This is a genomic window from Halomonas fontilapidosi, assembly GCF_014192285.1.
In the GTDB taxonomy this organism is placed as follows: Bacteria; Pseudomonadota; Gammaproteobacteria; order Pseudomonadales; family Halomonadaceae; genus Halomonas; species Halomonas fontilapidosi.
On record NZ_JACHXQ010000011.1, the window covers coordinates 1 to 55388 of the forward strand.

At 66.4% G+C, this 55388-nt stretch carries 52 protein-coding genes, 1 pseudogene and 1 riboswitch (1 of these 54 running past the window's edge); of the genes and pseudogenes, 20 read left to right on the plus strand and 33 right to left on the minus strand.

What is annotated here, in order from left to right; all coding sequences use genetic code 11:
• Positions 1-80: 80 nt before the first annotated feature.
• Entirely contained in the window at positions 81-3407 is a 3327-nt protein-coding gene (locus FHR95_RS14095; RefSeq protein WP_183314897.1) for an AAA family ATPase, read from the minus strand.
• Entirely contained in the window at positions 3404-4738 is a 1335-nt protein-coding gene (locus FHR95_RS14100) for an exonuclease SbcCD subunit D (protein WP_183314898.1), read from the minus strand. The genes FHR95_RS14095 and FHR95_RS14100 overlap by 4 nt, the downstream gene beginning before the upstream one ends.
• Before the next feature lie 73 nt (positions 4739-4811).
• On the opposite strand from FHR95_RS14100, the gene nfi reads away from it, so the two are divergent.
• Together nfi and FHR95_RS14110 are read left to right on the plus strand one after the other, a co-directional pair.
• A complete protein-coding gene (nfi, locus tag FHR95_RS14105; RefSeq protein ID WP_183314899.1) occupies positions 4812-5537 on the plus strand; it encodes a deoxyribonuclease V in 726 nt (241 codons plus the stop codon).
• 72 nt (positions 5538-5609) lie between these two features.
• Entirely contained in the window at positions 5610-6161 is a 552-nt protein-coding gene (locus FHR95_RS14110; RefSeq protein WP_183314900.1) for a DUF1415 domain-containing protein, read from the plus strand.
• On the opposite strand, the gene FHR95_RS14115 is transcribed toward FHR95_RS14110, so the two are convergent.
• Positions 6158-7042: an aldo/keto reductase gene (locus FHR95_RS14115; protein ID WP_183314901.1), complete on the minus strand. Its 885-nt coding sequence runs from the start codon at positions 7040-7042 to the stop codon at positions 6158-6160. The two genes, FHR95_RS14110 and FHR95_RS14115, sit on opposite strands and share 4 nt — an antisense overlap.
• Before the next feature lie 154 nt (positions 7043-7196).
• On the opposite strand from FHR95_RS14115, the gene FHR95_RS14120 reads away from it, so the two are divergent.
• The gene (locus FHR95_RS14120) at positions 7197-7628 is read left to right on the plus strand and encodes an OsmC family protein (protein WP_183314902.1); all 432 of its coding nucleotides are present in this window, start codon (positions 7197-7199) and stop codon (positions 7626-7628) included.
• 120 nt (positions 7629-7748) lie between these two features.
• Here the strand turns inward: FHR95_RS14120 and FHR95_RS14125 are convergent, their stop codons facing one another.
• Both FHR95_RS14125 and FHR95_RS14130 read right to left on the minus strand, forming a co-directional pair.
• Entirely contained in the window at positions 7749-8435 is a 687-nt protein-coding gene (locus FHR95_RS14125) for a gamma-glutamyl-gamma-aminobutyrate hydrolase family protein (protein ID WP_040185749.1), read from the minus strand.
• A complete protein-coding gene (locus FHR95_RS14130) occupies positions 8432-9427 on the minus strand; it encodes an amidoligase family protein (protein ID WP_040185750.1) in 996 nt (331 codons plus the stop codon). The genes FHR95_RS14125 and FHR95_RS14130 overlap by 4 nt, the downstream gene beginning before the upstream one ends.
• A 132-nt stretch (positions 9428-9559) precedes the next feature.
• Here FHR95_RS14130 and FHR95_RS14135 point away from each other — a divergent pair, with 132 nt between their 5' ends.
• On the plus strand, positions 9560-11839 hold the full coding sequence (locus tag FHR95_RS14135) for a mechanosensitive ion channel domain-containing protein (protein ID WP_425485306.1): 2280 nt from the start codon (positions 9560-9562) through the stop codon (positions 11837-11839).
• A gap of 306 nt (positions 11840-12145) precedes the next feature.
• Positions 12146-12673: a cytochrome b gene (locus FHR95_RS14140; RefSeq protein ID WP_183314903.1), complete on the plus strand. Its 528-nt coding sequence runs from the start codon at positions 12146-12148 to the stop codon at positions 12671-12673.
• 201 nt (positions 12674-12874) lie between these two features.
• On the opposite strand, the gene FHR95_RS14145 is transcribed toward FHR95_RS14140, so the two are convergent.
• From FHR95_RS14145 to FHR95_RS14175, 7 genes are all read right to left on the minus strand, one after another.
• On the minus strand, positions 12875-13615 hold the full coding sequence (locus FHR95_RS14145; RefSeq protein ID WP_040185752.1) for a dienelactone hydrolase family protein: 741 nt from the start codon (positions 13613-13615) through the stop codon (positions 12875-12877).
• 66 nt (positions 13616-13681) lie between these two features.
• Complete coding sequence (gene cdd, locus FHR95_RS14150) at positions 13682-14089, minus strand: cytidine deaminase (protein WP_183314904.1); 408 nt, start codon at positions 14087-14089, stop codon at positions 13682-13684.
• Positions 14086-14820, minus strand: a complete 735-nt coding sequence (deoD, locus tag FHR95_RS14155; RefSeq protein WP_183314905.1) for a purine-nucleoside phosphorylase — start codon at positions 14818-14820, stop codon at positions 14086-14088. The genes cdd and deoD overlap by 4 nt, the downstream gene beginning before the upstream one ends.
• Positions 14820-16115, minus strand: a complete 1296-nt coding sequence (locus FHR95_RS14160; protein ID WP_183314906.1) for a phosphopentomutase — start codon at positions 16113-16115, stop codon at positions 14820-14822. The genes deoD and FHR95_RS14160 overlap by 1 nt, the downstream gene beginning before the upstream one ends.
• Positions 16112-17452: a thymidine phosphorylase gene (gene deoA / locus FHR95_RS14165; RefSeq protein WP_183314907.1), complete on the minus strand. Its 1341-nt coding sequence runs from the start codon at positions 17450-17452 to the stop codon at positions 16112-16114. Before deoA ends, FHR95_RS14160 begins: the two co-directional genes overlap by 4 nt.
• Positions 17452-18228: a deoxyribose-phosphate aldolase gene (gene deoC, locus FHR95_RS14170; RefSeq protein ID WP_040185762.1), complete on the minus strand. Its 777-nt coding sequence runs from the start codon at positions 18226-18228 to the stop codon at positions 17452-17454. Before deoC ends, deoA begins: the two co-directional genes overlap by 1 nt.
• 32 nt (positions 18229-18260) lie before the next feature.
• Positions 18261-19529 (minus strand): NupC/NupG family nucleoside CNT transporter, encoded by a 1269-nt coding sequence (locus FHR95_RS14175; RefSeq protein WP_183314908.1) that lies wholly within the window; start codon positions 19527-19529, stop codon positions 18261-18263.
• A gap of 130 nt (positions 19530-19659) precedes the next feature.
• Between FHR95_RS14175 and FHR95_RS14180 the strand changes: the two genes are divergently transcribed.
• Both FHR95_RS14180 and FHR95_RS14185 read left to right on the plus strand, forming a co-directional pair.
• Positions 19660-20394, plus strand: a complete 735-nt coding sequence (locus FHR95_RS14180; RefSeq protein WP_183314909.1) for a DeoR/GlpR family DNA-binding transcription regulator — start codon at positions 19660-19662, stop codon at positions 20392-20394.
• A gap of 111 nt (positions 20395-20505) precedes the next feature.
• Positions 20506-21189, plus strand: a complete 684-nt coding sequence (locus FHR95_RS14185) for a CBS domain-containing protein (RefSeq protein WP_040185766.1) — start codon at positions 20506-20508, stop codon at positions 21187-21189.
• A 115-nt stretch (positions 21190-21304) separates the two neighbouring features.
• Here FHR95_RS14185 and FHR95_RS14190 read toward each other — a convergent pair whose 3' ends face one another.
• The 3 genes from FHR95_RS14190 to FHR95_RS14200 all read right to left on the minus strand — a co-directional run bounded on the left by FHR95_RS14190 (position 21305) and on the right by FHR95_RS14200 (position 25944).
• Entirely contained in the window at positions 21305-22441 is a 1137-nt protein-coding gene (locus tag FHR95_RS14190; RefSeq protein WP_040185781.1) for an aminotransferase class V-fold PLP-dependent enzyme, read from the minus strand.
• A gap of 127 nt (positions 22442-22568) precedes the next feature.
• Complete coding sequence (pta, locus tag FHR95_RS14195; protein WP_183314910.1) at positions 22569-24764, minus strand: phosphate acetyltransferase; 2196 nt, start codon at positions 24762-24764, stop codon at positions 22569-22571.
• Entirely contained in the window at positions 24751-25944 is a 1194-nt protein-coding gene (locus FHR95_RS14200) for an acetate/propionate family kinase (protein ID WP_183314911.1), read from the minus strand. Before FHR95_RS14200 ends, pta begins: the two co-directional genes overlap by 14 nt.
• A 231-nt stretch (positions 25945-26175) precedes the next feature.
• On the opposite strand from FHR95_RS14200, the gene FHR95_RS14205 reads away from it, so the two are divergent.
• Positions 26176-26679 carry a porin family protein gene (locus FHR95_RS14205; protein WP_040185769.1) on the plus strand — a complete coding sequence of 168 codons (504 nt, stop codon included), beginning with the start codon at positions 26176-26178 and terminating at the stop codon, positions 26677-26679.
• A gap of 260 nt (positions 26680-26939) precedes the next feature.
• The gene (locus tag FHR95_RS14210; protein WP_183314912.1) at positions 26940-27824 is read left to right on the plus strand and encodes an HAD-IIB family hydrolase; all 885 of its coding nucleotides are present in this window, start codon (positions 26940-26942) and stop codon (positions 27822-27824) included.
• Between the two features lie 67 nt (positions 27825-27891).
• Here the strand turns inward: FHR95_RS14210 and tenA are convergent, their stop codons facing one another.
• From tenA to FHR95_RS14225, 3 genes are all read right to left on the minus strand, one after another.
• The gene (gene tenA / locus FHR95_RS14215; protein WP_183314913.1) at positions 27892-28560 is read right to left on the minus strand and encodes a thiaminase II; all 669 of its coding nucleotides are present in this window, start codon (positions 28558-28560) and stop codon (positions 27892-27894) included.
• 82 nt (positions 28561-28642) lie between these two features.
• Positions 28643-28767, minus strand: a riboswitch (TPP riboswitch).
• Between the two features lie 65 nt (positions 28768-28832).
• Complete coding sequence (locus FHR95_RS14220) at positions 28833-29453, minus strand: YceI family protein (RefSeq protein ID WP_183314914.1); 621 nt, start codon at positions 29451-29453, stop codon at positions 28833-28835.
• 47 nt (positions 29454-29500) lie between these two features.
• Entirely contained in the window at positions 29501-30094 is a 594-nt protein-coding gene (locus FHR95_RS14225; RefSeq protein ID WP_221199341.1) for a CDP-alcohol phosphatidyltransferase family protein, read from the minus strand.
• Between the two features lie 313 nt (positions 30095-30407).
• Between FHR95_RS14225 and FHR95_RS14230 the strand changes: the two genes are divergently transcribed.
• The 5 genes and pseudogenes from FHR95_RS14230 to FHR95_RS17175 all read left to right on the plus strand — a co-directional run.
• Positions 30408-31394: a zinc-dependent alcohol dehydrogenase gene (locus tag FHR95_RS14230; protein WP_183314916.1), complete on the plus strand. Its 987-nt coding sequence runs from the start codon at positions 30408-30410 to the stop codon at positions 31392-31394.
• Positions 31395-31411: 17 nt separating this feature from the next.
• On the plus strand, positions 31412-31810 hold the full coding sequence (locus FHR95_RS14235; protein ID WP_040185775.1) for a 6-pyruvoyl trahydropterin synthase family protein: 399 nt from the start codon (positions 31412-31414) through the stop codon (positions 31808-31810).
• Positions 31807-32934: a glycosyltransferase family 4 protein gene (locus tag FHR95_RS14240; RefSeq protein WP_221199342.1), complete on the plus strand. Its 1128-nt coding sequence runs from the start codon at positions 31807-31809 to the stop codon at positions 32932-32934. The genes FHR95_RS14235 and FHR95_RS14240 overlap by 4 nt, the downstream gene beginning before the upstream one ends.
• Positions 32931-33806: a class I SAM-dependent methyltransferase gene (locus FHR95_RS14245; RefSeq protein ID WP_183314917.1), complete on the plus strand. Its 876-nt coding sequence runs from the start codon at positions 32931-32933 to the stop codon at positions 33804-33806. Before FHR95_RS14240 ends, FHR95_RS14245 begins: the two co-directional genes overlap by 4 nt.
• A pseudogene (locus tag FHR95_RS17175) lies at positions 33803-34669 on the plus strand (lysylphosphatidylglycerol synthase transmembrane domain-containing protein); the annotation flags it as partial. The gene FHR95_RS14245 and the pseudogene FHR95_RS17175, both read left to right, overlap by 4 nt.
• 90 nt (positions 34670-34759) lie before the next feature.
• On the opposite strand, the gene FHR95_RS14255 reads toward FHR95_RS17175, so the two are convergent.
• Positions 34760-35605, minus strand: a complete 846-nt coding sequence (locus FHR95_RS14255; RefSeq protein WP_221199347.1) for a RibD family protein — start codon at positions 35603-35605, stop codon at positions 34760-34762.
• A 76-nt stretch (positions 35606-35681) separates the two neighbouring features.
• On the opposite strand from FHR95_RS14255, the gene FHR95_RS14260 reads away from it, so the two are divergent.
• Complete coding sequence (locus FHR95_RS14260; RefSeq protein ID WP_183314918.1) at positions 35682-36824, plus strand: GTP cyclohydrolase II; 1143 nt, start codon at positions 35682-35684, stop codon at positions 36822-36824.
• 8 nt (positions 36825-36832) lie between these two features.
• Here the strand turns inward: FHR95_RS14260 and FHR95_RS14265 are convergent, their stop codons facing one another.
• Genes FHR95_RS14265 through FHR95_RS14280 form a run of 4 tightly spaced genes read right to left on the minus strand, consistent with a single transcriptional unit; the run spans position 36833 to position 41975 of the window.
• Entirely contained in the window at positions 36833-37648 is an 816-nt protein-coding gene (locus FHR95_RS14265) for a creatininase family protein (RefSeq protein WP_040185788.1), read from the minus strand.
• Positions 37641-38480 (minus strand): FkbM family methyltransferase, encoded by an 840-nt coding sequence (locus tag FHR95_RS14270; protein ID WP_343065226.1) that lies wholly within the window; start codon positions 38478-38480, stop codon positions 37641-37643. Before FHR95_RS14270 ends, FHR95_RS14265 begins: the two co-directional genes overlap by 8 nt.
• Positions 38477-40426 carry a glucans biosynthesis glucosyltransferase MdoH gene (gene mdoH, locus FHR95_RS14275; RefSeq protein ID WP_183314919.1) on the minus strand — a complete coding sequence of 650 codons (1950 nt, stop codon included), beginning with the start codon at positions 40424-40426 and terminating at the stop codon, positions 38477-38479. The genes FHR95_RS14270 and mdoH overlap by 4 nt, the downstream gene beginning before the upstream one ends.
• The gene (locus FHR95_RS14280) at positions 40413-41975 is read right to left on the minus strand and encodes an OpgD/OpgG family glucan biosynthesis protein (RefSeq protein ID WP_343065227.1); all 1563 of its coding nucleotides are present in this window, start codon (positions 41973-41975) and stop codon (positions 40413-40415) included. Before FHR95_RS14280 ends, mdoH begins: the two co-directional genes overlap by 14 nt.
• Before the next feature lie 128 nt (positions 41976-42103).
• On the opposite strand from FHR95_RS14280, the gene FHR95_RS14285 reads away from it, so the two are divergent.
• Both FHR95_RS14285 and FHR95_RS14290 read left to right on the plus strand, forming a co-directional pair.
• Complete coding sequence (locus FHR95_RS14285; protein ID WP_183314920.1) at positions 42104-43744, plus strand: alkaline phosphatase family protein; 1641 nt, start codon at positions 42104-42106, stop codon at positions 43742-43744.
• A 64-nt stretch (positions 43745-43808) separates the two neighbouring features.
• Positions 43809-44357 (plus strand): YceI family protein, encoded by a 549-nt coding sequence (locus tag FHR95_RS14290; RefSeq protein WP_040185802.1) that lies wholly within the window; start codon positions 43809-43811, stop codon positions 44355-44357.
• A 54-nt stretch (positions 44358-44411) separates the two neighbouring features.
• On the opposite strand, the gene FHR95_RS14295 is transcribed toward FHR95_RS14290, so the two are convergent.
• The 7 genes from FHR95_RS14295 to FHR95_RS14325 all read right to left on the minus strand — a co-directional run bounded on the left by FHR95_RS14295 (position 44412) and on the right by FHR95_RS14325 (position 50682).
• On the minus strand, positions 44412-44774 hold the full coding sequence (locus tag FHR95_RS14295; protein ID WP_183314921.1) for a RidA family protein: 363 nt from the start codon (positions 44772-44774) through the stop codon (positions 44412-44414).
• A gap of 26 nt (positions 44775-44800) precedes the next feature.
• Positions 44801-46204 carry an FAD/NAD(P)-dependent oxidoreductase gene (locus FHR95_RS14300; RefSeq protein WP_183314922.1) on the minus strand — a complete coding sequence of 468 codons (1404 nt, stop codon included), beginning with the start codon at positions 46202-46204 and terminating at the stop codon, positions 44801-44803.
• Entirely contained in the window at positions 46201-46533 is a 333-nt protein-coding gene (locus FHR95_RS14305) for a (2Fe-2S)-binding protein (protein ID WP_183314923.1), read from the minus strand. The genes FHR95_RS14300 and FHR95_RS14305 overlap by 4 nt, the downstream gene beginning before the upstream one ends.
• Entirely contained in the window at positions 46511-47635 is a 1125-nt protein-coding gene (locus tag FHR95_RS14310) for an NAD(P)/FAD-dependent oxidoreductase (protein WP_183314924.1), read from the minus strand. Before FHR95_RS14310 ends, FHR95_RS14305 begins: the two co-directional genes overlap by 23 nt.
• Before the next feature lie 65 nt (positions 47636-47700).
• On the minus strand, positions 47701-48699 hold the full coding sequence (dctP, locus tag FHR95_RS14315) for a TRAP transporter substrate-binding protein DctP (RefSeq protein WP_221199343.1): 999 nt from the start codon (positions 48697-48699) through the stop codon (positions 47701-47703).
• A 53-nt stretch (positions 48700-48752) separates the two neighbouring features.
• The gene (locus FHR95_RS14320) at positions 48753-50051 is read right to left on the minus strand and encodes a TRAP transporter large permease (protein ID WP_183314925.1); all 1299 of its coding nucleotides are present in this window, start codon (positions 50049-50051) and stop codon (positions 48753-48755) included.
• The gene (locus tag FHR95_RS14325) at positions 50044-50682 is read right to left on the minus strand and encodes a TRAP transporter small permease (protein ID WP_246378610.1); all 639 of its coding nucleotides are present in this window, start codon (positions 50680-50682) and stop codon (positions 50044-50046) included. Before FHR95_RS14325 ends, FHR95_RS14320 begins: the two co-directional genes overlap by 8 nt.
• Before the next feature lie 69 nt (positions 50683-50751).
• On the opposite strand from FHR95_RS14325, the gene FHR95_RS14330 reads away from it, so the two are divergent.
• Complete coding sequence (locus FHR95_RS14330; protein WP_183314926.1) at positions 50752-51693, plus strand: LysR substrate-binding domain-containing protein; 942 nt, start codon at positions 50752-50754, stop codon at positions 51691-51693.
• A gap of 44 nt (positions 51694-51737) precedes the next feature.
• On the opposite strand, the gene FHR95_RS14335 is transcribed toward FHR95_RS14330, so the two are convergent.
• From FHR95_RS14335 to FHR95_RS14345, 3 genes are all read right to left on the minus strand, one after another.
• Entirely contained in the window at positions 51738-52667 is a 930-nt protein-coding gene (locus tag FHR95_RS14335) for a lysophospholipid acyltransferase family protein (protein ID WP_183314927.1), read from the minus strand.
• A 3-nt stretch (positions 52668-52670) separates the two neighbouring features.
• Positions 52671-53054, minus strand: a complete 384-nt coding sequence (locus FHR95_RS14340) for a DUF4870 family protein (protein WP_183314928.1) — start codon at positions 53052-53054, stop codon at positions 52671-52673.
• Positions 53055-53120: 66 nt separating this feature from the next.
• Positions 53121-53513, minus strand: a complete 393-nt coding sequence (locus FHR95_RS14345; RefSeq protein ID WP_183314929.1) for a VOC family protein — start codon at positions 53511-53513, stop codon at positions 53121-53123.
• 70 nt (positions 53514-53583) lie between these two features.
• Between FHR95_RS14345 and FHR95_RS14350 the strand changes: the two genes are divergently transcribed.
• Both FHR95_RS14350 and FHR95_RS14355 read left to right on the plus strand, forming a co-directional pair.
• Entirely contained in the window at positions 53584-54222 is a 639-nt protein-coding gene (locus FHR95_RS14350) for a class I SAM-dependent methyltransferase (RefSeq protein WP_183314930.1), read from the plus strand.
• 217 nt (positions 54223-54439) lie between these two features.
• Positions 54440-55388, plus strand: partial view of an MFS transporter gene (locus FHR95_RS14355; RefSeq protein ID WP_183314931.1) — the 5' portion only. It continues 458 nt past the right edge of the window; only the first 949 of its 1407 coding nucleotides appear in the window; its start codon is at positions 54440-54442; the stop codon falls past the right edge of the window.

The window sequence follows — 55388 nt, forward strand, 5'->3', positions numbered from 1 at the left end:
CCCGCTACGACAAGTTGGCCAGCAGCTTCAAAGCGATGGTATGCCTGGCCTGCATAGATCGCTGCTTGCGTGCCAACTTTTCAGACAGAACCTAGCTTCGCCCGGCTGGTGCCATTGCCCAGCGGCTCCACTTGGATCTGCACCGGGATGCGCTCATGCATCTCCTGCACGTGGGAGATCACGCCGACGCGGCGGCCCAGCGCCTGCAGGCCGTCGAGTGCCTCCATGGCCAGCGCCAGGGATTGCGGGTCGAGGCTGCCGAAGCCTTCGTCGATGAACAGCGATTCGATGGTGAGCTCGCCCGAGGCCATGGAGGCGAGCCCCAGGGCGAGCGCCAGCGAGACCAGGAAGGTCTCGCCACCGGAGAGGGAGTGCACCGAGCGGCGCTCATCGCCCATATCGAAGTCTTCTACCAGCAGGCCCAGCGGGCTGCCGCCGCGCACCAGTCGATAGCGACGGCTCAGGCCGGCCAGGTGTACGTTGGCGTGCTCGAGCAACTGCTCCAGGTTGTAGGCCTGGGCGATGCGCCGGAAGGTCTTGCCGTCGGCGGAGCCGATCAGCTCGCTGATCTGACCCCAGCGGCGGAACTCGGCCTGGGCGGCGTCCAGCTCGGCCTGGCCGGCCTTGCGGCGCTCACGCTTGCGCTCGTCGTCGCTGAGCGCGAAGGCGGCCTGGTCGCGGACCCGCTGGGCCTCGTCCAGGCGAGGAGCCAGCTCGGCCTGTGCCTCGCTCAGGGCCTCGTGGCGGCGTTGTAGTGTCTCGGCCACGGCGTGGCTGATCAGCGCTTCGTCGCCGTCTTCCTCGCTGGTTTCCTCGCTGTTGCCCTCGATCAGCCCCTGGTCGCGGCGGTGGCGCAGCAGGGCGTCGCGCCGTTCGGCCAGAGTGGCGGCGGCGCGCTGGCGGGCCTGGTCGGCTGCTTCGAGCCGCTGTTCCTCCTGCCGGGCCTCCTCCTCGGACTGGCCGAGCAATCGCGCCAGGGTGGCATCGCTCAGCTCGGGATGCGCCTGACGCCATTCGGTGAGCTCGCGGGCCAGGGTCTTCTGCTCCTGGCGTCGCTGGTCGAGCTGCTCGGCCTCGTGCCTGGCCTGCTGGGCGAGGCGCTGGTGCGCATGCTGGGCCTTGTGCAGCCTCGCCTGGGCGTCATCACGCCTATTTCGGGCGCGCTCCTGGGCCCTGTCGAGTTGCTGCTGCCAGGCGTCCGGCGAGGCGTGATCGCCGAGTCTTGCAGCGAGGGCGCGGGCGAGTTCGTCGCGCTGCTGCCGCAGGGGAGGCAAACGTTCGTCGAGGTCGCCAAGCTCCCGGACGAGCTCGCCATGGCGGGCCTCGAGACGCGCGAGCGCCACCCGGCCCTCCTGCAGTGCCTGCTCCAGCGGTGCCAGCTCGGCCTCGGCCTTGGCCAGTTCATCCAGGCGCTGTTGTTCCCGGTGGCGCTGGGTCTCGCTTTGCTCACTCTGGGTCTGTAGCCAGCCCTCGCGCTCGGGCTCGCTGATGGTGGCGAATTCTTCCTGCAGGGGATGCGCCTCCAGGGCCTGGCGGGCGCTATCCCGCTGGCGCTCGGTCGTTGCCTTGTCCTGCCGATGCTGAGCGAGGGCGGCCTCCACGGCGCGGTACTCGCCCAGCAGCTCATCGCGCCGCTGCTGGGCCGCGTCGCGCGCTTCGCGGGCCTCGCTGAGCTGGCGGGCTTCCTCCGCCTCCTGGGCCTCAAGCTGGGCGGCCTCCGGCGTGGCCGGCGGATGCTGCCGCCAGGGGTGATCGTGGCCACCGCACACCGGGCAGGGCTCGCCCTCCTGCAGGGCCTCGCGCAGCCGCACCACGCTCTCACTGCGCACCGCGCGGCTGCGATCGATCAGCGCGCCGATGCTGTCGAGATGGCTCTGGGCCCTGTCCAGCTGTTCTCGGGCGGTCTGCCCCTCGGCCAGCAATCGGTCACGACGGCTCTCATCCTCGCTGAGGTGCCTGGCCAGATTCGTCAGGGCCAGTTCGCAGCGGCGGAGTTCCTGCCAGCGGCTGGTCAGCTCCTCCAGCGCCAGATGACGCCGGGCGGCTCGGTCGTGCGCCTGCTGGGCAGCCTGGCGGGCCTCATCCAGATGTGAGTGAGCGCCCACCCACTGCTCGAGAGCTGCCTGCCACTCCTTGCGTTGCCGTTCCTTGGCCTGCTGATTCTCTTTGGCCCTGCAATGCTCGCGGGCAAGGGCGTCGGCCTGTGTCTGCTGCAGGGTGCGGGCCGCCTCCAGGTCGCTGAGCTGTTTCTCCTGGGTGGCAAGGCGCTGGGCCTCCACCCTGGCCTCGTGAAGGGCGGGCTCGGCGCGGCGTCGGGCCTCGGTGGCCTCGTTGAGTGCCTGCTCGGCCTGCGTCTGAGCGGTCTCTGCCGCCTGCTGCTCGGCCGCAACGGCGTCCCGCGCTTGCACGGTCTCGGCGTGAGCCGATTCCAGGGCGGCGATCTCGCCGGGCAGGGCGGCCTGGCGGGTAAAGGCATGGCGCCGCGGGGCAATCAGCCGGCGCCACTTGCGGTCGGCCCGCAGATCAGCGAGCGCGTGCCACTCCGCGTCGGCTGTCTCTTGCCGTGCCAGACCATCGCGGTAGGCCGCGTGCCGCCGGTCATCCTCCTCGTGCCAGCGGCGCTTGGCCTGGAGCGATTCCGCCTGGGCCTGCAGGTCAGTGAGTGCCTGCTGGGTGGCAGTGGCAGCGTGTTCCAGCTCGCTGCGAGCCTCGGCGTCGGCGGGTCGGTCGTCGGCCAGCTTCGCTTCCAGAGCATCCACGGCCTTCCTGGCCTCGCTGGCACGGCGGTAGGCGGCCATGGAGATCGCCGAGTACTCGGCGGTGCCGGTAAGGCGCTCCAGCAGGTCGCTGCGCTCATTGTCATCGGCCTGGAGGAAGGCGGCGAACTCGCTCTGGGCGAGCAGCACGGCGCGGGTGAACTGGTCGAAGGTGAGCCCCAGGCGCTCCGGCAGCAGGCGGTCGAACTCGCGCTTCTGGGTAGTGAGCAGCCGGTCGTCTTCGAGGTCGCGCAGTGACTGCTCGGCCTTCTGCAGCTTGCCGGCCACCTTTTCCCGGGCGCGCCGCACCGCCCAGCGGGCGCGGTAGCGGCGTCCGTCGCGGCCCAGGAAGTCCACCTCGGCGAAGCCGGCAGCGGTACCGCGGCGCAGCAGGGTGCGCGGGTCGCTGGTGGTCAGCGTGGAGTCCGCCGTGTCGTCGATCTGGCTGTCGCGAGCGGGCGCCCGGCGCAGCCGTGGCGTGCTGCCATAGAGTGCCAGGCACAGGGCGTCGAGCAGCGTGCTCTTGCCGGCGCCGGTGGGGCCGGTAATGGCGAAGAGGCCCGCGTCGCGCAGCGGGGCCACGGTGAAGTCGAGCGCCAGCGGGCCGGGCAGCGAGGCCAGGTTCTCCAGGCGCAGGGCGAGAATCCTCATGTACGGCCCTCCTGGTCACCTGCACCGTCGGCATCGTCAGCGTCGGCGTCGAGCACGTCCTGGCAGAGCCGGTCGAAGTCGGCAAGCACGTTGTCACCCGGTGGCTGGCCCCAGTGTTGCGCCCAGGTGCGTTCGAAGAGCTTGCGTGGGCCGAGGGTCTCCAGGTCGACATGCGCCTGCTGCGCCTCGCGCTCGACCCGGGGCAGGCGACGCTCGAGGCGCAGCAGGCGCAGCGCCTTGCCTTCAAGGGCCGCCTCCACCCGGGCACGCAGGTCGGGAATCGGCGCGTCGAGTTCGACACGAACCTCCAGCCAGGGCCAGTGCTCTCGCGATAGCGCCCGACCCCGAGCGGGTGATAACTCCCACCCCCGAGCGCCAGACAGGTCGGGATCGTCGTTCAGCGCCTCGAGCTCGGCCAGTACCTTATCGAGGGGCGCAGGGCCAACGCGCAGCATGGCCACCGGGCGCGGCACGGGGAGCGTCTCTGTCGCGGCCAGGGCCTCGCCGTCGAGGGTGACCTCCACCACCTGATGGGGGTAGGCTACCTCGCTGAAGTCCAGCGGCAGGGGACTGCCGCTGTAGCGGATGCGCGCTTCGCCGACCTGCTGGGCGCGGTGCAGGTGGCCCAGCGCCACGTAGGCGATGTCAGGCGGGAAGAGGGTGGCGGAGATCGCTTCCTCGCCGCCGATCACGATGGGCCGCTCGCTGGCCTCGGAGACCGCCGCGCCGTGCAGGTGGGCGTGGCTCATCGCCACCAGCGCCTGACCGGGCCGGCGCCGGGCGCGCGCGGCCTCGATCAGCTGGGCGTGAACGCGGCTGATGCCGCTGACGTAGTCGTTGGGCGCCGCCTCGTCGATCGCCTCGCTGGCCAGCGCTGAACCGGTCACCTCGGCAGGGCGCAGGAAGGGCAACGCCAGGCACCAGGCGCGGGTCTCGCCGTTTGCGTCGGTGAGTGGCACCAGCAGGTGCTCGGCGTCCAGGCTGCCGTCGTCCAGCCAGCGCACCCGGCCCAGGGCGTGGGTGCGCAGCCGGCGCATCAGCGGGGCCGGCAGCTCGATGCGGTTGCCGCTGTCGTGGTTACCGGCGATCAGCACGATGTCGAGGAGCGGCAGCCGCTGGTGAGCGGAGACGATGAAGTCATAGAGCAGCTCCTGGGCGCGCAGCGAAGGATTGACCACGTCGAAGATATCGCCGGCCACCAGCAGGGCGTCGGCACGGCGTTCCACCAGGGTGTCGAGCAGCCAGCCGAGAAAGGCGCGATGCTCGGCATGGCGCTCCTGGCCATGGAAGCTCTGGCCCAGGTGCCAGTCGGCGGTATGAATCAGTTTCATCAGGTCTCCCTTCCTGCCTGCGTGCCGGGGGCGATAGTCTACGTCACTCACAAGCGGCTGTTCAGGAGTCTCCATGCCGAGCGCAGATCTCCACGACTGGAACCTTGCCCCGCGTGAGGCCATCGCCCTGCAGACGCGCCTGGCCGGGTATGTGGAACGCGCCGACCGCCTGGAGCCGGTACGCCGGATCGCCGGGGTGGATATCGGCTTCGAACAGGGTGGCGAGATCACTCGTGCCGCGGTGGTGGTGCTGGCCTGGCCGCCGCAGGCCTCAGGCGAGTCCGAGCCGGCAACCCTGGAGCCGGCAACCTTGGAGATAGTGGAGCAGGTTGTGCATCGCGAGCCGACGCGTATGCCCTATGTGCCAGGGCTGTTATCGTTTCGCGAAGTGCCGGCGGCGCTGGCCGCCTTCGAGCGGCTGACGATGACGCCGCAACTGGTGATGGTGGATGGTCAGGGCATTGCCCATCCGCGGCGGATTGGCGTGGCCAGCCACCTGGGGCTGTGGCTCGACCTGCCGACCATTGGCGTTGCCAAGTCGCGGCTGTGCGGACGCCACACTGAGCCGGGACCCGAGCGCGGCGACTGGACGCCGCTGGTGGATGGCCCGGATGACGAAGTGATCGGCGCGGTGCTGCGCTCGCGAGTGAAGGTGAAGCCGATCTTTGTCTCGCCGGGGCATCGCGTGTCGCTGGCCACGGCGATCGACTGGGTGACGCGCTGCCTGGGGCGCACCAAGCTGCCGGAGCCGACCCGGCTGGCGGATCGCCTGGCCTCGCGGCGCGGTGAGCGTCGATAGGGGCAGATCAGAAGAGAGCCGGGGGGTATAGTGCAACACGTATCTTTTGCTCCCCACGCTGCCGAGACGATCATGAGAGTACCCCCCGACCCCCTTGCCGCCACCCGTACCTGGGTGGAGACCTTCGTGGTTGCCCGCGACGTCTGTCCCTTCGCCGGCCGTGAGGTCGCCCGCGACAGCGTCCGCTATGTGGCGGTGCCGGCCGACGATCCCGAGGCCGCGCTGCTGGCGCTGTTCGATGAGTGCCGCCATTTGGATGCCACCCCCGAGGTAGAAACCACCCTGCTGGTGCTGACGCCGGGGCTCGAGGCCTTCGACGACTACCTGGACCTGCTGGAGGTCGCCGAGGCGCTGCTCGCCGAGCAGGGTTATGAGGGCACCTATCAGCTGGCGAGCTTTCACCCTGAGTACGTCTTCGCGGATGCCGAGCCGGAGGATCCCGCCAATTTCACCAACCGTTCACCCTTCCCGATGTGGCATTTGCTGCGCGAGGCGGGGCTGGAACGGGCGCTCAACCACCACCCCGACCCGGCGAGCATCCCGGCGCGCAATATCGCGGCCATGCGCGAGCTGGGTCATGATGTCCTGTCGGATGCACTCGCCAGGTTGCAGGGCCGCGTCTAGACAATATCCAGCGGCGTCTTGTGGGTCGGCGCTGGGAAGGCGGCGTCGAGGCGGGCCAGGTGCTCGGCATCCAGCTCGACCGCCAGCGCAGCCGCGTTCTGCTCCACATGCGCGAGGCGGGTGGCCTTGGGAATCGCGATCACGTCTCTGTGGCCATTGACCGAGCGAATTGCCCAGGCCAGCAGCAGCTGGGCGGCCGTGATGCCGAGCTCCGCGGCAATGTCGGTCACTTCGGGGTGAGTGAGCAGGTTGCGGCGCAGCCCACCCGCCTGGGCCAGCGGGCAGTAGGCCATGGTGGGGATGCCCCGCGCGCGCTGCCAGGGCAGCAGCGAGTGTTCGATGCCCCGCGAGCCCAGATGGTAGAGCACCTGGTTCACCGCGCAGGTCTCGCCGTCGGGCAGGGCACTCAGCGCGGCCATCTCGTCGACGTCGAAGTTGGAGACGCCGAAGCGACGGATCTTGCCCGCCTCGCGCAGTCGCTCGAAGGCCTCCAGGGTCTCCTCCAGCGGGATTTTGCCCGGCCAGTGCAGCAGGTAGAGGTCGAGGTGATCGGTGCGAAGACGCCTGAGGCTCGCCTCGCAGGCGGCGATGGCGCTCTCGCGTCCGGCGTTCCAGGGATAGACCTTGGAGACCAGGAAGGCCGCGTCGCGGTGACCCGCCAGCGCCTCGCCCACCACGTCCTCGGCGCCGCCATCGCCATACATCTCGGCGGTGTCGATCAGGGTCAGGCCATGGGCCAGGCCATGCTGCAGGGCCCGTACCTCGTCACGGCGCGGGGCCAGCCCCTCGCCGAGGTACCAGGTGCCCTGGCCGATGGCCGGCAGGTCGATGGCCGGCTCATGGGCGGTGGCGGCGAGCTGCACGCTGGGCGATTTCGGCATGGGAACCTCTCTCGTGAGTGTTGTGGAAATAGTTTCCATGAAGTCTGGCTGCTGACCGTCTTCGATGCAATCGGCCTTGTGTCAGGAGATGGGCATCCCCATGCTGTATGGTGAAGTGGCAACGGTTCGTACCTGACAACGATAAGGAGTCGACATGAGCATTCACAAAACTGGTAGTGCAGTCTGGCAGGGCGGTCTCAAGGACGGCAAAGGCACCGTGTCCACCCAGAGTGGCGTGATCCAGGACGTCCCCTACAGCTTCGCCAAGCGCTTCGAGGGCGAGGCGGGGTCCAATCCGGAGGAGCTGATCGGCGCCGCCCATGCCAGCTGCTACTCCATGGCCCTGTCGATGATCCTGGGAGAGGCCGGCCTGACCGCCGAGCGCATCGCCACCGAGGCCAAGGTGACCCTGGCGGAGGTCGAGGGCGGTTTCGCCATTACGGCCATCCACCTCGACACCGTGGCGAAGATCCCGGACGCCGACGATGCGGCGTTTCAGGACGCGGCCAACAAGGCCAAGGAGGGCTGCCCGGTCTCGAAGCTGTTCAATGCCGAGATCACTCTCTCGGCCAAGCTGGAAGGCTAACGACAGACAGCCGGTCTGATCGACCGGCTCATATCGACGCCGGGGCCACCCATGGGTGGCCCCGGCGTTCTTGTATCGGGCGCCTTGGCGTGGCGGGCCGCTGTGGTTTCCCGAGTCGCGCTACGAAGAGGCGATGCCGCGTTTGGCGGCCTTGACCAGGGCACGAACCAGTCGCTGCTGAGGGCGATTGAAGACCAGCCATTCGGGGTGCCACTGTACGCCGATCAGGAACTCGTGGTCGCGAGACTCGATACCCTGCACCAGGCCATCGCGGTCACGGGCGACGATCTCGATGCCTTTTCCCGTTCGCTGTACCGCCTGATGGTGCAGGCTGTTGATACGGCACCAGCTGACCTTGAGGATGCGATGCAGCTGGCTGTCGGCGACGATATCCACGGTCTTGCGAGGCAGCACGGTACGCCGCCGCTTGAGGCCTTCATGGGTGGTGTAGATATCCGGGTCGAGGGTGCCGCCCTGGTAGACATTGATCAGCTGCGCGCCGCGGCAGATACCCAGTACGGGCTTGCCCTCAGGGATGAAGCGCTCCAGCAGTTCGAGTTCGAGCTCGTCGCGCTGTGGGTCGAGGCGGACGTCGAGTTGCACCTCGGCGTTGTAGAGGTGGGCCTGGATATCGTCCCCGCCGCCGATGATCAGGCCATCGAGGGCGTCGGGGAAGGGGCGCATGGGCGACAGCCGCAGCGGGCGTCCACCGTGGCGCCAGACGGCGAACCAGTCGAACCACCAGGCGATACGGCTCTTGGCGTCGGAGGTGGTGATACCGATCAGGGGGCGTGTGGAATGACTCATCGGCGCGTCACCCAGCGGCGCAGGCGGGTGAGCCAGCGGCGCGGCAGAGAGGGGCGGTGACGCGCCAGGAACTGTTCGCTTCTCTCGGCCAGCGTGTCCGGGGTGGTGGCCAGGCGCTCGACTTCCAGCCAGCGGTTCCACTCGGCCACCGCCCCCCAGCCCGGCTCGGAGAGCTGGGCATTGGGCAGTCGATAGTGAAAGGTGGGGCGTGGCTTGACCAGCTTGGTGCGCAGCAGCTCATGGGGGTGGTCCGGGCGCAGGTAGGCGAACAGTGGAAACATGTCCAGTTCGCGGTTTCGGGTCGGGTTATCGGCCAGATAGTCGTCGATCAGGGTGTCCAGGTCCGGTGCATAATCCGGGTCGAGTATCTTGAGCGCATAGGCTCGGGGAAAAGGGTTGGCGTGCGGCAGGACCTCGCGGGTGATATCCACGTGAATCTGCTCGCGCAGCCAGGCGGCGCTCAGCAGGTAGGCCCGCAGGTAGGCCAGCAGGCTTTCCGCTTCGAGGCTTGGCACCTCGGGATTGAGGTGCAGGCCGAAGCCATAGAGCAGACTGGCGTCGGTGCCCTTGGCGCCCTGGTAGCGCAGTGCCTCGAAGAGGGCATCGAGCTCTTCGAGCTCGTCCCAGGGGACCGGCGGACAAACGATCTCGGTGGGCACCAGGCCGGTGACCACATCGCCGATCAGCTCCCGGGTCCGGGTATGGAAATCCAGGCGCATGCGCGCCCATTCGCTGTCGCCGGCGGCCTCGGCATCCACCACGGCCTCGTCCGGATGCGCATACTGGGTGTCCAGCTCGATGCCGAATTCGCCCCAGCGGGTGCCGGCCACCCTGAGGCGATGAGGGCTCAGTACCTCGATGGTGCCGCCGAACAGCTCGCCGACCAGCTCTGCTGTCTTGCGAGGTGGCAGGCCGGCAAACTCGATCTCGACACCGACGCGACGCGTCTTGCCGTCAGCATTGCGCGGTTCGGGTGGCGATTGTGGCGTCATGTCGGCATCCTGTAATGCGTGATGTCGGCAGCCTATCATATTGCCCCGCGCAGCATGGGCGCGGGGTTCACCAGGGAGATCAAATGCCAGGGAGTCTAACGAGTGCCTGACGCAAACCGCATGCTGCTGCTGATGCGCAGCCTGCTGGGCTGTCTGCTGCTGCTGTCGACGGCGGCCCTGGCCCAGTCCACGCCTCTTTCCGTCCTGACACCGGGCAGCGGGGAGCAGCCCGCTTCCCACGATCCCGAGGCCTTCCAGGCCTCGCTGGATGAGGTGATCACCACGCTCGAGGATGCCGAACAGCGCCAGGCCCTGCTGGAGAGCCTGCGCCAGCTGCAGCAGAGCCATCAACCGGCGGCCGAGGACGCCGGCATCACCCGTCCCCAGGGCCTTCTTGGTGCCCTGGCGGATACCATCAACGACCTCGGCGAACAGGCCGAGGCCGGCCAGTCGCCGATGGACGAATGGCGGCGGCAGCTTCGCCAGGGCTGGTCCGATCTGGTGGACCTGATGGTGCAGACCGGCAATGCCGAGCTGCTGCGCTTCGTCATCGAAATGACCGTGCTACTGGTGATCTGGGCCGGGCTGCTGGTGATCCTGATCGCCCTTGGGCGGCTGCTGGCCAAGCGCCGCGATTGGCCGCTGGACCTGCCTCGCGAGCCACGCGCCTGGCTGCTGATTGTGCACTTCCTGCGCCGCATGCTGCCGTGGACGCTGGCGTTTTTGCTGGTGCTGGGCATCGCCCAACTGGTGCCGGAGAGTTCGGGCCGCACCGCATCGCTGGTCATTGCCTATATCGCGCTCTGCGGGCGTACCCTGTCGGTGGTGGTGGAGACGGTAATCTCGGTATTTACCAGCGGTCATCGCTTCATCGCCGTCCAGATCCTCCAGCAGCAGAGCCTCAGGCCGCTGTTCGTCATTGGCGCGCTGATCGCGCTGGGCGATGCCTTCAACTCCGCTCGCCTCTCGGGGATCATGGGCGACGATCTGGCGAGCCTGATGTCGGTGCTGGCCAACGTGCTGGCGGCACTGATCAGTGGTCGCTTCATCCTGCGCTTCAAGCGGCCCATCAAGCACTTGATCCGTAACCGTCCCTATTCCTTGCGACGCGACAAAGGTAGCTCCTCCGAGGTGGTTCGGCTGGTTGGCGGCTTGTGGCATGTGCCGGCCATGTTGCTGGTGGGAGGCTCGCTGCTGGCGATCTTCATCACGGTGGGTGATGTGGGGACGGCGCTGGCCCGCTCGATCATCTCCGCATCGCTGCTGGTGCTGACCCTGGTCGTCACTGGCCTGATCCGACGGCACGGCGAGCGTCGCGCCAAGCGCCGCCGGCTGAGCGACTATCGCAAGCGCCTGGAGCGCTTCGGCTATGCGCTGGCTCATGTGCTGGCCTGGATCGCCTTTGCGGAGCTTTCGCTGCAGGTATGGGGGGCGTCGCTGATCGGGATCGGCCAGCAGGGGGTGGCCAGTGTGCGCATCGGCCAGGCGCTGCTGGCGATTGGCTTCACCGTGCTGCTGGCCTGGTTGATCTGGATCTTTGCCGACACCGCCATCCAGCGCGCCCTGACCAGCCCCGCACGGGCCCGCGGGCGCCGGGTCAACCTGGCGCGCGCGCAGACCATCACGCCGATGATCCGTAACATCATCTTTGCCACCATCGTGATCGTTGCCTCGATCGTCGGCCTGGCCAACCTCGGCGTGAACGTCACGCCGCTGCTGGCCGGTGCGGGGGTGATCGGCCTGGCCGTCGGTTTCGGCGCCCAGACCCTGGTACAGGACCTGATCACCGGCATCTTCATCCTCATCGAGGATTCGCTGGCGGTGGACGACTTCGTCAGGATCAATGGCCACATTGGCACCGTCGAGGGGCTGACGCTGCGTACCGTACGCCTGCGCGACCTGGACGCGGTCGTCCACATCATCACCTTCAGTCGCATCGAGTCCATCCACAACATGTCGCGCCAGTTCGGCATCGCCTTGATGCGGGTCCGCATCCCCTTCGACATGAAGATCGACGATGCCACCACCCTGATGCAGGAGACCGCGCTGGAACTGCGCCGGGATCCGATGATGCGCCACTACATCTGGTCGCCGCTCGAGATGCAGGGCATCGACAGTTTCGACGACGGCTGCGCCATCCTGCGCATGCGCTTCCGTACGGCGCCAGAAATGCAGTGGGACGTGTCACGGGCCTTCAACCTGCTGCTCAAGCAGCGCATGGAGCAGCAGTCCGTCGACCTCGGCGTGCCGCGGCTCAGCGTCAGCATGGAAGGACGTGGCGGGGGCCGCCTGGATGGAACCGGCGAGGGCGCCGAGGAGCGCGATGCCAGCGGTCGGCAGCCCGGTGAGGCCGGTATCGCCGACCCCGCCGGCGATACCAGCCCCCGAGGCAGCTCCCCGGACCCGGTCTAGTCACGCATGGCGCGGCATGGGATCACTGTCGAACGTCGCGACAGCCTGCCTCTGAAGGTCTCCCGCCTGTGCCGTGAGGGGGCCTTCCCTTGGCTGGAGCCGGTTCATGAGGAGTGGCTATGGACGCAAAGGCAGCAGGCGAGCGAATTTTGGATATAACGTCTAGTTTTAGTGAACGTTGTAAAGGATCAACAGCTTTCGTGAGCATTGGCAGGCTGCTCGTGCTGGATAAACGTGCTGGCACGTTCGCACCGGCATAGAGTGCGTCTTTACTATCTGTTAGCCCATCGACAAAGGGGGGAGGAGATGACTGATCCCGGCCGCTACTCGGCTATATCTACTATCAATCATTGGGTTACCGCATTGCTTGTCGTCGTGATGCTTGTGCTCGGCTTCGCAGCGGGGGCAGCACCCTCAGAGGCGATAGCAGAATATGTGATGGCGGTTCATATTTCGTTGGGATTCTTTGTGTTGATCTTCGTCGCCTGGAGGGTGATGTTCAGGCTGTACGAAGGCTTCCCCGCAAACGTCGGGCCAACGGCAATGGAGCGCTGGGCTGCCTATTTGGTACACCGGGCGATACTCATTCTACTCGCACTCCAGGTCGTCAGTGGACCAATGTATCTGTTCACGGAGAACGAATGCATGGATGTCTTCGGGTGGTTTTCCGTTTGCGTACCACTGGAGAGCCTATCGATTATCCATGAGCCTATGGAATGGATCCATTTGAACATTGGCATATATGTCCTTCCGGCTTTACTTATGCTGCATTTTCTCGGCGCCATCCGGCACTACGCAGTGGACAAGAGACAGGAAACACCTTCAGACCTGTAAGCCATTTCGCGTTGCAGCTCTAACAAGGGCAGCAACCGGCGCAGGGTTAACCGTCGGCTTCAGAACGAGCGATCCGCTGCTTCGCCGTTCCAAATCGGCGCGTTAGCCGAGCGTTATATCGGTACAACCTGATCGTGCTTCCCGTCAAAAGATCGAACGGGCCGTTAGCTTTACCTTTTCCTGTCCCCCATCGGCGTCGCCTTACAGTGTCTCTTCCAGGAGCATGGCGAGCCGCTTATGGTGCAGGGCATCGGCGGCCGCGTCGTAGGACGGGGCATCCTTGGCGGTGAAGCCGTGGGCGGCGCCCTTGTAGAGCTCCGTGGTGAAGTGCACGCCGGCCCGGGCCAATGCCTCGTCCAGGCGGGCGATCTGCTCGGGCGGCAACAGCGCATCCTGGTCGGCATGACCGAAATAGACCCGCGCTTCGATGGCATTGACCACCTGCGCGGGACTGTCGGGACCGTCATCCGGTGCCAGGCGAGCCGAGTGGAAGCCGGCCGCGGCGGCCACGCGATCAGGGTGTTGGGCCGCCATGCGCAGTGCGAAAGCGCCGGTCATGCAGTAGCCGACCACGCCCACCTCGCCGTGTGCGAACTCGGCTTCGCTATCGAGGCAGCTCAGCAGGGCGCGGAAGTCTCGAGCCTGTGCTTCGGGTGTCAGGCGGGCGGCATAGTCGAGCAGGGTCGGCCGCACGTCCGGGTCGCGAAAGGACGTGCCCTCCGGTACCACCCTGCCTGCTGCGTCGCGGTAGTAGAGGTTGGGCATCAGCACGGCGTAGCCGTTGTCGGCGATCTGCTGGGCCTTCTCGTGATAGCAGGGGCGCAGGCCGCCGATATCGGAGAACAGCACCACCGCCGGCAGCGGGCCGGCGGCGTTGTCGGGCGTGACGATATAGGCATCGATGGTGCCGTCGGCGGCGGGAATGTCGATGGCGCGAAACATGAGCAGGCTCCGACGTTTCCAGAGTGAGAGACGAAAGCATAGCCGCTGTCACCAGTCTTGCAGGGCCTAGGGGCTCAGGTTCTCGGGCCCGAAGGAGTCCGGCAGCAGCGCCTCCATGTCGTACGTCTTGAGCAATCCGCCCTCGGCATCCACCACGCGGATGCGGGTCTCGGGGGTGGCGAACTCGCGGATGCGCTGGCGGCAGTCGCCGCAGGGCGTGCAGAGGTGCCGGCCGGGACCGATCACCCAGACCTCGCGCAGCTGGCGCTCGCCGGCGCTGGCCATGGCGGCGAGCGCCGAGGCCTCGGCGCAGATGCCCTTGTAGTGGGCCACCTCCACGTTGGCCCCGGCGTAGCGGGTGCCGCTCTCGCTGACTACCAGGGCGCCCACCGGATGGCGGGAGTAGGGCGCATAGGCGCGCTCGCGCACCGCCAGCAGTGCCGCGACGATGTCGGTATCGACGGTCTCGTTCATGACGTGATTCCCTTTGCCGCGTCATCGCGCAGCACGCTCTCCAGGGCGATCTCCATCATCTCGTCGAAGCTTCGCTCGCGCGCGGTGCTGTCGAGGGAGTCGCCCTTGAGGATATGGTCGGAGACGGTACAGACGGTGGCCGCGCGGGCGCCGAACTCGGCGGCAACACCATAGAGGCCGGCGGCCTCCATCTCCACGCCGACGATAGCGTAGCGTTTGAGCAGCTCGGCGGTCTCCGGCCGCGGGTCGTAGAAGAGATCCGCCGAAAAGAGGTTGCCGATCCGCGCTGCCACGCCAAGATCACTGGCGGCGTCGGCCAGCGCTCGCGTCAGGGCGAAGTCGGCGGTGGCGGCGAAGTCCATGCCGCCGAACCGCGTGCGGTTGACGCCGGAGTCGGTGCAGGCACCCAGGCCGATCACGACGTCGCGCACCGCCACGTCGTCGCGTACCGCACCGCACGAACCGACACGAATCAGCGTGCCCACGCCGTACTCGGTGATCAGCTCCTTGGCGTAGATGGAGACCGAGGGAATGCCCATGCCATGGCCCATCACCGAGATCTCGCGGCCCTTGTAGCGTCCGGTATAGCCGGACATGCTGCGCACCGTGTTGACCTCGCGCACCTCGTCGAGAAAGGTCTCGGCGATGTAGCGGGCGCGCAGCGGGTCGCCGGGCATCAGTACGGTATCGGCGAAATCGCCGCGCTCGGCATTGATATGGGGTGTGGCCATCAGTGACCTCCCGTTGCGTTGGATAGCGGGGTGGAAGACGCGGCAGATGGAAGAAAGCTCTCGCCGTCGTCCATGGGCGCAAGGCCCAGGTGGCTCGCCAGGCTCTGGCCGATGTCGGCGAAGGTCTCGCGGGCCCCCAGCGGGCCCGCGGTGAGGCCGGCGCCCAGCGCCAGCACCGGAATGTGCTCGCGAGTATGGTCGGTGCCCGTCCAGGTGGGGTCGCAGCCATGGTCAGCGGTGAGAATCAGCAGGTCATCGTCCTGCAGCTTGCCCAGCAGCTCGGGCAGGCGAGCGTCGAAGTGCTCGAGGGCTGCGGCGTAGCCGGCCACGTCACGGCGGTGACCGTGAACCATGTCGAAATCCACGAAGTTGGTCATGATCAGGCTGTGCGCGCCGGTGTCGTCCATGGCCGCCAGGGTGGCATCCATCAGGGCGTCATGGCCGCTGGCCTTCAGCGTTCGCGTGATGCCGCAGTGGGCGTAGATATCGGCGATCTTGCCGATGCCCACCACCGTGCCGCCATCGTCATGCAGCTTCTGAAGCACCGTCGGGGCGGGTGGCTCGACGCTGTAGTCGCGACGATTTGCCGTGCGGGTGAAGCTGGCGGCGTCCGTGCCGGCCGCCCTTTCGCCGAGAAAGGGGCGGGCGATCACCCGGCCGATGTTGTAGGGCGCGAGCAGCCGGCGGGCGGTCTCGCAGACAGAATAGAGCCGCTCCAGGCCGAAAGCCTCTTCATGGGCGGCGATCTGGAACACCGAGTCTGCCGAGGTATAGACGATGGGCTTGCCACTCTCGACGTGTGCCTCGCCGAGCCGGGTGATGATCTCGGTGCCGGAGGCGTGGCAGTCGCCGATTACGCCGGGTAGCCCCGCCTCCTGCACCAGGGCCTCAAGCAACTCGGGCGGGAAACTCTGCTGCTTGTTCGGGAAATAGCCCCACTCGAAGCGCACCGGGACGCCGGCGATTTCCCAGTGACCGGAGGGCGTGTCCTTGCCGGAGGAGAGCTCCCGGGCATGGCCCCAGGCGCCGACGACCGCGTCAGGCAGCGTGAGGCCCTCGGCCCAGTTGCCGGTGCTGGCGTGGTGGGCATGCAAGAGCCCCAGGCGTGCCAGATTCGGCAGCTCTAGCGGCCCTTGGCGGCCCGCGCCGGGGCCACTTGGAAGGTCGCATGCTCCGCGGGCACAGGCGGCGGCGATATGACCCAGGGTATCGGCACCGGCATCGCCGAAACGGGCGGCATCCGGCGTTGCGCCGATGCCGAAGGAGTCGAGCACGAGCACGATGGCGCGGGTCATGGGGCCTCCCGACGGATGATGTCATGAATCAGCGGTAGGGACGTGACAGGGCCATCGCCTACCTGGATGGCGTCGCGGACCTGCCGGGCAGCCCGATCGGCGTCGTCGGCGCTGGCGGCGTGAACCAGCGCCAGCGGGCGCTCGGCGTCCACGGCTTCGCCCAGGGAAGCGATGCGTGATAGCCCGACGGCGGGGTCGATGGCCTCGCCGGGGGCGCGTCGGCCACCGCCAAGGGCCACCACGGCCAGGCCCAGGGCGCGGGTATCGATCTCCTCGATCCGGCCTGGGTGCGTGGCATGCACTGCTCGAGTGACCGGCGCCTCGGGCAGATAGCGGCCGGGGTCCTCCAGCAGGTCACGGGGGCCGCCGAGCCCGGCCACCATGCGCGCAAAACGCTCGGCGGCCGCTCCTGAGGCCAGCGTCTCGTCGAGCCGCACCAGGGCCGCATCGCGAGAGTCGGCCAGGCGGCCAGCCAGCAGCAGCTCGGCGGCCAGGTCGCGGGTGACGGCCAGCAGGCGGCCGTGGCGCTTCTCGCCGCCGAGCAGGCGCAGCGCCTCGCGCACTTCGATGGCATTGCCGGCGCAGGGGGACAGCGGCTGACTCATGTCGGTGACCAGCGCGGTGGTCGGTGTCCCGGCCCGGCTTGCCACCTCGGCGATGGTCTCGGCGAGTTCACGAGATTTTTCGGCAGTGGGCATAAAGGCCCCGCTGCCGCTCTTGACGTCCATCACCAGCGCATCCAGGCCGCAGGCCAGCTTCTTGCCGAGAATCGAGCTGACGATCAGCGGCAGCGACTCCACGGTGGCGGTGACGTCGCGCACCGCGTAGAGGCGGCTGTCGGCCGGCGCCAGGTCGGCGGTCTGGCCGATGATCGCCACGCCGACTTCCTTGACCAGGCGGCGAAAGGTGGCGGTATCCGGCGTGACGGAGTAGCCGGGGATCGCCTCAAGCTTGTCCAGCGTGCCGCCGGTATGGCCCAGTCCACGGCCGGAGACCATCGGCACGTGCCCGCCACAGGCGGCGATCCAGGGGCCGAGCACCAGCGAGACGAGGTCGCCCACGCCGCCGGTGGAGTGCTTGTCGAGCACCGGCCCGGGCAGGTCGAGGTCGGGCCAGGCGAGCACCTCGCCGGAGTCGCGGATCGCCTCGGTCAATGCCACCGTCTCCTCGGCCTCCATGCCCCGCAGGAAAATCGCCATGGCCAGGGCTCCCACCTGGGCATCCGAGAGGCTGCCATCGGCGATGCCGGCGACCAGCTGCCGGATCGCGTCGCGGCCCAGGGCGAGGCCGTCGCGCTTGGCGCGGATCAGTTCCTGGGGGAGCGTCTGGCGGCCCATCAGTCGTCCTCGGACGTCGCGTTGCCCTGGCCGTCGCCGCGCAGGGTCTCCAGCAGGTTGCCGAGCAGCCCCGAGGCGCCGAAGCGCAAGTGAGCTGGCGTAATCCAGGCCACGCCCATCAGGCGCTCGGCGAGTTGCAGATAGGCCAGGGCGTCCTCGACGGTACGCACGCCACCGGCGGCCTTGAAACCGACGTCGCGGCCGCTGTCACGGATCACGCTCAACAGCGTCTCGGCCGCTTCCAGGGTGGCGTTGACCGCCACCTTGCCGGTGGAGGTCTTGAGGAAGTCGGCACCGCCTTCCAGGGCCAGCTCGCCGGCGCGGCGGATCAGGGCCGGATCCTTGAGCTCGCCGGTCTCCAGGATCACCTTGAGCGTGGCATCGCCGGCGGCCTGCTTGCAGGCCTCGACCAGCTCGCGGCCGGTCTCCTCGTCGCCGGCCATCAGGGCGCGCCAGGGGAAGACCACATCGACCTCGTCGGCGCCGGAGGCCGCGGCCGCGCGGGTTTCGCGGGCGGCCGCCATGATGTCGTCGTTGCCGTGGGGAAAGTTGGTGACCGTGGCCACCTTGACGATGCCTTCGAGGCCGTGGGCCTTCAGCGCGCGCCGTGCGGTAACCACGAAAGCCGGGTAGATGCAGACCGCCGCCGGCGTGCCGGCGGGTGTCTTGGCGCTCTGGCAGAGCGCCTCGATGGTAGCGTCGCTGTCGTCGTCATTGAGACTGGTAAGGTCCATCAGCGCCAGGGCCTGGCGCGCGGCCTGCTGCAGTTCGGTCATGGAAGTTTCCTGTAAATGGTTTAGCGGCTTTTTCAGCTGCCCAGGGCGAGAAAGAAGCCGGCGATGGAGGCCGACATCAGGTTGGAGAGCGTGCCGGCCAGCACGGCCTTGAGGCCGAACCGTGCGATCTCGTGGCGGCGGCTCGGCGCGATGCTGCCCAGGCCACCGAGCAGGATGGCAATCGAGGCCAGGTTGGCAAAGCCGCACAGGGCGAAGGAGAGGATGGCCATGGTATGCGGCGTCATCGTCTGACCGGTCGCCGCAACCACTTCCTCGCCGCTCAGGTAGGGGGCCAGGTTGATGTAGGCCACGAACTCGTTGACCACCACTTTCTGGCCGATAAAGGAGCCGGCCAGGGTGGCTTCTTCCCAGGGCACGCCGAGCAGGAAGGCCAGCGGGGCGAATAGCCAGCCGAGGATCCACTCCAGGCTCAGCGCCTCGAACCCGAACCAGCCGCCGATGCCGCCCAGCATGCCGTTGATCAGCGCGATCAGGCCGATGAAGGCAATCAGCATGGCCCCCACGTTGGCGGCCAGCTTCAGGCCCGAGCTCGCACCGGCCGCGGCGGCGTCGAGCACGTTGCTGGGCCGGTCCGGTTCCTCCTCCTGCTCCTCCTCAACCTTCGAGACACTGTCCTCCGGCGCTCGGGTCTCGGGCATGATCAGCTTGGCGAACAGCAGTCCACCCGGGGCGGCCATGAAGGAGGCGGCCACCAGGTACTCCATGGGCACGCCCATGGCAGCGTAGCCGGCCAGCACCGAGCCGGCCACCGAGGCCAGGCCACCGCACATCACGGCAAACAGCTGGGAAGGCGTCATGCGGGCAATGAAGGGCCGCACCACCAGCGGTGCTTCGGTCTGGCCGACGAAGATATTGGCGGTGGCGGAGAGCGACTCGGTGCGTGAGGTACCCAGCGCTTTCTGCAGGGCCCCGCCAAGCAGGCGGATCACCCACTGCATGATCCCCAGGTAGTAGAGCACGGCAATCAGTGACGAGAAGAAGATGATGACCGGCAGTACCTTGATCGCGAAGACGAAGCCGATGTTATCCACCTCGGCGAGGCCTCCGAAGACAAAGCTGATGCCGTCGTTGGCGTAGAGCACGACCTGGCTGACGCCGTCGGAAATGGTCTTGAGCACCGTCTGCCCGAAGGGCACGTAGAGCACGAAAGCGCCGATGCCGGCCTGGATGGCAAAGGCACCCACGACGGTCCGCATGCGGATGGCGCGGCGATCGTAGGAGAAGATGAGGGCGATGGCCACGAGGGTCATCATGCCCACCAGGCTCATGAAGAGGGTCATGGGAGCACCTGTCTGACGGGGCGGCCTGGGGTGGCAGGCATCCGGGTGAGTGTGAGGTGCAAACTATAACATTTGGTGTTATTTTTCTAACATCTTTCTCCTCATCGGGTCGTTGAAAGTATGGCAGCACATGAATGAACGCAGTGTCCGGCGACTCGCCCGGCTGAGTGATGCCCTGGCGGGCGGTGGCAGTCTGCACCTGCATGATGCGGCGGAACTCTGCGGCGTCTCGGAGATGACTATCCGCCGTGACTTGGCCGCCGGAGATGGCAAGTTGCGGCTAATGGGCGGCCACCTGGTGCGCAGCGACGATCCGCGCTACGCACCGCACTACGACCTGGCCGTACAGCAGGACCGCCATGCCGAGGCCAAGCGCCGACTCTGTGCCTTGGCCTCCCGACATATCGAGCCCGGCGACACCCTGTTCATCGATTGCGGCACGACGCTGATGCCATTAGCCGCGGCTCTGCCAGCCGACGCCTCGCTGACCGTGGTGACCTATGCCCTGAACGTGGCCAACGCGGTCAGTGCTCTGCCGGGGGTGTGCCTGATCCTGCTGGGCGGGGTCTACCATGGCTCGTCGCGCTCCTTCGCCAGTGACACCATGGGCGATGCCATTCGACGTCTCGGCATCAACAAGGCCTTCCTCTCCGCGGCGGGAGTGCATCGCGAGAGGGGCCTGAGCTGTTTTCATTTCCATGAGGTGGCGCCCAAGCAGGCAGCGATCGCCACCGCGGCGCACCGCCTGCTGGTCGTGGACGAGAGCAAGCTGGGCGTGATTCGCCCGGCGCGTTTCGCTGCCTTCGAGGAGGTCGACGAGCTCATCACCGACGGCGAGCGTGCCATGGCGGCCGGATCGGTTTGATGTGGGCGGCCGAAACCTGTCCGGAATCAAGGCGTAGCGGTCAAAGGGTTGCTAACTTGTTAAAGGTGAGACATACAATAGCGTCCCCTAATCGTTCGGAGATTCCATCCCATGCAAGCCGCAGATGTCATGACCCCCAACGTGATTACGGTCACTCCCGACAGCGAAGTCAGCGAGATCGCCAGCCTGCTGCTGGAGCACGGCATCAGTGCCGTGCCAGTGGTGGATGCCGATGACAATGTGCTCGGCATCGTCAGCGAAGGGGACTTGATTCGCCGAGTCGAGAACAACGGCGACCAGCACAAGTCCTGGTGGCTGAAGCTCTTCAGCGGTGGCGGCAACGCCGTCGACTACGTCAAGAGTCATGGCCGCAAGGCCGGTGAGGTCATGACGCCACATCCCCTCACCATCAACGAGGATGAACCACTGCACAATATCGCCGCGTTGCTCGAGAAGCGTCATATCAAGCGTGTACCGGTGGTGCGGGACGGTAAGCTGGTGGGCATCGTCAGCCGTGCCAACCTGCTGCGCGGTTTCTCGGTGAACCGCCAGCCGGCCGGCGGCGACGACGACCGGGCGATCCGTGATGCCATCGTCAAGGAAGTGGACGACAACACCGGCGTCATGGTCGACCGGCTCAACATCATCGTGTCCGACGGCAAGGTGCAGCTCTGGGGGCTGGTGGACAGCAAGGAACAACGCTGGGCCGTTCAGGTCGCGGCGGAGAACATCGACGGTGTGAAGGAAGTGGAGAACAACCTGGGCTTCATGCCACGAGGCATGGGCGGCTACTGAGGTCACGACCTCTCGGCGCATGCAACAGCGGGGCGGCCAGATGGCCGCCCCGCTGTCGTTAAAGGTCCGTCATGATCGAGTGCTGGGCTCTCACCCTGATGTAATGCGTGGCGACTCAGTCGTCGGCGCTGCGCACCTTGGTCAGGGCCGTTTCCAGACTCTCGAGAGTGCGCTCCGGGTGGTGGAGTTTATCGAGGCCGAACAAGCCAATGCGGAAGGCACGATAATCGTTGCCTTCGTCACACATCAGCGGCACGCCCGCCGCCACCTGAACACCGGCCGCGAGGAACTTGCCGACGATGCCCTCGTCGCGGGTGTAGCAGACCACCACGCCGGGCGCTTCGAAGCCGGGCGCCGCAACGCTGCGAAAGCCGTGTTCGGCGAGCATCCCGCGAACCCGGCGGCCGACTTCCCACTGCTCGTCACGTACCTTGTTGAAGCCATATTCCCGGGTTTCGCGCATCACATCGCGCAGCTGGCGCAGGCCGTCGGTGGGCAGGGTGGCGTGATAGGCATGGCTGCCGGTCTCGTAGGTTTCCATGATCGACAGCCACTTCTTCAGGTCGCAGGCGAAGCTGGTGCTGGTCGTCTCCTCGATGATCTCACGAGCCTGGCGAGAGAGCATGACCATGCCGCAGCAGGGGCTGGCGCTCCAGCCCTTCTGCGGGGCACTGACCAGCACGTCGACGCCGATGTCCTGCATGTCGACCCAGAGGGTGCCGGAGGCAATGCAGTCGAGCACAAATAGGCCACCCTGCTCGTGGATGGCATCGGCGATCTGGCGCAGGTAGTCATCCGGCAACAGCATGCCCGAAGAGGTTTCCACATGCGGGGCGAAGACGATATCGGGCTGCTGGTCATGGATAGACTCGACCACCTCCTCGATGGGGGGTGGAGCGAAGGGCGAGGTCTGATCATCATCGTCGAGGCGACGCGCCTTGAGCACGTCGACCTCGGCGGGGATCTGGCCCATATCGAGGATCTGGCTCCAGCGGTAGCTAAACCAGCCGTTGCGGATCACCAGGCAGCTGCGCCCCTTGGCGAACTGGCGCGCTACGGCCTCCATGCCGAAGGTCCCGCTCCCGGGAACGATCACCGTCGAGTGGGCGTTATACACCTCTTTCAGCGTGGAGGAGACGTCACGCATCACGCCCTGAAAGCTCTGCGACATATGGTTCAGGGCGCGGTCGGTGTAGACCACCGAGTATTCGAGCAGTCCATCTGGGTCGACATCGGGTAGCAAGCCGGCCATTTCGTTCTCCATGTTGATTCGTGCCTTCCGGGGCGAAGGCTGCAGGTGCCTAAAGCATATGCCCATTGATGCGTTGCGACCAGCCATGTGCCGCCATCGGGCCTGCGGCACGGGCCATTCGGCGCTCTTAGTCGGGCGAGGCTGCATTGCTTTGCTGAGCCGCCTGAATGGCGGTCAGGGCGATGGTGTAGACGATGTCATCGACCAGGGCGCCACGAGAGAGGTCATTCACCGGCTTGTTGAGGCCCTGCAGCATGGGGCCGACGCTGACCACGCCGGCACTGCGCTGGACCGCCTTGTAGGTGGTGTTGCCGGTGTTGAGGTCGGGGAAGACGAAGACCGTGGCGCGCCCCGCCACCGGGGAGTCGGGGGCCTTCTGGCGGCCCACGCTCTCGATGGCCGCGGCGTCATACTGCAGCGGGCCGTCGATGCACAGCGCGGGCTCGCGCTCCCGGGCGATCCGGGTGGCCTGGCGGACCTTCTCCACGTCGGCGCCACTGCCGGATTCACCGGTAGAGTAGCTGATCATGGCCACCCGAGGTTCGATGCCGAAGGCCGCGGCGGAACGGGCGCTCTGGATGGCGATTTCGGCCAGCGTCTCGGCATCCGGGTCGGGATTCACGGCGCAGTCGCCGTAGACCACCACCTGCTCGGGCAGCAGCATGAAGAAGATCGAGGACACCTGCCGATAGCCCGGTGCCGTCTTGATCAGCTGAAAGGCGGGGCGCACGGTATTGGCGGTAGTGTGGATCGCACCGGAGACCAGGCCATCCACCTCATTCTCGGCCAGCATCATGGTGCCGAGTACCACGTTGTCCTGTAGTTGGTCGCTGGCGGTCAGCGCGTTGAGCTTGTCGCGGCGTCGTTCGACCATCGAGGCCACGTAGTCGTCGCGAATGCGGGCGGGGTCGAGGATCTCGAGCGCCTCGGGTAGCTCGATGCCGCGCTGTCGGGCGACGTCCTCGACCTCCTCGCGCCTGGCCAGCAGCACGCAGCGGGCGATGCCACGCTGCTGGCAGAGCACGGCGGCTTCCACGGTGCGCGGCTCGCTGCCCTCAGGCAGCACGATGCGCTTGCTTGCCTGTTGAGCCAGCTTGACCAGCTGATGACGGAAGGCGGCGGGAGAGAGTCGGCTCGGATAGCCGCGGCTGAGGTTCTCCTTGAGCCACTGCAGGTCGAGGTGGTCGGCGACGAAGCGCGTCACCTGTTCGGCCCGCTCCGGGTCGTCGATGGGGATGTCGTTGGCCATGCGATCGAGGCGTTGGGCCGTGGCAAAGCTGTCGGAGTCCACCGCCATCACCGGCAGCCCGCTGCGCAGCGCCGGCCGGCAGAACTCGATCATGGCCTCATCGGGCAATTCGCCATGGCTCAGCAGGATGCCTGCAAGAGGCACGCCGTTCATGGTCGCGAGGGCGGCGGCGAGCAGGTTGTCATCACGGTCGCCGGGCGTGACCAGCAGACGCCCCGGACGGAACACGTGCAGGGCGTGGGAGGCGCTGCGCGCGCAGAGGCTGGTGCCCAGTACGCGACGGCTGGCGGCCTCGCCCTCGTGCAGGAAGCGTGCTTCCAGCGCACGGGCGACGTCCAGCACCCGCGGTGCCGAGAGGGTCGCATGCCAGGGCACCGCGCCGATCAGGTTGAAGCGCTCACTACCCAGGGCGGGCAGGTAGCGGCTCAGGTCGTCCATCAGCTGCGCATCGCGTCGGGCGGCGAGCTCGGGGGCCGCCAGCGATGCGGCGTCGTCGCCATCCGGCAGGGGACGCAGCCGCATCAGGATGCAGCCCAGGGTGCGCGGCGAGTCGACGCCATCGAAGGCCTGGGCATGCATGTCGAGGCGTTCTGCCAGATCCCGGGGATCACTCAGGTCGCCGTCGGCGACGAGAATGATGCGGGCATTGAGGGCATGGGCCAGCTGGGCATTGAGCTGCGTCGCATAGCTGCTGTGCGGGCTGGGCGCCATCCCCTCGATCACCACCAGCTCCGGGGCGTCGCCCGACGCCGGGGTGGCGACCCGGGCATGGCGCTCCACGGCCTCCTCCATCAGCTCGTCGCTGCGGTCCTCTCTTAGCAGGCGTTCCAGCCTGGCCTGGGACAGCGGTGATGGCGGTGCCAGCCCCAGTGTGCTGGCCGCCAGGGCGCAGGATCGCTCCGGCCCGTCGCCGTTGAGCTCGTCCTGTCGGAACGGTTTGAGAAAGCCGGCCTTGAGCCCCAGGGTATCCAGGGCACGGATCAGGCCCAGACAGGCCGACGTCAGGCCCACGCCGCTGTCGGTAGGCACCAGCAGCAGGTTGCGGGGCTCGGGACGATGGTCAAGTGGCGTCATGATGGCTCTCTTGCAGCAGCTGGCGGGTTTCCTCGGCGATACGGCCCTCTTCATCGGTGGGGATGACCCACACTTGGGGACCGCCCGCCGCGGGGTCGATGCGGCCCTCGCGGCCGCCCACAGTAGCGGCGTTGGCCCTGGCGGCCAGTTTCAGGCCGAAGTGGGGAAGCTGTTCGATCACTCGCGCACGTACGGCGCTGGCATTCTCGCCAATGCCGCCGGTAAAGGCGATGCCATCCAGACGAGGCAGCGCGCAGGAGAGGCTCGCCAGCGACTTGGCCACGCGGTAGCAGAACACCTCGATGGCCAACACCGCGCCCGAGTGGTGCTCGGCCGCGGCCTGCTCGAGGCGACGCATGTCATTGGAGAGGCCGGAGAGCCCCAGCAGGCCGCTCTGCTTGTTGAGCAGGGTGTCGATACGCTCGATCGACCAGCCCAGCTGGCGGGCCAGGTGAGCATGCAGGCCCGGGTCGACGTCGCCGCTGCGAGTGCCCATTACCAGGCCTTCCAGCGGTGTCAGCCCCATGCTGGTATCGACGCTTTCTCCCTGCCAGACCGCGCAGGTAGAGCAGCCGTTGCCCAGGTGGGCGATCAGCCAGCCGCCATGGGGGCGCTCGCTTACGGTCTCGAGTCGCGCACTCACGTGCGCATGGCTGCTGCCATGGAAGCCGTAGCGGCGGATGCCGTGGTTGCGATAGAGGCCTTCCGGCAGCGCATAGCGATAGGCCCGAGGCGGCAGGGTTTGATGGAAGGCGGTATCGAAGACCGCCACCTGAGGCAGGTCGGGGAAGAGCGCCAGGGTCGCGGTTACCCCCGCGAGATTGGCCGGGTTGTGCAGCGGTGCCAGGGCGCCGGTGGCCTCGATGGCCCGCTGCACGCCGGCATCCAGGCGCGTGGCGCGGGTGAAGCGCTCACCGCCATGCACGATGCGATGTCCCACCGCCACGGGGTGCTGCCCCTCCAGGCTTTCCAGGATCGCCTTCATGGCTTCGCTGTGATCGGCACCGTGCAGCGGGCGCGAGAACGCTCGGCCGGCGCCGTCGACTCCCGTGAGGCGAGCATCCACGCCACGCAGGCGCTCGGCCTGACCGGCCAGGCGAGATTCGTCGGGAGCCGCGGGGACGAGAGCGTACTTGATGGACGAGGAACCGCAGTTGATCACCAGTATCGGATCGTTCATGTCGCGTCCTGTCAGGGGTGTCGGGTGCGCGGAGGGTGTCAGTGGCGACTGGCGCCGCGGCAAGGTGAATCTAGCATGTTGCAGTGCAAGATGCAGTGACTTCAACGGCTTGAGGGCAAGCACCTAGCCCCTTTGGCTATTTGCTGGGCGGCCCATGTTGCACGTTAGTCGAAGCTGTACCAGAATGAAGATTGCGTGGGGAAACGCTGTTTCCTAACTTGGAGGTTGACCATGAAGACCATCACGATTTCCGCCGTTTGCGCCGCCCTGCTGCTGGCCGGGGCTACCGCCCATGCCCAGGGCAGCCCGATGAACTATCAGCCCAGCCCCTACCTCGGTGGCGACGTGCTGTTCTGGGACCTCGACCCTGACCGGGGCCACAGCTTCGACAGCACCGGCCTGCGTCTGCGGGCCGGCGTGGCGTTCAACGACTATTTCGCCCTGGAAGGCCATCTTGGCACCGGCGGCTCAGACGGCAATGTCGAACTGGACTACCTGGCCGGTGGCTATGCCAAGGGCATCGTGCCGATCGCCCCGGAGTTCCGCCTCTATGGTCTGGCAGGCTTCACCGAAGTAGATCTCGACGTGGATGACGAGAGCGGCTTCTCCTACGGTGCCGGCGCCGAGTTCGACATGACGCCCAGCCTCGCGGTGGGCGCGGACTACATGCGCTACCTGGACGATTCGAACTACACCTTCGATGCGGCGAGTCTCGGGGTAACGTTCCGCTTCTGAACGTTTGCCCCATGCGTCACCACGACGTCCCTCGGTTGCCCGCCGTGGGGCGTCTGTTTTTTTATGGTGCATTCAGCTAGTGCATTCAGGCTGCCCCCGAGTGACGTATCTGACGCGCCGTGTTGTCGAGGGGGCCGTACCGACGGGAGTGATCAAGGATGGCTGGCGGTTGCCAGGCGTTCTGCCAGCAAATGGCACATTTCATGCAGTGTGCTTTGTGTCCATCGTCCAGCGACTGTCTCTGCCCGGGAGCTCTCCTCATGAATGCACTCACTCTGCCGGATACCGCCTCGGCTCCGCGACTGCTGTTTACCGACCTGGACGGTTCGCTGCTGGATCCGTGTCGTGACGATTGGCGCGCTGCCCGTCCCTGGTTGGCGCGTCTCAAGCAGCTGGATGTGCCGGTGATTCCGGTTACTTGCCGGACGCGTAGCGAGATCCTGCCGCTGCGCCAGGCCTTGGGCCTGACCCACACGCCCTTCATCGCCGAGAGCGGTGCCCTGGTGGGGCTACCGCCGGCGTGGCGTCACGCCCGCCTCGAGCGGCCCGGTCCGGATGGTCTGGTGGTTCGCGCCCTGGGGGTGGATATCAGTTTCATTCGCCAGCGTCTGCGGGTGTGGCGTGAGCGGCTGGGCGCGCGCTTTACCACCATGAGCGAGATGCCCCTGGATGAGCTGATGGCCTTCACGGGACTCGGTGAGTCCGATGCGCGTCTGGCAAGAATGCGGGAAGGCAGCGAACCGCTGCTCTGGCATGGGGATGATCGCAGCCTGGCGGCCTTCCGCGAGGGGTTGGCGGGCGATGGACTGTGTCTGGTGCGCGGTGGGCGGTTCTGGCATGTGACCGGCACCTCGCACAAGGGGAGTGCCGTGAGCTGGCTGATCGAGCGCTTTGCGGCCCTGCGTGGTCAGCGTCCACTTACCCTGGCGCTGGGCGATGGTCCCAACGACGTGCCCATGCTAGAGGCAGTGGATCACGCCGTGGTGATACCCGGCAGTCATGGCCTCGAGGTGGTCCCCCAGCAGCAGCGTCTCTATCGCAGCAAGGCCAATGGCCCGGCCGGCTGGGCCGAGGGTGTGAGCCATTGGTGGGGGCGAGCGGAGAGCGTCCGCCCCGCTGCCATGGTGGCGGCCGGGGCAAGCTAGTATTCCCTCTACGGCCTGTCCCCGGCGCCCCTTATTTCACAGTGGCAACAGCCCTCGAGGTCGTGGGCTAGCTTGCCCGGTCCAGCCCCATCTGCCAGAAGTCGATCTCCAGGCGTGTGGCATCCCGGAATACTTCGACGAGCTCATTGAAACGGCGTGGCGTGACCTCCGCCAGGCGCGCGTCGAGCCAGGCGAGTTCATCGTTCATGGCGGCCTGGAATTCGTCGCTCTCGTACATGGCGATCCAGGCGTCATAGGGGTTGGCGTTGCCACGCACCGTGAACGACTGGGCATTGAGCCAGTTGGCGATCACCCCGTAGCCCACCAGGCAGGGGGCCAGCGCCACATGCAGGTCGAGCAGGTCGCCCCGTTGGCCGGTATCCAGGACGTAGCGGGTGTAGGCGAGCGTGGCGCGGGCTTCGGGCAGGGTGGCCAGATCCTCCTCGCTGATGCCCCAGTCGCGGCAGTAGCCGATATGCAGGTCCAGTTCCACGTCGAGGATCGCCTTGAGGCCCTCGTGGGCCTGGCGCAGGTCGGCCAGGGTGCGGCTCTTGAAGGCGGCTAACGCGTAGGCGCGGGCAAAGTGGATCAGGAAGAGGTAGTCCTGCTGCAGGTAGTGGCGGAAGGCGCCCTCGCCGAGTGTGCCGTTGCCCAGTTCGCGCACGAAGGGGTGCTCGATATAGGCGCGCCAGTCATCCTGGCAGGCGTCGGTGAGGTCGCTGAAACGATAGCCCATGTCGACTCCAGACGTTGGTGGCGATCCGGTCGTCGGGCGTGCGAGGGAGGGGATGGGCCGGTGGTGGCAGGCGGCTCGCCTGGGTGGCCCATCGCCTGATTTCCTACGCCGGTACGAGCCGGATCAGGTTCCACGGGATCAGCGCTGTGTTCCTCATGGAACGTGCGCCATCTCAGCCGGAACTCACCGGCACCCCGTCAAGCGATGGGACGAGTCTAGCAGGCTGGTCGTGACTTGCCAGCCCCGCCGTGGTTGACACACAGGGGGGACGGCTATTGCCTGATCGCCTCGAGTTCGAGGATCAGCTCCACCTCGTCGCCGACCAGGCCATTATCGACGCCGTAGGTCATTCCCCAGTTGCTGCGGGCAATGGTGGTGCGCACCGACAGGCCCAGGGTGTGCTGTTCATGACCGAAGGGGTAGGCGTCGGCCTTGTTGAGCGTGACCTCCAGGGTGACGGGGTGGGTCTCGCCGAGCAGGCTCAGGTCACCTTCCAGGGTGCCCTCGCTGTCACTATGTGCCGTGAAGTCGGTGACCTCGAAGACAATCGTCGAATGGCGGCTCGCGTCGAGGAAGTCGTCACTGCGTAGGTGGTTATCACGCTCCTCGTGGTTGGTGAACACGCTGTCGGTGGCAATCTCGACGGTGCCCGAGTGCAGTTCTCGTGTCTGCTCGTCGTAGACGAACTCGCCCCGGCCTTCCAGGAACATGCCCAGGGTGTCGGCGTAACCGACGTGTTCGGTCAAAAAGCCGATAGAGAAGTGGTCAGGGTCGATTTCATAGGTACGCGGCTCGGCATTGACCGATGGCACCCAGAGGGCGCCCAGTGCCAGGGTGAGCCCTGCGGCAATGGGCAACGAGGCGCGTGGGGTATGCTGGAGTGATGAAGGCATGAGCGTGTCCTTTCACGAGTGGCTGCTGGCCCGACCTTCCTTCGGCGTCATGCCGAGGCGTGGCGATACAGCCAGCGGATATCGATGATGAACGATCCGGCCAGGCCGGCCAGCGCGCTACCCGTCACCCAGGTCGTGGCCGTGGCACCGGCAACGGGGAGCAGGGCGACCATCAAGGCAACCACTTGCCAGACACAGATCGCCTTGCGACGAAGACTCTGCGGCAGGGGAGCCGTCAGCCAGGAGAACGGCAGTCCCGCCATGACAAAAGCGTAGCGCATGCCGCCGATGGCCAACACCCAGGGACCTGCCTTGTCGAGCAACACCACTGCCACGCATAGCACCAGGATCAGAAAGGCATCGAGCTCCATGTCGAAACGTGCCCCGAAATCGCTCTGGGTCGAGGTGCGACGGGCGACGGCACCGTCCACCCCATCCAGTACCAGCGCCAGCAGAGCCAGGACGGCGAAGGGGAGAGGGTGTCGCGTCAACAGGCCGGGGTCGGCCAGGATCCCCGTCAGCAGGGCAATCAGACAGCCACGGCCCAGCGTGATGCGGTTGGCCAGGCCCAGCCCCTGCCAGGGAGCGGGGACGCCGGTCAGGATGCAGCCCGCCATCAAGAGGTAGGATGTCGCTGCCAAGAGGAGGACCCACAGGCTAGGATCAAGCCAAGCCCACAGCAGTGCCAGTGAGGCAAGCAGTCCCAGGCCGCCTGCGCCAAGGTCACGTAACAGCGGCAGGGTCAGTCGTCTGGCGGGGTCAGGACTCGATTGACAGTATTGCATTGTGCAGCCCACTATGGATGTATCACTATTGTAGAAGAATGAGCATAACGGCAACAGTAGTGTCATAAGATTTCAGTGGTGGCCATTCAAGTGCCTGATGTTGGCCGCTACGCGTCACGCGCCGAAATGGTCTGTGGTGAGAATTGATATAGCCGATAGGGATGTTGCCATGCCACATGCGAACGCGACTGCCTTCTGGGTCCTGGCGCCGGGTCAGGGTGCGGTGTGCGAGGAAGCGTTAGCCATGCCCGGTGCCGGCGAAGTGGCCGTGAGAACGCTCTATAGCGGCGTCAGCCGAGGCACCGAGTCGCTGGTATTCGGGGGTCTCGTGCCGGAAAGCGAATGGCAGCGTATGCGTGCCCCGTTTCAGGAGGGAGATTTTCCCGGCCCGGTCAAGTACGGCTACATCAGTACTGGCGTTGTCGAGGCTGGCGAGCCGAGCCTGATGGGCCGTGAGGTATTCTGCCTCTATCCGCACCAGGATCGCTATGTGGTGCCGGCAGACGCCGTGGTCCCCCTGCCGGAAGGTCTGCCGGCCTCCCGGGCGGTATTGGCCGCCAACATGGAAACTGCTATCAATGGCGTCTGGGACGCCGCCCCGGGGGTAGGCGACCGAATTACGGTGGTTGGTGCCGGCGTGACCGGCAGCCTGATCGCCTGGCTATGTGCCGCCATTCCCGGTACCCGGACCTGTCTGGTGGATGTGTCGCCGGGGCGAGCCGAGCTCGCCGGGGCACTGGGTATCGATTTCTGCCTGCCCGACCAGGCGCCCGCCGACAACGATCTGGTGGTTCACGCCAGCGGCAATCCCGCCGGGCTGCGTCAGGCACTGACGCTGGCCGGTAACGAGGCGCGGGTCGTGGAGATGAGCTGGTTCGGCAGCCAGGCGGTGACCCTGCCGCTGGGAGAGGCCTTCCACTCGCGCCGCCTGACCCTGCAAGCCAGCCAGGTAGGGCATATGCCGGCCGATCACGCGACGCGCTGGGATTCCCGCCGACGCCTGGCGCTGGCGCTGGACTTGCTGCGCGACCCCTGCCTCGACGCCCTGATCACGGGCGAGAGCGCCTTCCACGAGTTACCGGCGGTGATGTCACGCCTGGCCGAAGGTGGCGGGGACGTGCTCTGCCACCGAATCCGTTATTCGTCCTTTTCCTGATACGAGGAACCTGCCTCATGTACCGCCTGAACGTTCGCGACCATTTCATGATCGCCCACAGCTTCAGCGGCGACGTCTTCGGACCCGCCCAGCGAACGCACGGTGCCACCTATGTGGTCGACGTGACCTTCCAGCGGCGTGAACTCGATGAGGATGACCTGGTCGTGGATATCGGCCTGGCCGGCGAAGCGCTCAAGACGGTGCTTTCCGAATTCAATTTCCAGAACCTCGATGAGGTGGAGGAGTTCAAGGGGCGTAACACCACCACCGAGTTCATGGCGCGGGTGGTCTTTGAACGTCTTGCCACCGCCATACAGCTCGGCCATCTCGGCGATGCCGCCATGGGACTCGACTCCCTGTGCGTGACCCTGCATGAATCGCATGTCGCCTGGGCAAGCTTCGAGGGCGAGCTTTGAAGCCTCAACAGGCGGTGGCCGAGCTGACCTTCATCGTCGCCGGTGACCCGGACCAGTGGACCGGCGGCTACGTCTACGACGCCCGCATCGTCGCGGAACTGCGCCGACAGGCGTGGCGTGTGGACGTAGTGGGCCTCGAGGGGCGTTTCCCGCAGGCCGATCAGCGGGCGCGCCGGAGCCTGTCGCAGGCCCTGGCAGCCCTGTCCGATACTGCCCTTGTGGTCATCGATGGCCTGGCCATGGGCGGTCTGGCCGAGGAGGTCGAGCGCGAGGCCGAGCGTCTGCAAATTGTCTCGCTCGTCCATCACCCCCTGGCCGACGAGGCCGGCCTCGACGAGGCGCAGCGCCGCGCGTTCCGCGATAGCGAGGCTCGAGCCCTGGCCGCCGCGCGTCGCGTGATCGTCACCAGCCAGCATACGGCCAGCGCGCTGCGCGACTACGGCGTCCCCGCGCAGCGCCTCCGGGTCGTCGAGCCCGGTGTCGACAAGGCCTCGCCGGCCACCGGTGCACAGGACCAGGAGGCCACCACCCGGCCCTGGCGTCTGCTCTGTGTGGCGACACTGATTCCGCGCAAGGGGCTCGGCCTGCTGGTCGAAGCGTTGGCCTGCCTTACCGATCGACCCTGGGTTTGCGAGATCGTCGGCAGTCATGATCGCGACCCTGCCCATGCCGCCCACTTGCGCGAGATCACGCGTCGGCATGGCCTGACGGAGCGCATCATCTGGGCCGGTGAGCGGGACGCCGATGCCCTGGACGCCGCCTATCAGCGGGCCGATCTCTTCGTGCTGCCCTCGCTCTACGAGGGCTACGGCATGGTCGTGACCGAGGCGCTCTCGCGAGGGCTGCCGGTGATCACCACCACCGGTGGGGCGCTGGCCGATACCCTGCCGCCCGAGGCAGGCATCGCGGTACCTCCCGGTGATGCCGGCGCACTGCGAGAGGCCTTGTCGCGTTGGCTGGGTGACGCCGACACCCGGCGAGAGCTGCGTCATGGCGCCTATCGGGCGAGGCAGCGGCTGACCGACTGGCAACAGGCGGGGCAACGTTTCCTGGCCGCTCTGGAAGGGCTTCCCGACATGTCGATCGCCGGCACCTTCCGAGCCGAGCGGGGGCTGCCGTCATGAGGGCTTCCACCTCCCATGACCTGTTCTCGGCGCAGTGGCTGGCGCTGCGGGAAGGGCTGGATGCCCAGTCACGCAGCCATCGCCTGACCGGGCTGGCCGTGGACTGGCTGAAGGCCCGCACTGCGCCCCACGGTATCATCGATCTGGGCAGCGGCAGTGGCAGCAATCAGCGCTTCCTGGCGCCACGCCTGCCCGGCCCCCAGCACTGGCGACTGGTTGACCATGACCCCGAGCTGTTGAGCCATGCTCGCCGGCGCGGCCGGCGCCTTCGCGACCGGGCAGGGGCACCGCCGGCCGTGGAGACCCTGTGTCGCGGCCTGTCGCCGATCGACCGCGAGCTGCTCACCGGTATCGACCTGGTGACGGCCTCGGCGCTGCTCGACCTGATGCCCCGCGCCTGGGCGGCCGCGCTGGTCGCTGCCTGTGCAGCGCAGGGCCAGGCCTTGTTACTGACCCTCAACGTGGATGGCGACTGGGCCTTCCTCGACCGCCAGGGCGCGCGTGTCGAAGACAGCGAGGACATCGCCGTGCGCACCCTCTTCCAGACCCATCAGTACCGCGACAAGGGCCTGGGGCCGGCGTTGGCCGGCGAGGCGCCCGCGGTGCTGGCCAGCATGCTGCTGGACGCGGGGTTCCAGGTGGAGAGCGATGCGACGCCCTGGCACCTGGTGGCCGGCGATACTACACATCCCGGCCTGGCCGAGGCCCTGGTCGTCGGCTGGCACGATGCCGCCGTGGAGGAGGCACCGGCGCAGCGCGCTCGCCTGGGCGCCTGGCGCGACCGGCGCCTGGCCGACCTCCATGCCGGGGAGCTCGGGGTGACGGTGGGACACCGTGATCTCTTTGCCTGCCCGATACGGGGGGCGCCATGATCCTGGCGCCATCCTCCCGCCTGTGGCGCCCTCTGGCCAGCCTGCTGCTGCTGGCCGGGCTCTGGGTCTGGCTCGAGCCGGGGGAGGTGATCGGCGCGGTCGGCCCCCTGGCACCGGGCTGGATCGTGCTGGCCCTGGCCCTGACGCTGCCGCAGATGCTGCTTTCCGCCTGGCGCTGGCGACTCACCGCGTGCCGGCTCGGCCTGTCGCTGGACTGGGCGCGTGCGCTGCGCGAATACTACCTGGCCATGTTTCTCAATCAGGTACTGCCCGGCGGCGTGGCAGGGGATGCTGCCCGCGCCTGGCGACACTCCCGGGCCAGCGGCCGGCGCGGCAGTGCCTGGCGGGCGGTGATCATCGAGCGCGCCTCGGGCCAGCTGGCGCTGCTGTTGCTGACGCTGCTGGTCGTGGCCCTCTCCCCCTTGTGGCAGGGATGGCTCGGCGGGGCGCTGGCGGGCCTCGCTTCACCGGGCTGGCTGATGGCCGCTGCGCTGCTGGTCGTGGCGACAGTGCCGGCGATACGCCACCTGCTGCGTCGACCGCCGGCGGCACTGGCCGGCCTGGGGAGTGACCTGCGCCACAGCCTGCTGGCATCGTCGATCTGGCCCCGACAGCTCCTCGGCTCGCTGCTGGTGGTCCTGAGCTATGCCCTGGTATTCGTCTGTGCGGCCCGGGCGATCGGTGTCACCCTGCCGCTGGGCACCCTGCTGTCGCTGGTGCCTCCGGTGCTATTGGCGATGTTGATCCCGCTTTCGCTGGCGGGCTGGGGGCTGCGCGAAGGAGCGGCGGCGCTGGTCTGGGGGTTGGCGGGCCTGCCGCCGGCCGAGGGTGTGGCGGTGTCGATGGCCTATGGTCTGCTGGTGCTGCTGGCGAGCCTGCCCGGTGCCCTCTTCCTGCCGGGTCTGGCGCGCCGGCGTGCCATGTCGACGCCGTCGATGGCGGGCCCCGCGGGGTCAGGGTCGGCTGAGATCCAGGTCGAAGAGGGTGTCGTCGCCGCAGCGGAAGGTTCGCGTGACGGGGCGACGCGCTTGATCAAGGGTGGCAATGGGCGTCATGGCCAGTCCCGGCCGACCGGAGCCGATCAGCAGCGGCGCCACCAGCAGGTGCAGGCGGTCCAGCACGTCGGCCTCCAGGAATCTCGACACCGTGACGCCGCCGCCCTCGATCAGCACGCGCTTGAGTCCCTGCGCGGCGAGCGCCTCGAGCACGACGGCGGGGGTGAATCCATCGGTGCCCAGCGGCAGCCGCAAACGGGTGACGTGGTCGGCCGCCGGGGCGGGAATGACCGCCTGCTCGCCGACCAGATGCAGGCAGGGGGCCTGCGCCTCGCGCAGCAGGCGCAGCGACGCCGGTACCCGTCCACGAGGGTCGAGGATCACCCGCACCGGCTGGCGCCCGTCGACGTGGCGGACCGTGAGCAAGGGGTCGTCCTCGCAGGCGGTACCGGCACCGATCACCACGGCGTCGACCAGCGCTCTCAGCCGATGCAGGTGGACGCGACTCTCGAGGCCGTTGATGTAGTGAGAGTGCCCGCGCTCGGTGGCAATGCGGCCGTCCAGGCTCTGGCCGAGCTGCGCCACGGCCAGGCGGCCGCGATGCATGGCCAGCGGCGTCAGATTGTCGAGCAGCGCTCGGGCCTCGTCGCTTGCCGGGACGTCCGACGTCCAGCCGTCGGCCGTCAGGCAAAGCGGACCGTCTCTGACCATTGGCGACGCGCGACGGGCCACGTCATCACGGGCCCGGCAGAGGGCCTGCCAGGCCGTTGCCGGATCCAGGGGTTCGAGCTGGGTCGGGGGCATGAGGTCTCCGGGTCAGAGGAAAGACGTCATCATGCGCAGTCCGCCTCGGCGGTACAAGGCGTGCAAGGAGGGCTCCATGCATCAGGTTGAACGGGCAATCTTCGATCTTCGACGCGGGCTGCCGGTGGTGGTCATCGCCGGGGACACTCACGTGCTGGTCCAGGCCACCGAGGGTACGGCCGAGGCGTCGGTATCTCGGCTGGCCGATCTCGCCGGCAACACCCCCTCGCTGGTGCTGAGTCGTCACCGGCTGGCAGCGCTGGGCGAGTCGGACACCCGCGGGTCGGCACGGTTGCCCCTGCCGGCGGGCACCGGTCGGCGGCGACTCGTCGACCTGGCCTTCGGACTCAGCCCGGAACTGGCCCTGGGCCGCGACGAGCTGGCCGAGTGTCGTCGCTCGCTGGCGCCCGCACAGCCGGCCGACCGGGCGGCATTGGCGCTGATGCGCCGTGCGCTGTTGATTCCGGCAGCGCTGGTCGCCCGGGTCGGCGAGGCGCAGCGGCCTGCCGTCGAGGCCCGGCTGGCAGAAGGGGCCTGGCTGGCCGTCCGTGCCGATCAGGCCGAGCGTTGCCTGGAGGGCGGTATCGGCATGCTGCAGCAGGTCAGCGAGGCACGCATTCCCTTGGCCGAAGCCTTCGACTGTCGCTTCATCCTGTTTCGGGAAGCCGACGGCCTGCGTGAGCACGTGGCGGTGGTGATCGGCGAGCCGGGCAAGGACAACGCGGCGGTGCCGCTGCGCCTGCATTCGGCCTGCCTGACCGGGGATCTGTTCGGCAGCCTGCGCTGCGACTGCGGCGAGCAGCTGCGCAATGCCGTGGCCGATATCCAGGCGCTGGGCGGCGGCGTGCTGCTCTACCTGGCCCAGGAGGGGCGAGGCATCGGGCTGGCCAACAAGCTGCGCGCTTATACCCTCCAGGACAGCGGTCTGGACACCCTGGATGCTGACCAGGTGCTGGGGTTCGGTGAGGACGAGCGCCACTATGGGGTGGCCGTGGACATTCTGGATGCCCTGAGCATTCGCCGCGTGCAGCTGTTGACCAACAATCCGGGCAAGATGGCGGCCCTCACCGAAGGCGGTATCGAGGTAGTGGAACGCCAGGCGCTGTATGGCAGCCTCAACGACCACAACCGCCGCTATCTCAGCGCCAAATCGGAGCGCGCCGGTCATCTGCTCGATGCCGTGTTCGAGAGCGATCAGGACCCCGCCACGGGGTCCTGACGCGCGTTCTAGCGGCTGAGGGCGTCGCCGAGCGGTATCTCGCCGGTCTCGCGCAGGATGCGGGCGATGCGCTGGCCGTAATGTGCCACTAGCTGCTCGCCGAGCTCGGCGGTGCCCAGGGGAGCGTTGCCGACCACCCCGCCGGGATGCAGGTCCTCGGCCAGCCAGGCGAAGGCGGCCTCGCCCTCAGGGCCCAGCAGCAGCCCTTGCCCCTCCATGACCTCGCCCCGTGAATGGGGCTGGTCCAGCTTGTCGAGGCGCACCTTGTGCGGGGCCAGATGGCGCATCATGGCGGTCTCCAGCGCGCCGCCATGAAGCCCGTGGCGCAGCTCGTCGACGGGCAGGCTGGCCTCGGGCAGGTCATCCGGTAGCGGCATTCTCGTGTAGTGGACCTTGACCACCAGCATGCCGTGCCGGCGGCGCAGTCTCAGGGCGGCCAGGTCGATCACCGCCTTGTTGCCGCCGTGGCTATTGATCACGACCAGGCGCTCGAGGCCGGCATGCGCGACGGCGTCGCCATGGGCCTCCAGAGTGGCTATGGCCAGTTCGGGCGGCAGGCTGAGGGTGCCGGGAAAGCTCAGGTGCTCGTCGCTGGCGCCTATCGCCATCGACGGCAGTCGCACCAGCGGGAAGGGCTCGGAAAGGAGAGTCAGCGCCTTCTCAAGCAGCCCTTCACCAATATCCAGGTCGGTGGAGAGCGGTAGATGGTCGCCGTGCTGTTCGATGGCGCCCACCACCATGACGGCCACGCCATGGCGCGGCAGGGTCGCTATCTCGTCACTGGTGAGATCCTGCCAGCGGGGGCTGAGGATGGGATCACTCATGGCGTGTGCGCTCCGTGTCGTATCGATGATCGATGGCATGTGCGATGTGCCGCGCATAGAGGTCGCCCGAGGCGAGCCCGTCGGCACCTGCGGCCAACCAGTCGCGCGTGGCCGCCGCTGAACGCCAGGCGGCCCACGTGAACCGCCGCTGCTCGCCGGCAATGACGTTGAACTGGTAACTCCCCAGTTCCTCCAGCCGTGCCACGCAGCGCTCGGCCACGTCCAGGGCGCCGGCCACGAACTCCACCGAGACCCCGGCGATGGGCTGCGTCAGTCCGGCCAGTACCTCGGCCTCGAAGCCCTCCACGTCGATCTTGCAGAAGCGCGGCAACCCATGGTCGGCAATCAGCGTGTCGAGCGTGGTCACCGGAACGCGCTGGCGACCCTGCCAGCGTACCTTGCGAAAACCGGCGTTGCGCTCGCCGATGTCACGGCGCCATTCATGGGCCAGGGTGGAGACCGTCGGCGTCGCCTCGCTGACCGCCAGCTCGGCTGTCCCGGGCGTGGCACCCGCCGCACAGGGCAGCAGGGTGACGCCGCGGCGTCGACCCACCAGGCGCTTCAGCCAGGGAAACAGCACCGGCTGCGGCTCGAGCGCGATCACGCGGGCGCCCAGCGCCTGGAAGGCCGCGGTGCGATCGCCCAGGTGAGCGCCGATGTCGAACACCAGGTCGTCAGGACCGATGAACTCGGCATAGAGCCGCTGCAGGCCTCGCTGGCGGCCCGGCCGCCAGTAGATCAGCAGTGAACGGGCCAGGCCCAGGTAACGTGGCAGATGATAGGCCGCGGTGACCAGTCGGCTGGGCATGAGGGGGCTATCGGCATGCTTCATTCGGATTTCGCCTTGACATGGTGGCTCGCCTGGCGCGTCGACCCGGCGGGCGTCGCCTCGCACGGCGACACAGCGGCTCGGGGTGGCCAGCGGGAAAACGACTGCAGGGGCATCTCGCCGGGCGATTCCGGCGGCGGGGGCGCCAGGTGGGCCCCGGCCGGGCTGAACGCGGCTGTTGCTGGCTGCTGCAGTAGCCGGCTGGGTGTCACCTCCGCCGGCGCCTTCAGCAGGCCGGCGCGGAAGAGCCGACGGCCATGGGCGAGGCTGCTGGTTATCCTGACCAGTGGTGCGGCCATCAGCAGGCCCAGCCAGACGGGCGCGAGCCACCAGAAGAACAGCGGGGCGAGCAGGTAGGTCGACCCGGCCCATAGCGCGCCGACCAGGGTTGTGAGCCAGGTATGGCGAAACGCCTTGCCCCAGGGGACCGCTCGCCCCTCGCGAATCTGGGCGTCCCAGCTGACCCGTCTGCCGCCAAGAACGCCCAGGATGAACCCGCTGTGCAGCAGCATCATGACCGGGGCGATCAGCACGGCGATGGCCATTTCCAGCAGGCTGCTGGCCAGCAGGGAGGCTCTGCCGCCGAAGTCGTGGGGTCGCTGAATGAGTGCTAGCAGCAGGCCCAGCACCTTCGGCAGCATCAGTACCAGCGCCGTACTGAATAGCAGCGGCATGATCAGGTCGGGCGTGTTGACGGGCCAGTCGGGAGAGAGCTGATAGCCGGCACTGAAGAAGTCATGGCGACCCTGGGCCCGACCGATGGCGTCCAGGGTGCCGATGAGCAGCATCACTCCCCATAGCAGCGAGGTCAGATAGGCCAGCGCGCCGAACAGGAAATGCAGGCGGCTCATGAGCGGCAGGCCGGCAGCGCCGAGCAGCCGCAGATGCTGCAGGTTGCCCTGTATCCAGCGCCTGTCGCGCTTGGCGAACTCGAGGATATTGCTGGGGACCTCCTCGAAGCTGTCACCGAGCCGCGTCTCCAGATGGACCTCCCAGCCGGCCCGGCGCATCAGCGCCGCCTCGACGAAGTCGTGGCTGAGTATCTCGCCACCCAGCGGCGGCTTGCCGGCCAGTTCCGGCAAGCCGCAACTGGCCATGAAGGCTCGGGTGCGCAGGATGGCATTGTGGCCCCAGAAGTTCGCGCCATGGCCCTGCCAGAAACATTGTCCGGTGGCGAGCAGGGGACTGTGCAGGGCCGCGGCGAACTGGATGAAGCGCCCGAAGACGCTGGCCGAGCGGACCGGAATGGGGACCGTCTGGATCAGGCCGATAGCGGGGTTGGCCTGCATGGTGGCCACCAGTGCCACCAGCGTTCGGCCGCCCATGAGGCTGTCCGCGTCCAGTACCACCAGGTAGTGGTAGCGATGGCCCCAGCGCCGGCAGAAGTCTGCCAGGTTGCCGGCCTTGCGACCGTGGTTGGCTTCGCGGCGGCGATAGTGGACCACCAGCCGAGGGGCGAGTCGCTGTTGCAGGCCCGCGATGGCGGTTTCCTCCCGGCGGGCGATCGCCTCGTCCTGGGTATCGCTCAGCACGAACACCTCGAAGCCCTTGGCCTGGGGCTGATCGAGCAGCGAACGACAGGTGCTTTCCAGGCCGGCCACGACACGCCTGGGATCCTCGTTGTAGATGGGCATCACCAGTGCCGTATGGTGTTTCCCCGGCTCTCTCACCCCGGGTTGGGACGCGAGGCGGGCCAGGGTCAAGGGATCACGACGCGTCAGCTGCAGCAAAAAGCCGATGATCGCCGTCCAGAAGGCGATGGTGATCCAGCCGAAGGTGATCACGAACAGGCCGAGAATGATGCCCTGCAGCAGCGTGATGCCGTTGACGCGCAGGATCTCGACCATGGCCGCGCTACCCAGGGCGGTCGTGGCGAGCACCAGCAGGGTCACGCCTACCTGCCGCGCGGCCAGCCAGGGCACGCGAGGCGAGCGGTCAGCGAAGTTCATCGGGGTTCCAGATATAGTTCCAGGTTTCGCTCATGGGCGCATCGCGCAGCGTCAACCCCAGGCGCATGTCCACGGGACGCCTCCCCTCGGGCTGCACCCTGAAGGAGGCGCGCCAGGTGTCGCCGTCGGGCAGGCGCTGCACCGTTACCTGCCGGGCCTGGCCGCTCGAGAGCTCGAGTTCGGCGACCACCGGGTGGGTGTCGTCCAGGCTCGAGAGCTCCCCGCCACGGAAATCGACCACGAACTGACGGAGGCTGCGCGGCGGTGGGTCACGCTGGCCTGGAACGGCCCCCCAGCCTTGTCGGGTGCGCAGGGTCTGGGCCAGGGCCTGCTCGGGATGTCGGGCATCGAAGGTCGCGAGCCGGTAGCGATAGGTGCGCGACTCGCCCGCTGCGAGCGGCTGCTCGGGGACCCAGTAGGTGACGATGTTGTCGTGGGTCTCCGAGTCGCTGGGAATCTCGACCAGTTCCACGCTGCCCGTCCCCCAGTCGTCGAGTGGGGCGATCCAGTGGCTGGGGCGCCGCTCGTAGCGGGACTCCATGTCCAGGTAGCGGGCGAAATCTCGGTCTCGCTGGGCCAGGCCGAAGCCCGCGGGATGGGTGTCCTGCAGGCGAGTGACGCGTAGTTCGCGTGGGTTGTTGAGCGGGCGCCAGATCCACTCGCCGGCATGGGTCTGCATCAGCAGGCCCTGGGAATCATGCACCTGGGGACGGAAGTCATCGGCAGGGTAGGGACTGACGTCGCCGTGCATGAACATGCTGGTCAGCGGCGCGATACCCAGCTTCGCCACCTCCACGCGGGCGAACAGGCGTGCCTCGATGTCCACCTCGACCTGCTCGCCGGCATGCACCCGGAAATGGTAAGCCCCGGCGAGCGAGGGGCTGTCGAGCAGGGCGATGATGTCGATATGCGACGCCATCGGCTCGGGCTGTACCAGCCAGAATTCTGTGAAGGCCGGGAACTCTTCACCGCGCGAAGACGCCGTATCGATCGCCAGACCTCGAGCCGAGAGGCCGTATCCCTGATCGCGGCCTACCAGGCGAAAGTAGCTCGCGCCCTGGAAGACCAGGAACTCGTCATGGTAGTCCTCTCGATTGAGGGGGTAGTGCAGGCGAAACCCGGCGTAGCCGGCCCCACTCAGGTCCTGCTCCTTGAGTGGCGCGGCCGCGGCGTCGTAGCGAAACAGGGAGGGCTGGAAGGGCAAAGGCCGAGGCTGCCCGTCCTCGATCAGATTCAGGCGGACCGGTCGCTCGAACAGGAAGCCCGTGTGGAATAGCTGGAGCGAGAATAGCGCCTCGCCCCGCCACACGGCGGCCTCCGGGCGAAAGCGAATCGCACGATAGGCATCATAGTCGAGATCACGCAGTGCGCGGGGTAGATTGCCGGCCGGGTCATCGAAAGGTGATGCCGCGAGCTGGCGAGCGCGCTGCGTGACGTCGGCGAAGATCTCGGATGCATCCGGAGCGGGCGCAGCCCAGCTCGCAGGCGTGATGCTGGCGATAAGCAGGCCGCTGGCCAGCCACCATAATGGCGACAAGGGTGGGGGCACGGCGTGATCCTCCTTGAACGATGTCTCTCGACGAGATGGTAACGGGCCCCATAACCGGTTGTCGGGACTCAGCTATACAAACATTATACACTGAGCGCGCTCTGGTCCATCTGTCCCGGTGAATGCCCATGTCGTTACCTTCTGGAATCCGCTGGTGCTTGAGTCTGGTGATGCTCAACGTCGTGTTGCTGGCACCAGTATGGCTGTTGCACGGCGGCCCGAGACAGCACTGGATGGCCCTCGAGGCGTTCCTGCTGGCGGGGGGACTGGCGTTGCTGCCATCGGCCGGTCGGTTCGTCGGGCTGCGTTGGTCGCTGGTCGCGCTGATCATGACAGTGTTGCTGGTCGGCCTGGGAGACGTGGCGACCCACCTGGCGTTCGGACGTTCACTGAACCTCTACTTCGATCTTCCCCTGCTGCGTTCGGTCTTCCACCTGCTCGAGGGCAATCTGGGGGGCCCGGTCGCTAGCCTGATCAGCCTGCTCGGCTTGATCCTGCTGGCTGTCACGGCCTGGCTGCTGGCGAAGATGCTCGCGAGCCTGCAGGGCAGGGCGCGCCGACCGCGCGCGGTGGTCGGCGCCTGGGGGATGCTGGCGGTGAGTGGCATGCTGATCCTCGCCGAGTTTGACGAAGTCCGACCGCTGCCGGTGGCCCGTACGCCCCTGCTGGATACCCTGCAGTTCCAGGGGCAACAGTGGATCGAGACGCGCCGTGCCCACCGCGACTTCGCCGAGCGCATGGCGTCGTCCCCCGTTCAGGAGACCGCCTTGCCGGGGCTTGCCGGGCGCGATGTGGTGCTGGTCTTCGTGGAGTCCTACGGCATCTCGGCGCTGTTCGATGATCGCTATGCGCGGGTGCTGGACCCGCGCCTTGATGGCATGGCCGAGCGCCTCGACGCCGCCGGTCTCTCGGTGGCCTCTGGCCTCCTGGACTCGCCGATCCGCGGTGGTCAGTCGTGGCTGGCCCATGCCACGCTGCTGAGCGGTCTGCGCATCGACAACTCGCTCTGGTATCGCCTGATGCTGGACAGTGAGCGCACGACCCTGGTCGATGACTTTCGCGCCACCGGCCACCGCACCCTCGCGGTGATGCCGGCCATTACCATGGCCTGGCCGGAGGGCCGGGCCTACGGGTTCGACGAGATCCATGCCGCGGCGGACCTCGAGTATGCCGGCCCGCCGCTGAACTGGGTGACGATGCCAGACCAGTACACCCTGCACCATTTCCAGACGCAGATCCGCAACGGTTCAGCAGCCTCCCAGCACGCTGAGTCGGCGCCGCTCTTCGCCCAGCTCGCGCTGATCAGTAGCCATGCGCCCTGGACACCCATCCTGCCGGTGCTCGACGACTGGAGCGCGGTGGGTGACGGCAGCGTCTTTGCCCGCTGGGAAGACGCCGGCGAATCACCCGATCAACTCTGGCAGGACCTGGAACGGGTGCGCGACCACTACGCCCGGTCACTGGACTATGCGCTGGGGGCCAGCCTCCGCTGGGCCGAGGATTTCGTGGACCAACAGACCCTGATGATTCTGCTGGGGGACCACCAGCCAGCGCCCCTGATCACCGGCGACAACGCCAGTGGCGCCGTCCCGGTGCATGTCATCAGCGGTGACGCCGGTCTGCTCGAGCCCTTTCATGCACGAGGCTTTGTGTCCGGTCTCCATCCACCGCGTCCCGACGGCTATCCTGATGGCGAGGTGGCAGGTCAGCAGGCCCTGCGCGGCTGGCTTCATGAGGCGTTCGGTGTGAAGGAGACAACGGGTGAATAATTCGGGAGGCAAGATGTCACGAGAGTCCACGATAATGGCGCGGTGTGCCGCGACGACCGCGGCAATGCTGCTTTTCAGCCTGCTCGGCCTGACCGGCGCTTCTGCCGCCGAGACCTGGGAGCTCGACCGCGAGGCGAGCCGTATTGAAATGATCGGCACCGCCGACGGCCGCGAGGCGGTCACTCGTGTCGAGGACTTCGACGTCGACCTTGACGGCGACCTGGATCAGCCGGGGGAGGGCCATGTCGTGCTGACCCTTCGCTCGGAAAGCATCACCGGCGGCAACGACATCGTCGATGGCATGCTGCACGGGCACAACTGGTTCGACGTCGAGAACTACCCTGAGATCGTCTTGCGCAGTACCGACATCCAGGCGCCGGCCGCCGGCGAGCTGCGCATCGAGGGCGAGCTCGAGCTGCGCGGCGAGACCTACCCGCTGACGGTGCCGGTGAACTGGACGCGGCAGGGCGATCGGGTCAGCGTCAATGGCCGCCTGACCCTGGACCGCACCGATTTCGACATGGGACGCGGTGCCTGGCGCTCCGAAGGCACGGTTAAACATGAGGTCCACGTCGACTTCACCATCGAACTGCTGGCGCCATCGCCCTCCTGATGCTGACGGCGAGTCGCCTCGCTCCCCCTGTGACCCTGGCTGCTGGCGGCCTCTTCAGGAGCCGCTGGCGGTGCGGGCAGCCACCACGGAGATTTCTACCAACAGCTCCGGGCTCGCCATCCGTGCCTCGACACAGGCCCGTGCCGGTGCCTTCCCTTCGGGTACCCAGGCGTCCCATACGCGGTTCATCTCCTCGAAAAGCGCCATATCTTTCAGATAGAGGGTGGCGGAGAGCAGGTGGTCACGGTCGCTGCCTGCCGAGGTAAGCAAGGCATCGACCTTGGCCAGCATGGTTTCGGTCTGGCCGATGATGTCGGTCTTCCTGTCTTCCGCGACCTGACCGCAGAGGTAGATGGTGTCATTGTGGATGACGGCGCGACTCATGCGCGTCCCGACGTCCTGGCGTTCAATAGGCATCGCAAGTCTCCTAGGTTGGGTGATGGTCACTCCGCGATATCCGCGAGTTCGCCCAGGGTGAGCGGTTTGATCGGCGGGCGGATGTGGTAGTAGCCGACGGCATCGATGGGCAGGCCAGATCGGTCGGCCAGTATCTGCGACACCGTCAGACCGCAAAGGCGCCCCTGACAGGGGCCCATGCCGGCCCGGCAGAAGGCCTTTGCCTGATTGGGGCCCCGGCAGCCCGCGTCGGCGATCTGGCGAAGCTCGCCAGCCGTGACCTCCTCGCAGCGGCACACGATGGTGTCGTCCTCGGGCACCTGGAATGAGCGGGCGGGTTGGTAGAGCACGTCCAAAAAGGGGCGGATGACGTGCTGGGGACTCAGTCGCCGGAAAATCGGTGCTGATCTCTTATCGCGCTCCGCTTCCTCCAGCCGCTCCAGTTGCCTGGCAATCTGCAACACCGACAGCCGCCCGGCTTCCTCCGCCGCCTGGGCCCCGGCAATGCCGCTTGAGTCGCCTGCCACGAAGATGCCGGCTCGGGAGGTCTCGCCCCAGGCATCGACCCGGGGCGCCCAGCACTGCTGGTGTGCGTTCCAGTCGTGCTCGAGCTCCAGTGCCCGGGTGAGCTGCACGTTGGGCACGACACCTTGATGGACCAGAAGCGTGCGGCAGTCGAGTTGGTGCTCGATGCCCTTCCGGCGATAGTGCACCTTGCTGACCTGGTCCCCCTGTTCCGACTCGGCACGCAGCTCCTCCACACCGGTAATGTGCGGAATCCCCGACCGCTTGAGTGCCCGCAGCAGTCCAACTCCCTTGAAAAGTAGCTTGGGGTTGCGCAGCGCACCGATGCTGTGACGTACCGCGCGGCGGTAGTTATCCCGGGGGGTGGTATCCAGCACGGCGTCGATGGGAACGCCTGCATGAGTCAGCTGGGAGGCTACGAGCAGCAGGAGAGGGCCACTGCCGGCCAGCACCAACGGTGTCGGTGGCACCATCGCGCTAGACTTGAGCAGCACCTGGGCGGCGCCGCAGGTCATGACACCAGGCAGTGTCCAACCCGGAAAGGGCACGGGTCTCTCCTGGGCGCCGGTCGCGACCAGCAGCCGTCGCGCGTGGACCTGCTGACTGCGGCCACGGCGTGAGACGTTGAGCGTCAGGTCTTCATCGACCCCCCACACCGTAGTGCCGGGAAGGTAGTCAATAGCCGCGGCCTGCATAGCCTCAAGGAGCACGCGGCCCTGGTAGTAGTCAGCGCCCAGCACCCCCTCATCAGCCAACGGGGCGCGTCCGATGGCGCGATAGATCTGCCCACCCGCTTCCTCCTGCTCATCAAGAAGTGCCGTGTGCAGCCCGAGTCTTCCCGCTTCGGCGGCGGCAGCCATGCCGGCGGGGCCTGAACCGATGATTGCGAGATCATAGCGATTCTGGGTCGTGTCGTGATCGCTCATGGGGTGACCTCCTGCGGAGGCTCGTGGATGTCGCGGGCGCCAACCTGACGGTGAATCTGCATCCCCTCCTGGATTCTCACCATGCAGCCCTGCTGGTTGGCCACCCCGTCGATGACCAACAGGCATTCGAAGCACGCGCCCATCAGGCAGTAGGGTGCCCGCTGGCTTCCGCTCGCGGGTGTTGAGCGGGATGGCACCAGGCCGGCTGCCAGCACGGCTGCGGCTGCCGTGTCATGACGGTCGACCTTGATCGCTTGTCCCTCGACGTAGACCGTCGTCGGATCCAACGAGCGCGTGAGAAGGCGTTCAAAGCGTGAAGCGTTCGGCATGAAAAACCTCCATTGAAGCGTCGTCTCGATCGCCGGCGATCCAGTCGGCCAGCGGCCCCTCATGGAAGGCCGCCAGGGTCACCCCACTGTGGCAGGTCACCAGATAGGCGCCGGGACACTGGCTCGAAGCCTGGTAGATCGGGTAGCCATCGGGGGTCATGACGCGAAGCGCGCCCCAGGCGCGGACCAGTTTCACGTCGCGGAGCAGGGGGAACAGCCGTATGGCCCGTTGGGCGATCTTGGCCATGACCTCGGTGGTGGTCCCGCTGTCGAAGCCCACATCCTCCTTGGAATCACCCACCTGGACCGTGCCCTCGCCGGTCTGGCGAACGTGACCAGTGGGATACTCCAGGAAGGGACGAACCCTTTCACCCACGAGCACTTGCCCCCGGTTGGGGGACAACGGTGCTGCCAGGCCCACCTGCGGTGCCAGTTCACGGTTGCCCAGGCCGGCCGCCAGCACGACCCGTTTGCAGGTCCAGTCACCGTTCGGGGCATGCAGCTTGAAGCCCGACGACAGAGGGGCGATCTGCTGGACCCGGCCGGCATTTTCGATGGTGCCACCGAGCGCCTTGAAGCGTTCCGTCAGGGCACGTAACAGCAACAGCGGGTTGACGTGGCCGTCTTCCGGGCACCAGGTGGCACCGGCCACGGTGTCGCCTATCTCGGGAATCTTCTCCCTCACCTGCTGCAGGTCGAGTGTTTCGTAGGGATAGTCGCCATCGGCGGCATCGCGCATCTTGGCCAGCATGCCGTCGCGGGCCTCGAGTTCCTGTTCGGTCAGGCAGAGGTACAGGCCGCCACGTTGTTGCAGTTGCACATCGATGCCCGTGGTGTCCTGAAGCTGGGTAGCGAAGGCAGGCCACAATCGTGCAGAGAGGCGTGTGATATCGGCATATTTCGGCAGGGTGTCTCCTTTCCCTTGTACCCATACCAGACCGAAATTACCCCTTGAGGCGCGCAATGCCACATCACCTTCATCAAGCACGGCAACGCGCAGTCCATTGCGTTGCAGTCCCAGTGCCACCGCTAAACCGACCAGACCGCCGCCTATGAGGCAGACGTCAGCGGTACGCGTCCCCTGCATCGTGGGTTGCGTCATGGTGAGTCCTTGCGTTGTTCCGGTAGGATAATGGGTCCGGCCGCATGGCCGGACCATGAAGCGGATCAGCGAAGGGCGCGGTCCAGTACATCGTTCGCCCAGTCGGCGCCGATATCGTCGAGAATGACGGGCCACACTGTCTCGCGGACGATTTCCGCATGCTTGGCGATCTGCTCATCAGAGACCGAAATGATGGTGGCACCCGACTCCTCTAGCAGCTTCTCGTTGCGAGCCTGGTCGGCTTCTGCGTTCTCCCAGCGGCTTTCCTCGAAGCGTTTTGCGGCGTCCGACAAGGCCGTCTGCTGGGCGTCGGTCAGGCCGTCATAGGTTGGCTCGTTGATCAGCAGGTACCACATCTCGAAGTGGGTGTTGAGCGGCAGGTAATATTCCGTCACATCGCGGAAGGACGCATAGTATCCTTCTGCACCTGACCCCATGATGCCATCAACAACCCCGGTCTGAATGGCGGTAAAAGCATCGGAGAAGGGCAGAGGCGAGCCGATATACCCGATGTTGTCCGCCATCAACTGGAAGGACTTCATCGGCGGAACCCGCAGTCTGGCACCCTTGTCCACTGTCGGGTCTGCAGGGTTTTCTACGTCGGTATTCAGTGCAACGCCGCCGAAGTATACCGGCCAGGCGCCCAGCACATGGATATCCTGATCCGCATAGAGCTCCTCGACCGTCTCGCGCATTGGCGCACCGTCCGTGAAGGTTTTTTCTGCGTGCTCCCAGGTCTGAACGAGATAGGGAAGGTAGGCCAGTTGGAAGCGACGGTCGACCTCGGAAGAGGGCGGCTGGACAGCCATATCCACCGAGCCGATGCTGAGCCCTTCCTGTACCGTGGTGTAGTCGCCAAGGGCGCTTGCAGGGAAGAGTCGTACATTCACGGCTCCATCGGTCGCACTTTTCACCTCCTCGGCAAAGGCGCGAGCGTCCTTGTCGATTGCCGTGCCCTCGGGGCGGACATGCGACAGTTGCAGTGTGGCTGCTTCGGCCATGGTGGTGATGGAAGCTGACATGGCAACAGCAGCCGTCAGGATTTTCATTGATGGCATTTTCATTGTTTTCTCCACTCTTGCATTGCGGGTGTATTGATCGCAGGGAGTGCGATCGATCAGTAGCCGAACATTCCGGGCAGGAACTCGGAAAGATCGGGCCAGGCTGAAACGAGTATCACGACCGGGACGTAGCCGAAGAAAATCAGGGTCATGGCAGGCTTAACCACCTCGGTGAACTTGACTTTGCCGATTCGCGCACCGAGGTAGAGGATGCTGGCGTATGGCGGTGTCACGCCACCCATGGCGGTGTTGACGCCCATGATGGCGGCGAACTGTACCGGGCTGACGCCCAGGGCTTCCATCAGCGGAAGCAGGAGTGGGCCGGTCAGGATGATAGCGGTTATATCGTTGACCACCATGCCAATACCGAACAGCATCAGGTTGATCATCAACAGCAGGAGGAACTTGTTATCGGTGATCTGGAAGATCATCTCGACCAGTGCCTGAGGGATACCCTCCCGCACGAACAGCTGGCTCAGGATAAGGCTGAACAGGATCATGATCAGAATCGCACCGACGGAGGTAGCGGATTCTTTGCCTGATTCGAGCAGGGTCTTCCAGGTCAGCCCCCGGTAGATCATGAAGCCGACGGGCAGGGCGTAGATGACAGCCACCGCTGCTGCTTCGGTAGGCGTCATGATGCCACCGTAAATCCCGCCGAGAATGATCACGGGCATCAGCAGGGCAGGGAGGGCATGGATGGTGCGACGCCCCGCATCGCGAACTCGCTGGTCGAAGTTCATCGGCTCGTCGAGTATCAGATCGAACTTGCGCGACATGACCATGTTGACGATGCAGAAATTGACCATGATCAGCAGTCCCGGTCCCAGAGTGGCCAGGAAGCTTGCCAAGATAGAGGTGTCGGTTACCCAGCCATAAACAATCATGGTGACGCTGGGAGGAATAAGAAGGCCGAGGATCGAGGAGTTCGCAATCAGCGCGGTGGAGTACGCACGGGGATACCCCTTGCGTTCCATCTCAGGAATCAGGATGGGGCCAATGGCAGCAATGCCGGTCAGACCACTGCCGGAAATGGCGCCAATGATGGCGCAGCTGATCGATGCCATAACGCCAAGCCCACCGCGAATGCGTCCTACGAAGACATTGACGAACTTGAGGAGGCTCGACGCGATACCACTAACGCTCATCAACGTGCCGGCAAAGACGAAGAGGGGGATCGCCAACAGGATCGGGTTGGTAAGCTGGCTGAAGCCCCACATCATCATGCCCCGCATGGTGGACTCTCCGATCATGGTCATGACCATGAGCGCCGCACCAAAACAGTAGGGAAGGGGGACGCCGAGCGTCAGCATCAGGATCAGTACGGCAAATGCCAGAAGGGCTATCTCAATCATTGTTCCTGTCCTTCTTGTTATCAGTCAGTACCTTGAATTCCTGAACTTCTGCGGTTTCGGGGTAATCGGGATCGCCACTCGGGTGATCCGGAGCCTGGCGAATGCCGAACAGGTAGCCGAGATTGCGCAGCAAGTGCCACACGGTAAAGATGATCATCAGGAACAGGCCGACCATCAGGGCGGACTCGTAGATGATGGTGGGGATATAGAGCGTGGGGGTGCTCTTGCCGATGCGTGAGGCGTAGCTGAAATAGTCCCAAGCCCAGGTAGCCAGCCAGATCGAGACCACCACACTGATGGTGTCGGCAAGGGCCTGCAGAAAGGCTCTTGCCCGCTCTGTCTTCAAGAAAATGTCCAGCACATTGGCTCTGATCTGGGTGTCCTCACGCGAGGCGTTGACACTTCCTAGCATGTAGAGCCATAGGGTGGGGATCAGCGTGGCCTCTTCGAGGCCCATGACGGGCATCTCAAGGAGGTAGCGGGTGATGACCTGGATAAACTGGCTGCCCGCCACTAGGACGATCAGCAAGGTCAGGGTGTAGCGAAAGAATCGTTCCATAAGGCCTTCTCGCGTTTTGTGTTTGTCTGCCAGGGCCGTGATGTAGCTCATCGACATCTTGGAAGTCGCCATGTATAACATCAAATCGTTTATGTGCATCTGTTGATAACATAGTGTTTTCAAGTTGCCGGGAGCGCACGCATGGCGAAGTTGACGTACCGACAGATCGAAGCCTTCCGGGCGGTCATGATCAGTGGCACCACCAGTGGGGCGGCGGAGATCCTCTATGTCTCGCAGCCAGCCATCAGTCGCTTGCTGGCGGACTTCGAGGAGACGATCGGCGTCAAGATGTTCGAACGACAACGGCGCCGGCTGAGCCCCACCCCAGAGGCGCGCTTTTTCTACGAGGAAGTGGAGCGGGCCTTTGTCTCTCTGGAGAAGCTCTCTCGCGCGGCGGAGGAACTCAGGGAATTTCACCTGGGAACCTTGCGCATCGCTTCCATGCCGGCCGTGTCGGTAGAGTTTCTCCCGGCCTTGACCGATCAGTTCTGTCAAGCGCATCCCGGTGTGTCCGTCACTCTTCAGGTACGCAGCACGCAGCAGGTGGCCGACCTGGTGGCCAGTCAGCACTTCGATCTGGGGGTGATTTCGGGCATAGAACTCAACGACCCGGCTATCGAGGCCAGGGTCCTCGCTGACAGCCGCCTGGTCTGCGTGTTACCGCCCGGCCATCGGCTGGCTGATCGAAACGTCATCCTGCCCCGAGACCTGGAGGGAGAGATCTTCGTGTCACTGGGCTCGGAGCAGAGCATCCGCCACAAGATCGATAGCGTCTTCGAACGTGAGGGCGTGAGCCGCCAGTTGATGATCGAGACTCAGCTACATTACGCCGCATGCGCCTTCGTGCTCGCTGGCAGCGGCGTCTCCTTGGTCGACCCCATTACGGCTTGGCACTATCGGCGGCTCGGCCTGGTCGTGACGCGCTTCGAACCGAGGGTGCCTTACCGATACAGTATGATCTTCCCCAAGCAGAGGGGGCAGTCGGGGCTGACCAGGGCGTTCCTGGAGCTGCTGGATAATTCGCTCGTGGAGCTCGAGGAAGCGTCGGCCGGCCTGTTTGAGAGGCAGGTGCCGCCTGGATAGCCAGGTGTATCAGCGGCCAGCGGTGGGTCCTGGCGGCGGGGATGTCAATAGAGCCGAAAACGCTTGAAGTCCGGGCGACCCTCGGCTTCCTGGGGGGTCTTGCGAAAGCGCTTGTACTCCCACTGGTACTGGGCCGGGTCCAGGGCGATGGCGGCTTCCACGCTGGCGTTGACGCCGGTGGCCGAGGTGATCTCGTCCGCGGAGTAGACCCGCTCGTCGGCGGCCAGGAAATGCACCGCGTACCCCTTGCCGGGCAGGCGCAGCGCGACGCCGGTGACGACCCGTGCTTCGGTGCGTGCCACCAGCTTGGGCAGCAGGGTGGCGGTGTAGGCGAGCCGCTCATGGAAGGGGGCGAACACGCCACTGCCCCAGTCGGGTTCCTGGTCAGGCAGGATGCCCACCGCCTCGCAACGCTTGAGTGCCTTGAGCAGGGCCGCCACGCCTCGCGCGTTGGTGGGCACCAGATGTGCCCCGCGGCGCTCTCGGCCCTGGCGAATGATCGGGTCCAGCGGGGCGAGTTTGGGCGGTTCGTACATGGCGGTGAACGGAAAGTGGCCGGAAAGCCAGAAGTTGAGCACCTCCCAGTTGCCGAAGTGGGGAGCCAGCACGATCACGCCGCGCCCCTCGGCCCGGGCCTCATCGAGCAGTTCGCGGCCATGCACCGCGAGGATCGCCGCCTCGACCCGCTCGGGGGCACCCATCCAGGCAAACCCCAGTTCGAGCATGGTGGCGGTTGAGTGGGTCAGGCTCTGTCGGCAGAGCCTGTGGCGCTCGGCCGGTTGGCGGGACGGGTAGACCTCGGCAAGGTTGGTTCGGGTGACCTGACGCTCTCGGCGGCTCAGGCGCTCCACCAGCGGGCCCACCAGCCGCGCCAGTCGCCACAGGGTAGTGAGACGGCGGCCGGCGAGACTGCGCCACAGGGTCGCAATGGCGCGGGCCATGAAGGCGCTCGAGCGGGACTCACCTGCGTCCATGGATCAAATCCACCAGGTATCCACGTTTTCCGGTGCGCGTTTCTCGTTGAGGGCCTTGAGCCCCTTCACGCAGCGAATCACCAGCCAGACCACCGCGGCCAGCCAGGTGAGAAAACCGATGAGCACCAGGGTCAGCAGGCCGGAAATACCGAAATAGAGTAGGGCGATCCAGAAGGTGCGGATCTGGTAGCGGTAGTGCTCATCGAGCCAGGTCGGCCCATTGCCACGGTAGACGTAGGCAATCACCACGCCGACCAGCGAAGTGAGGCCGCCGGTGACCATGCCGGCCAGGTGCAGCACATACACCACGATGGGAATCGTGGTATCCGGAAGGGGGCCCTGCTCGGTGACGGGGCGGTTGTCGTCTTGCGGAAGGTGGTCGCTCATGTCGCATCTCTGAAGATCGATTTTGACGCCAATCATACCGGTCAAGCACGGCAATGCCACGGGGTGTCAGTCGCTGCGGTGCTTCACCGGGCGGCTGATCTCCAGCAGGTTGCCGTCCGGGTCGCGCAGGTAGAGCGAGTTGATTTCGCCGGTCGCGCCCTGGCGGGCGACCGGGCCGAGCTCCACCTCGACGTCGAGCGCCTCCAGGTGGCGCTGGACCTCATCGAGCGGCAGCAGGCTGCGCAGGCAGAGGTCCAGGCTGCCCGGTGTGGGCGTGGCGGCACGTGGCGTCACGTCGGTGGCGGTCCAGTGCAGCCGCAGTGCCACGTCGCCCAGCATCAGGTCGACGCGCTCACGGTCGCGATAGCGCACTTCCAGTCCCAGCACCCGCGAGTAGAAATCGACGGCACGGGAAATGTCGGTCACGGTGATGACCAGGTGGTCCAGACCTGACAGCATTCGGGGCTCCTTGCGGGGGTTCTGGCGAAGCAGGGGATTCTGGGAAACATGTTCGGGTACAGAGGATACGATGATGCTGACCTGTCCGCTATGTGGGACCACCGACACCGGACACTTTCACCGTGACGCACGTCGCGATTACCGCCGCTGTCAGCACTGCGCGCTGGTGTTCGTGCCACCCCACCAGCGGCTCGGGCCGGCGCAGGAGCGGGATGTCTATGATCAGCACGAGAATGCGCCGGATGATCCCGGCTACCGTCGCTTCCTGTCGCGGCTGTTCGACCCGCTGAGCCAGCGACTGCCGCCCGGTGCCCGGGGGCTGGACTTTGGCGCCGGCCCGGGGCCGACATTGTCGGTCATGTTTGAGGAGGCGGGCCACCCGATGGCGATCTATGATCCTTTCTACTCACCCGACACGAGTGTGCTGCAGCGCGAGTACGACTTTATCACTGCCACTGAAGTGGCCGAGCATCTGTTCGAGCCCGGGCGTGAGCTGTCGATGCTCGGCGACAGGCTGGCGTCCGGCGGCTGGTTGGGCCTGATGACCAAGCGCGTCACCAGCCACGACGCCTTCACGCGCTGGCACTACATCCTCGACCCCACCCATGTGGTGTTCTTCAGCGAGGCGACTTTCATATGGCTGGCCGGCTACCTGGACATGCAGGTCGAGTTCCCGGCGCCGGATGTGGCACTGCTGCAGAAACGTTAGCAATATCATCATTGGGCATGGACATGATAAGTATCGCGTAGGCCGGATAAGCCGAAGGCGCATCCGGCGTTACAAAACGATTGACTCGCCGCCGACCGGGAGTATGATTCGCGCGCTCACGATGCCTGAAGCATCGTAACCGATGCCGCTGAGCGGGCACTTCAGGACACTCTCTGCCACGCTTTTTTCCTTAACACCTGCTGCTGTGAGGCCCTTCATGTCGCGGCATCTGCTGGCCATGGCCCTGGCTCCCCTCCTGGGGCTTTTCATCCTCGGCATCGGCAACGGTTTCCTGGCCACGGTGATTACCCTGCGCCTGGACGCTGCCGGCGAGTCGGCGGTGGTGATCGGCTGGGTCTCCTCGGCCTACTTCATCGGCCTGGCGCTGGGCGCCATGCTCAACGATCGGCTGCTGCTGCGCATTGGCCATATCCGCGCCTACGGCAGCTTCGCCTCGCTGGTGGCGGTCACCGTGCTGTTGCAGGGGCTGGTGGCCGAGCCCTGGGCCTGGTTCACTCTGCGCCTGATCGGTGGCTGGGCCACGGTGGGCGTCTATCTGGTGATCGAGAGCTGGCTGCTGGCCTCAGGCGATGCCAAGGTGCGTGGCCGGCTGCTGGCGCTCTACATGATCTCGCTCTACGCCGCCGGCGTTCTTGGCCAGCTGTTGCTGGGCGTCACCGAGGCCATGGGCGGGGCGGCATCGTTCATGGTGATCGGCATGTTGGCGTCGCTCTCGGTGCTGCCCATGGCGATGATCCCGCGGGTCTCGCCGCTGATCGAGAAGGCCGAGCCGCTGTCGCCGCTGCGCCTGATCACTTTGACACCCACCGGGGTGATGGGCAGCTTCGGCTCGGGCGTGATGGTCGCGGCGGTCTACTCGCTGCTGCCGCTCTATCTGCAACGCACCGGTCTTGCCGTCAGCCAGATCGGCCAGCTGATGGCGGTGGTTGTGCTCGGGGCCATGCTGCTGCAGTACCCGGTGGGGCGCTGGTCGGACCGTCATGATCGGCAGCTGGTACTGATCCTGATCGGGGCCTTCTGCACGCTGATCTCTGCGGCCGTCCTCTGGCTGCCGATGAATGCGTGGCTGCTGGCCGGCTTGCTGTTCCTGCTGGGGGGTGGCGTCTTCTCGCTCTACCCGGTGGCGGTGGGGCATGCCGCCGACC

Excerpts from the sequence above, each read along its gene's own strand:
- FHR95_RS14095 (WP_183314897.1), bottom strand. The coding sequence starts at position 3,407 with ATGAGGATTCTCGCCCTGCGCCTGGAGAACCTGGCCTCGCTGCCCGGC.
- FHR95_RS14100 (WP_183314898.1), bottom strand. The coding sequence starts at position 4,738 with ATGAAACTGATTCATACCGCCGACTGGCACCTGGGCCAGAGCTTCCAT.
- nfi (WP_183314899.1), top strand. The coding sequence starts at position 4,812 with ATGCCGAGCGCAGATCTCCACGACTGGAACCTTGCCCCGCGTGAGGCC.
- FHR95_RS14110 (WP_183314900.1), top strand. The coding sequence starts at position 5,610 with ATGAGAGTACCCCCCGACCCCCTTGCCGCCACCCGTACCTGGGTGGAG.
- FHR95_RS14115 (WP_183314901.1), bottom strand. The coding sequence starts at position 7,042 with ATGCCGAAATCGCCCAGCGTGCAGCTCGCCGCCACCGCCCATGAGCCG.
- FHR95_RS14120 (WP_183314902.1), top strand. The coding sequence starts at position 7,197 with ATGAGCATTCACAAAACTGGTAGTGCAGTCTGGCAGGGCGGTCTCAAG.
- FHR95_RS14125 (WP_040185749.1), bottom strand. The coding sequence starts at position 8,435 with ATGAGTCATTCCACACGCCCCCTGATCGGTATCACCACCTCCGACGCC.
- FHR95_RS14130 (WP_040185750.1), bottom strand. The coding sequence starts at position 9,427 with ATGACGCCACAATCGCCACCCGAACCGCGCAATGCTGACGGCAAGACG.
- FHR95_RS14135 (WP_425485306.1), top strand. The coding sequence starts at position 9,560 with ATGCGCAGCCTGCTGGGCTGTCTGCTGCTGCTGTCGACGGCGGCCCTG.
- FHR95_RS14140 (WP_183314903.1), top strand. The coding sequence starts at position 12,146 with ATGACTGATCCCGGCCGCTACTCGGCTATATCTACTATCAATCATTGG.
- FHR95_RS14145 (WP_040185752.1), bottom strand. The coding sequence starts at position 13,615 with ATGTTTCGCGCCATCGACATTCCCGCCGCCGACGGCACCATCGATGCC.
- cdd (WP_183314904.1), bottom strand. The coding sequence starts at position 14,089 with ATGAACGAGACCGTCGATACCGACATCGTCGCGGCACTGCTGGCGGTG.
- deoD (WP_183314905.1), bottom strand. The coding sequence starts at position 14,820 with ATGGCCACACCCCATATCAATGCCGAGCGCGGCGATTTCGCCGATACC.
- FHR95_RS14160 (WP_183314906.1), bottom strand. The coding sequence starts at position 16,115 with ATGACCCGCGCCATCGTGCTCGTGCTCGACTCCTTCGGCATCGGCGCA.
- deoA (WP_183314907.1), bottom strand. The coding sequence starts at position 17,452 with ATGGGCCGCCAGACGCTCCCCCAGGAACTGATCCGCGCCAAGCGCGAC.
- deoC (WP_040185762.1), bottom strand. The coding sequence starts at position 18,228 with ATGACCGAACTGCAGCAGGCCGCGCGCCAGGCCCTGGCGCTGATGGAC.
- FHR95_RS14175 (WP_183314908.1), bottom strand. The coding sequence starts at position 19,529 with ATGACCCTCTTCATGAGCCTGGTGGGCATGATGACCCTCGTGGCCATC.
- FHR95_RS14180 (WP_183314909.1), top strand. The coding sequence starts at position 19,660 with ATGAATGAACGCAGTGTCCGGCGACTCGCCCGGCTGAGTGATGCCCTG.
- FHR95_RS14185 (WP_040185766.1), top strand. The coding sequence starts at position 20,506 with ATGCAAGCCGCAGATGTCATGACCCCCAACGTGATTACGGTCACTCCC.
- FHR95_RS14190 (WP_040185781.1), bottom strand. The coding sequence starts at position 22,441 with ATGGCCGGCTTGCTACCCGATGTCGACCCAGATGGACTGCTCGAATAC.
- pta (WP_183314910.1), bottom strand. The coding sequence starts at position 24,764 with ATGACGCCACTTGACCATCGTCCCGAGCCCCGCAACCTGCTGCTGGTG.
- FHR95_RS14200 (WP_183314911.1), bottom strand. The coding sequence starts at position 25,944 with ATGAACGATCCGATACTGGTGATCAACTGCGGTTCCTCGTCCATCAAG.
- FHR95_RS14205 (WP_040185769.1), top strand. The coding sequence starts at position 26,176 with ATGAAGACCATCACGATTTCCGCCGTTTGCGCCGCCCTGCTGCTGGCC.
- FHR95_RS14210 (WP_183314912.1), top strand. The coding sequence starts at position 26,940 with ATGAATGCACTCACTCTGCCGGATACCGCCTCGGCTCCGCGACTGCTG.
- tenA (WP_183314913.1), bottom strand. The coding sequence starts at position 28,560 with ATGGGCTATCGTTTCAGCGACCTCACCGACGCCTGCCAGGATGACTGG.
- FHR95_RS14220 (WP_183314914.1), bottom strand. The coding sequence starts at position 29,453 with ATGCCTTCATCACTCCAGCATACCCCACGCGCCTCGTTGCCCATTGCC.
- FHR95_RS14230 (WP_183314916.1), top strand. The coding sequence starts at position 30,408 with ATGCCACATGCGAACGCGACTGCCTTCTGGGTCCTGGCGCCGGGTCAG.
- FHR95_RS14235 (WP_040185775.1), top strand. The coding sequence starts at position 31,412 with ATGTACCGCCTGAACGTTCGCGACCATTTCATGATCGCCCACAGCTTC.
- FHR95_RS14245 (WP_183314917.1), top strand. The coding sequence starts at position 32,931 with ATGAGGGCTTCCACCTCCCATGACCTGTTCTCGGCGCAGTGGCTGGCG.
- FHR95_RS14255 (WP_221199347.1), bottom strand. The coding sequence starts at position 35,605 with ATGCCCCCGACCCAGCTCGAACCCCTGGATCCGGCAACGGCCTGGCAG.
- FHR95_RS14260 (WP_183314918.1), top strand. The coding sequence starts at position 35,682 with ATGCATCAGGTTGAACGGGCAATCTTCGATCTTCGACGCGGGCTGCCG.
- FHR95_RS14265 (WP_040185788.1), bottom strand. The coding sequence starts at position 37,648 with ATGAGTGATCCCATCCTCAGCCCCCGCTGGCAGGATCTCACCAGTGAC.
- FHR95_RS14270 (WP_343065226.1), bottom strand. The coding sequence starts at position 38,480 with ATGAAGCATGCCGATAGCCCCCTCATGCCCAGCCGACTGGTCACCGCG.
- mdoH (WP_183314919.1), bottom strand. The coding sequence starts at position 40,426 with ATGAACTTCGCTGACCGCTCGCCTCGCGTGCCCTGGCTGGCCGCGCGG.
- FHR95_RS14285 (WP_183314920.1), top strand. The coding sequence starts at position 42,104 with ATGTCGTTACCTTCTGGAATCCGCTGGTGCTTGAGTCTGGTGATGCTC.
- FHR95_RS14290 (WP_040185802.1), top strand. The coding sequence starts at position 43,809 with ATGCTGCTTTTCAGCCTGCTCGGCCTGACCGGCGCTTCTGCCGCCGAG.
- FHR95_RS14295 (WP_183314921.1), bottom strand. The coding sequence starts at position 44,774 with ATGCCTATTGAACGCCAGGACGTCGGGACGCGCATGAGTCGCGCCGTC.
- FHR95_RS14300 (WP_183314922.1), bottom strand. The coding sequence starts at position 46,204 with ATGAGCGATCACGACACGACCCAGAATCGCTATGATCTCGCAATCATC.
- FHR95_RS14305 (WP_183314923.1), bottom strand. The coding sequence starts at position 46,533 with ATGCCGAACGCTTCACGCTTTGAACGCCTTCTCACGCGCTCGTTGGAT.
- FHR95_RS14310 (WP_183314924.1), bottom strand. The coding sequence starts at position 47,635 with ATGACGCAACCCACGATGCAGGGGACGCGTACCGCTGACGTCTGCCTC.
- dctP (WP_221199343.1), bottom strand. The coding sequence starts at position 48,699 with ATGAAAATGCCATCAATGAAAATCCTGACGGCTGCTGTTGCCATGTCA.
- FHR95_RS14320 (WP_183314925.1), bottom strand. The coding sequence starts at position 50,051 with ATGATTGAGATAGCCCTTCTGGCATTTGCCGTACTGATCCTGATGCTG.
- FHR95_RS14325 (WP_246378610.1), bottom strand. The coding sequence starts at position 50,682 with ATGGCGACTTCCAAGATGTCGATGAGCTACATCACGGCCCTGGCAGAC.
- FHR95_RS14330 (WP_183314926.1), top strand. The coding sequence starts at position 50,752 with ATGGCGAAGTTGACGTACCGACAGATCGAAGCCTTCCGGGCGGTCATG.
- FHR95_RS14335 (WP_183314927.1), bottom strand. The coding sequence starts at position 52,667 with ATGGACGCAGGTGAGTCCCGCTCGAGCGCCTTCATGGCCCGCGCCATT.
- FHR95_RS14340 (WP_183314928.1), bottom strand. The coding sequence starts at position 53,054 with ATGAGCGACCACCTTCCGCAAGACGACAACCGCCCCGTCACCGAGCAG.
- FHR95_RS14345 (WP_183314929.1), bottom strand. The coding sequence starts at position 53,513 with ATGCTGTCAGGTCTGGACCACCTGGTCATCACCGTGACCGACATTTCC.
- FHR95_RS14350 (WP_183314930.1), top strand. The coding sequence starts at position 53,584 with ATGATGCTGACCTGTCCGCTATGTGGGACCACCGACACCGGACACTTT.